The organism is Proteus sp. LHD240705, assembly GCF_047921555.1.
Lineage (GTDB): Bacteria > Pseudomonadota > Gammaproteobacteria > Enterobacterales > Enterobacteriaceae > Proteus.
Genome location: NZ_JBLRMI010000009.1, coordinates 1 through 57,671 on the forward strand (window position 1 = coordinate 1; position 57,671 = coordinate 57,671).

Below are 57,671 nucleotides of genomic sequence, written 5' to 3' on the forward strand. Positions count from 1 at the left end.
CTGTTTTTGAGTCCGCCTCGGTTAATATGAAATATATTTTCCGGGGCTTTTCTCTTTCTGGTGCTTGCAAAATGCTTGAACCAGATTGATCCAAGCACCCGCGCAGAGAATAGCAAAATATTTATTTGAGACAACACATTTATTATCAATAATAAATCATTCGATTTATTTTTGTTATTTTAAATAAATAATTTATTCGCTAATATAATAAACCCCTCGGTATTTTTATATCGAAGGGTTTTAATTGAGATATTAAAGTATTTACTTAACTAAACTAATTACAATAGGTGTTGCTTGTATTGTCGTAGTAGTAATAAGCGTATTATCATTCTGATGTTTAATAATAACACCTGATTGAGATGTTGCTAATTTCCACACGCCTTTTACGGTAACTGTGCTGCTTATTGGTTTAGAGTCGGCCGTTAGCCATTTACGAGAATAAACACTGACTTCGACTTGATTTCCATTATTATCAATTTGGTCAGCTTCAATGCCTTGATATAAATTTAAATCAGGATTAACAATACTCAATGTTAACTGTTGGTTTTGTGCTTTAGCCATCACCATAGTAGGTGCATCACTCGATAATAATATTGCTTGAGGTGATTTTAATTGTGTCGCTTCAAAAAAAGCATACCCTTCTTCTTGGGTGATTTTATCTTTTACCGCATGCAATTGATTATTATGTTGCAATACAGTGTATTCAGGCGCTTTATTATCTTGTGACTCAATCGCTATCGCATACTCATAAGTCGCATCACTAGGTGCGTTACCATGAGAGATCACGGCTGTTGCAAATAGTTGTTCTGTTGATTTTGAATTTCTATCATCGAGTGAATGTTGTTTTTGATAACTAAACTCTACAGTTTGACCTTTAGCGAGCTTATATAAGTTACCCGCAGGATCAATTAAAGTATCTGCATTATTTAAAGTTAATTGAGTACCTAATTGATTCACTTCTTTGCCATTAATTATCACAGATTGTAATTTAGGAACAGCAAATTGGAACAGTGTGGTTTCTGTTTTATGTTGTTTGTCCGTATTTTCAATGCCCGATCCTAATGCAATAACCCTATTATCAAATAAGAAATAGGATTTATTAGCTCTTAAGCTTTGTTGTTGATATTTGCTGTGACCATGTAATTTCATGGCAAACATACTGTTATTATTTAATGTATTTGCACCAGAATAGCTTTCTGTTGAAAGCAACATTTCTTCAATACCTGCACTCGGTAATTGGTTTAATTTTGCTTCAAGTTCATCATAAGGAAGATGAATTGTCGTGGTACCCGGATATCGGTTCCAATCCCATCCTGCATGGCTAAATCCTGATTGTGCTAAGTTTGCGGGTATGATTTCCAATTGACCATACTGTAAGTAGCGCCCATAACGATTGTTATTTTCATAACTTTCATTACCAACAAGATAACGACTAAATCCGCGAGCGATAGCAAGCCAGCTTTGTTGGGGGGCTTGAATAGAGGCTCTACGCTGTATCGCCATCGAAGCATAGTTCATCGCCCATGCGCCAGTGGGTTCATTTTCAGCTTTAATACCTTCAAAACTGTCTTTGTTATCTAATTTTGCATAGGCCGCAGCCAATATGGTATCTAATTTTTGTTTGCCATCAGGTGTACCGGCTAATGCCATCCATTTAAATGGTGCGATCCCTATTTTATGTAATCCAGTAGGATGGCGGCCACTTAATACCACGGGAATTTGTGTCTCTTTAGTGTAGATGCGCATTTTTAATAACACATCTTTTAAACGCTCATGGGCTGAAGATGAAAGACGGAAAGGGGAATCACTTAGCGCATAAACACTAGGAGCTAAACCACCAAAAGCATCTTTCGCATACGCTGGATAATGCTGCGAGTGGTGAAAAATAGAACCATCAGGCTTGAAACCACCTGCAACACCTTTTGAACTTAGTATGGTTTTATTTAGCCAGTTTTGCAGTTGCGCTAAGGCTTGTTGGCGTTGTTGATAATCTGGCAACATCAGTAAGCTTTTTATCATCCACTGTAATTGTGTGTTGAGAATATCAACGTTTGCATCAACGATCTCATCGTCTTTTTCAAAAATTCGGCCTGTGGCGTTGTACCACATCATTGCCTGTTGCGTTGGCGCTAAAAGATGATTTTTTGCCAGAATATGACGACCAATAAACCATGCATCAAAAAGCTCTCTGGTTTGATATCCAACATGAGTAATAATTTGATAACCACTACCTCGTGTAAAACCTTGCTCAAGAACGTAACGAGTTCCTAATAAATAAAGATCTTCTAATTTTTTTCTATCGGCTACTGATAAGGAATTACTACGCAAGTAAATAGCAGTTTGAAGAAGCGTTTTACCTACATCTCTTAGCATATTGGCATCAAGTAATGCTTTTTTCGTCTCTTCACTAAATACGCCTTCAACTTTCATAAAGTTTTGCCGGTTGGGGTGATCTAGTGCTTTTCCTGTTATTGATCCATCAGTGTGTTGTGTTAATTCTAATTTTTCCCAGAGTGTTAAATTTTTATCTAGCATATCTGAGGTGATTTTTTTATCGCTGTTAATTCCCTGATAATACTCAAAACGCTGATAAATTGATGCCATTTCAGCTTGATCATCATGAAACTCAGTATCGAAATTTAGAGTTGGATAATGCACTTTAAACATCTGATCGTACATCAGTAAAGCACTCCAGTTTTTACTGACCATGGTATTTACTGCATTATTAACATAAGGCACATTATCATCAGGAACTGCCCAGCGATTGTCTAACGGTACACTCATAATAATTTGGTCGAAAAAGAGAGTTCCAGCTTGATTTGGTGCCGTAATGACTAATTGATCCAATTTTCCTGTTGCAGTGCCTTTCATATCACGAAAGGGAACTGCAATACCTCGCCATCCTGTGAAATTAAGTTGAGTATCAAAACTTAATGCCACTTGATCATTTTGTTTGAATTGTAATGTGAGAGGCGATGATTGTGGTTTTTCATTGTAAATCCACATCATAAACGTGAGTGGTGTCGCGGTATCTTTATCATCCTGATAATTTACTTGATTATTAAGTGTTAATGTTGCTTGTGGTTGATATTGCCACTTGAGTGATTGAACGCCATCTTTGGCATGTTCTTTACTTAACGATAATTGATTGCTATTTGAAGTGACTAATGTATTTGGTATTTCACCTTCAAAGAGGTAAAGATCACCAAAAGGTTCATGAGAAAGAGAAGGTAATGCTTGTGCGGGTAAGGATAAGCAGAAACTTAGTGTAATAGCATGGGCTAAAGGATGTTTTATTAGCATAATCAGATTTCCTGCAAATAAAAAAGGAACGCGAATGCGTTCCTTTAAAGGTTAAATCAAGGGAGAGGTGAGAGTTTAATTTCTTGTGGAATACCAAAATAACTGGTGAAAGTGAGTTCGGTATTCTCACCAGAAACGCGATGTTTTACCTCACCATCTTTATCCACAGACTGCCATTTTCCATTAACGGTGACATTAATTGTGACAGGTGTTGCGGCTTTCTGCCGTGTCATATTTAAATCTGGTGTAACGGCACTGACAGTAAGTGTATTTCCTTGATGATGAGTCATTACAATCGCGGGTTTATCAACCTTTTTGATCCATTTATCTTCAATTGATGCAGATTGATAAAAGGCATATCCCGTCACATTGCTGAGTTTATCGTAAATAATATGAACATCTTTATCTTTACGAAGAACCTGATATAACTCATTATTTTCATGGAACTTCTCTGCCATTTCTCTCATTTTTTCAGGAGTCGCATCTAAAAAGACCATATACTCATAGCTGGAATCTTTAGGTTGAACGCTGTGATCAATCCACGCTGAACTGAAGTTCCCTTCTGTTGGTTGGCGATTTTTATTTTCAGCCGAGGTCTGGTGTTGGCGACTGACATTCACTTTTTCTGCTTGGGTAATTAAATAGCCATTACCGTTGCTATCGATGATCCAATCACCTTGTTTTAGCGTGGTTTGATAAGGGAAACTGTCAACTTTTTGCCCATTAATCCAGATGGTATTTAATGTTGGTGTAATGGCATGTTGGAATAACGTTGTTTCAACATTTTTATTTTTATCGCTGCTATTAATATTGCTACCGACAAAAATTAAATGGTTATCCGCCGCTAATACAGTTTTTTTAGCCGTAAAGTTAGGATCAAAACGCTCAAGATTAGCAGGATAAATAAGATCAAATGCCATCATGCCATATTTACCATCAAGGGCAGATGTTCCACTAAATCCACGCTCTCCACGTTGCATTAACGTATGAGGTTTAGGGCTATCTAACTCTTTAAGAGGAAGATGAATAGTGGTTGCTCCTGGCATTCTATTCCAATCCCAACCTTCTTGTTGATAGCCTTGTGAAAGCTGTGAGCCATTACTGACTATCTGGGCTACACCATGGCTTTGATAACGACCATAGCGGTTATCTTTGTTATAAATTTCAGATGACCAAACATTGGTGTTATACGCTTTTAGTGTCACCATTTTATCTTGCCAACGATGAATACCAAAGGCACCACCATTAAAGGCATAGAATCCTTGAGGAAGTGCTGCTGGTGCAATATTTTCACCAAAAATAGCGCTCGATTCACTTTGCGTTTTATCACTAATGGCAAGATAAATAGAAGCGAGCGTTTTATCAGGTGATGGTTTTGCAGACATTGCAAGCCAGTAATAGCCTTGAGCAACCGATTTTAATGACGGTGAATTAAACGGGTGCCGCCCAGCTAAAGGTAATCCTACTTCAGGATTACTGTAGATCCATGCCGAAACCATGGCTTTTTTCAGGTTATTCCAACCACTTTCACCAACAGCAAAAGGTGTACTACGCAGTAAATAAATAAGCTGAGAGGCATTTTTAAAAGCAGGAAAAGAGTAACCCGGATAGTTACCTTCATGTCGCCATGCTGTACCATCAGGACGTAAACCATCTTTACCGCCTGGCGGTACTTGAGTTAATGCACCAGTAATGTAATGACTGAAAGTATTAACTAAGTTAATGCGCTTTTGATCATCAGGCTCTAGCAATAATAAAGCCAAGTGCTGACGAGATAAGGTGTTGAAATAGTCTAAATCTGAACTGTTTGCTCCTACCTTCATATCAAAACTACTTTTAAACTCTCGTGAATACCACAGTAATGAATCATAAACTTGAGTTTGTAGATTGGCTTCTTTTAGGGCATCAGACATTAATAATGTAGATATATACCACCAACGAGAGCTATATCCCCAGTGATGAGTTGTGACTAATGCACTCCCTTTAACAAAGCCTTGATCTAATAAATGCTTTGTCATTAATAAGTACATCTGTTTTAACTGGGCTTTTTGTGTCGGATCTTTTTCAAGAACATAAGCACGGCTGATATTAAACATTAATGTCGTGTAATTACCTAAAATAACGTAATTATCAAAAAGCGACTTATCTTGAGAATTAAGGTTTTCTGGCTGATAAATAATGGTTTGTTTATCCGTGATCAGATGTCGCCCTTGTATTCCACCATCCGCTAAAGTGTGAATGTTAAGTGCATCAAAATCACTTTTTAACTTGCTGATATTTTCTTCTAACGCGAGATTTGTTTCTTTTTCGCCACCCACAAATTCATTAATAAGACGTTGGCGAATAAGGTCAATTGCCGCTAAATTTTCAGGTGTTACAGGTAATTGAGGCTGTACGGTGTGAAATTGAATTTCTGGCTCTGATAAGCGTGTTTTTATTTGATAATCAGACCATTGATAGCGAGCATCATCGATAGAAAACATAATACGATCGATATATATTTCGCCTTGCCCCACATTAGACGGGGCTTTAAATCGTATACTGTCAACATTTGCACCCAAAGCACGACCGACGCTATCTTGAGAGCCATCTGACGAGGTATTCATGGGATTTAATGTCATTTCACGGTTTTCAAGGTCGTTATTTAGTGAAATACCCACTGCGCGCCAACCCGTAAAATTCAGTTTTACTTTAAAGCCCGCTTGCGCTTCGCTGTTGGTGTTGAGTTTTTCACCAAAATCAACAGTGAGATAGCCATCAATGGGTTTTTCATTATAAAGCCAAAATGATAAAACAGGTGTAGATGCACGTCCCCATGCTTTAGAGGCTTCTTTGTCTGTCGGTACAATCAGCTTTTTATGCAAAGTAAAGCTACTTCCACCTTTCCATTTCCACAAAAGGGATTGGCTTCCCATAATGCTACGCTTATCAGATAACGTCAGTGTTGAGTTTTTATCTGTTGTGAAATCAGCTAACGGATTATTTTGGGCAAAATGATATATTTCAGACTGCATCAGATTATTAGGATCAAATGCAGGATTGTTTGTTGCTGCCATTGCATTATAAGGGGCTGATAATAGCCCCAACGTCATGGCAAGTGCAGTAAAGCGAAATATCGGCATATTTATTCTCCTTAGAAACGCTGGCTAACAGTAAAACCAATGCGCCCTTCATTGAATTTGTCATAACGCTGATATCCCATCGTTGTGCCTAAATTTAGCGTGTTGGTAATATCGAGATTGGCACCTAATTCTGCACTAATAATGTCACCGCCAACGGCATTTCCTTTAATATCAAAAGTGCTTCCTCCAGTATTAAAATAAGTGAGGCTGTGGCGTTGATTAATATTATTTTCCCCCGCAATATCTTTGAAATAACGGAGATTAAGTGATGGTGTTAATTTGCCATAAGAGGTTTGATAGCTATTCCATAAAGCAACAGATCCCCCTAATTGATTAACTGCGTAGCGTTGACCATAAGTACGCATTGATAATGCCGAACCTGTTTCTTCCCACGAATCAATATTTAGCCATTGATATTGGTAAGTCAGCATTGGTTTAATATGGATGAAATCAAAATCAAAATAGGTTCCTGCATTAATCTGATAACCTAATTGCACACCAGAATAATCACCTTTTGCTTTGGTATTTCCTTGCCATCCGGTATTGCCGCCGATATCTCGCTCGCTATCGACAGTGTAATAACCAATATTTAAATTACCGTTTAGGAATAATGTGTCACTATACCAACCGGTGTAAGGCATAAATTCAAAATGGTTAATTTCTTTACTTGCGTTACGTTGTTTCGCGTCAGCTTTGGCGTAGTTATAAGCCAAAGAAACGCCGATAAGAGCATCTTGATTAATTTCGTAATCAGTACCGATTTGAATACCTGTGCGGTAAGTGTTGTAACCGTTAATGCCACCTTGATTACTTTGTGTACCGTAACCGTACAGCATATTAGCCCAGCTATTCCAGCCAGCTTCTCTTTCTTCAATAGGTAATTGGTTATCATAGCGTAAATAGCGATGAGCAATATTATTGCGCATATCTTCAACCATGATTAATCCCGCTTGAATATCACTACCATCAGCGATAGGGGCTAAATCATTCGATAATGCGGCAATATTATTATCGTCATTTCCTGCGGCGACTAATAAACTCAGTGCTTCATCTGAAATTTGGTTACGCGTATTATTAAATTCATTTAATACGGTTGGAATAACAAAGTTTGCTGCAGCTAATCCATTTTCACTTACATTGCCACGTTCTGCTGCACTAATAAAATTATTGCCGCCTTCATAACTAATACCATAACGTGCAACTAACTGATTGCCACTAACGCCACCACTAATATTCGGCGGTGTGGTTTCTAACCATGAATCTGTTTTTTCTAATAAAGGAGAAACATCAGGTGCAATGGCATTAGCATCAGTAACGGTGATACCAGCTTCGTCTTTAATGGCGGAATTTGAAGAAATTAATACGATATCTTTGTTAATGATATTATCGACACTGGTTCCTTTAAAATCTAATTTGGCTTGGCTACCTTTTTTAAAGGTGACATCACCATCAACATGGAGAATAGCGTCATCAGTATTGGTATTATCATCAAGGCGGAAAATAAGCTGACTATTTTCCTTATTCATGAAATTACCTTCCCAATGAATTGTTCTATCTTTTCCTTGGATAGTTAAATTGCCATGATTTTCAATTAATGGAACACCTGTGATTTTGTATCCATCAAATAAAGCATTTTGAGCACCACCTTGATAAGCAAAGTTTATTTTAGTGTCAACGTGACCATTTCCTAGAATATCACCGTGGATCTCACCATTTACATCACTTCTAAAACCTGTATTCAGTGTTCTAAAGTCAATAGCCGCTGTTTTTCCTCGAATAATGGCGCCGTCTCTAATATAAACACCAGTACCTCGTTTTGGAAAATTGCCTTCAACAAGTATTGCTGTACCATTTTCACTGGTGACGTTAGCACCATTTAAATTAATATTACTGCTAAAAGAGGCACCCTGATTTATTTTGATTGCACTGGCTCCATCACCCGTTACGGTAATATTTTTTGTGATTGCTTGAGCTTTATATTCTGTTGATGAACCATTAAATACAACGCCATCACCTTGTGAAACTGTGACATCTTTATCTATTTGAGCATTATTGCCATTATTAACATTAACGGTTTCACAGATATTTAAATTAGGATCACAATCAGCAGCCCACGCAGAACCATAAATAGCTGATAAAATAGCAGCGCTCAAAAATAACAATTTTTTATTTTTCACAATATAACTCCATGAACAATTATATGATTTTAATTATTAGAATGTTGCTCGGAATGAAACTTTGAAATAATCCTGAGTTGATTTACTACCATCATTTTTATTTTCAACTCGTTCATTATAATATTCCGTCATGACTCGCCATTGAGGTGATATTTGATAAGCCATTTGTAGGGTATAACGGGTCATATCTTTTTCGACATAAACACCTTTATTTGTTCTATCTTCTATTTTTCCAAAAATAGATTTACGCATTGATGGAGAAACAATTAATCCTATTGGCGTTGTCCAGTTAACATACATACGTAATTGCTGATTGTGGTTTGTTTCTTTTGTGTCATATTCTTCGTGTCGAATAGCTTGCTTACCACCATCAAAATAAGCAACGGTTGTATTAATATTAGGAGTGACAAAATAGCGTAGGCCAGGTTCAATTTCCCATCCTAAGTAATCCGTGTTTGTGACACCATTACTGCGTTTATCTTCTTTCTTTTGTAAGCCAAATAAAACGCTACCCGTTAAAACCCAATTTTTATTGATTGGAAATTGGTAATTGGTTTTTGATTCATAGAAATCAATAGTTAATCGACTTCCATTATCATAGTTAGTGAGATCTTGACGTACTTTTAAACCAGGTTGGATCCAACCATTATTTAATTTAAAACGATAGCTACCCTGTAAATCATAACGCTGATAACGGTTTTTATTATCATGCTCACGTTGACGAAAACCAACATCGAAATACCAGTTAGACTTATCTGGATTAATATTAAAATCTACACGATAACCAGCATAGTTATTTGGTGTATCGTAATCTGCTGTTTCCCACGAAAACATGGCGTTGACATTAGCTGCTTGAGAATGAAAAGAAGTTAAACCTAAGCCAAGAAGAGGTAAAAAAAGAGCAATACGAAGTTTGTTCATGGTATATATCCAATTCTTTATTCGCTTTTATTTGTGTCAATTTTTAGGTGTAGGACATCTTTCCCTTTGTTTTATTAAAAGGATTTTTATATCAGCGAATTGGGTTTATATATAGCGCCATAATATTATGGCGCAGATATTTTTATTATTTCTCTTTACATGTTGATATTGTTTTATTTAATTTATTAGTTGTAGCCGTAATAAATTCAGTGGCGCGCCAAGAATCTCCTGTTTTTTCCAACCAAGGGGTTAATTCTTCTTTAATTAACTTCTCAATTAAAGGCATATTATCTTTGGCAACATTTTTCATTTGATATGGATCGTTCACATTGTCATATAAAGTATATTTTAATGGTTGCCCATCTTGTCTATCTATAACCAAAGTATGAGTTTTGGTTCTGACACCTCGTTTACCGAATGAAGGTTCACCATAAGGAATAAAGAGATAAAGCTGAGAATTTGCTGTGTCGCCTTTGCCTGTGACTACCCTATCTGCAAGATTAGTACCTTCTACGGAATCAGGGATCCATTCCGATAAACCAAGTAGCCCTAAGATAGTTGGGTAAATATCAGGTGCTGACATTAATGCATCGTCAGTGCCTGGTTTAATTTTACCCGGTAAACGAAACATCATAGGAACACGCATAGATTCTTCATAAGGATTATTTTTTGTTGCTTGTCCATTTGCCCCTAAGCAACTGCCATGATCAGAGAAGAAAACAACAAGAGTATTATCTGCAAGACCTTGTTTTTCTAATTCATCTACGATGCGACCAAATTGCTCATCAACACCGTTGACCATTGCCATATATTCTTTGAAATATTGAGGTCCATAGCCTTCTTGATATTCAGTATCCCACTGTACATTAGGGCGTGTATTTAGCTCTTTTGACGTCTTACCTTGATAAGCATCGAGGTATTTCTTCGGTACTTGATCATAAGGTGAATGAGGAGGGTTCATTGAAACCACTAATGCAAATGGTTTTGAATTATCTCTAAATTGATTATTTTCATTTTTGAGGAACTTGATTGCCATATCAGCTTCATGTTCAGGTCCCCATTGATCAATGTAAATTGGCTTATCACGAGGGGTATCGTTTGCCCAATACATTGGTTTTAAATGTAAATCATAAGTGCCATAAGAATACCAAAAATCAAAACCATGACGTCTATCTGGTGCTGCCCATTCATTCCAATAACGACCTTCCATTGGATTGTTGTAACTTTTAATAAACGGTTCGTAAGGTGCGTCAAGGTGCCATTTACCAATATAGCCTGTGCTGTAATCGAGAGATTTTAAAACATCCGACCAACATTTTGCATAAGGCGATAAATCAATACCCACTTTTCCACCGTAATCATGAGCATTACCTGTAATGCCATTGCGTACAGGATATTGTCCTGTCATAAACATGCCGCGAAAAGGAGAACACAAAGGATAGTTTGATGCCATTTGTGTCATTACTTTGGCTTGCTTCGCAAATTTATTAAGATTAGGTGTAATTGAAGGATCTTCCCCCATAAACTGCAGAGCGTGAGCACGCATTTCATCAGGAAAAACAATTAATAAATTAGGTGCGTTTTCTGGGCGCGTTGGTTTGTTAGGCGTAGAGCTCCCTGAATTAGCAAGAACAGGGGTAGAAACAGACATTGCCGCACCGCTGGCTGCGAGTCCTTTGATAAAAGTTCTGCGGGAAACAGTCATTGCTTCCTCCTATTTTACGTTTACTTTCGAATTGGTGTCTTTTATCTTATTTATACTTTTGTATAAGATCAAAAAGTAAGTTAACGAAAGATCAAGAATTGAAAGGGAGATCACAGAATGATGTCAAATTGTAAGCAATTTGACAGCTAAAATAGGAGTTGGAATATTGTTAAGAATAGATTAATTTTTTATTGTTTTATTTATTGTATTGATTTATATGGATATTATTTGTTTTGTGATGATGGTAGCAAAAATATCTAAAAGCCTCCATTTTTAGCTGGTAAATAGGATAACAGAAAGTGTAAGCATTTTTCTTTCGTTTGTTTTCATTGTCCTTTAATGATCCACCATGATGTGCCTTTAAACTCAAAGTTTTTAACGACCTCCATGCCCAATTTTTGGTGTGCTTTTAGTGACCGAATATTTTCGCTATTAACAAATGCGATAGGGTGCCCGCCATGTAGAGAACAGATCTGTTGGTAGAGATTTTTTAATAGTGACTTTCCTCGGTGCGATTTATCAATACAAACGGGGCCGTAAAACCAATTGTTTTGTGTTATTTCTGGAAAGTATTGGTTAATAGCTTGAGCAATTGGAGGGATCGAAAAAGAGGTAACAGGAAAGCTAAAAACAACAGCAATGATATTTTCCTGGTAAAGTGCAACAATGGCGTTAGTGCTATTTTGATACATCGCCTCAACTTTATTTAGAGGATATTCACCATATAATCCACCTTGTTGAGATTCAGAATTTGCCTGTAATAATAGTGCTACTGCACTTATATCTTTAGCGGTCATTTTTTGAAATATATAATTCATTTTTTATTCCTTTTTGCTCTGGCTTATAATCCTAGTATATAAAAAATAATGTATATTACAAAAAATATGTTAGAAATACTAAAGTTAAACTTATCAATTTTTCTTTAGATGATTTATTTATTGTCAATTGAAATTCTTTTTTATAAAGAAGCAGTAATATTAATTAAATTATTACTGCTTTAATTATAAAGTTATTTTTTAATAATCTGATTATAGAAGAGAAAATTGTTTACCAACCATAAGCTAATCCACCGCCAATAATAATTTCTTTTTCACTATTAATGGATGAGTTTAATCGAAATGCAATATCGTTATTTGGTTTATATTGTACACCTCCAGCAAATGCTGTTTCTGTCCGATAATTACTAATACCAATTCCGCCACTTAAAGTGTGATGAGCAAGATAAGGAATGCTAGTCATTGCAACTGATGAAGCTATGCCAGCAAATACTTTTTTTTCTAACGCGATAATTTCTTTGTCTAAATTTGCAATTGAATCTGTGATTTCAGCCTGTCTTTTTTTATAATAATTATCAAAATCATTAATATGGGTTTTGAGATTACTGATATCTGTACTGACCGTTCTCTTTAGCTGATTAATGGTGTTGTTTGTTGCTATTTTATTTTTATCAACCAACTTTTTAGCTTGAGCAAAGTTAACGGCATCAGTATTATTTTTTCCTTCACTGATATTAACTAATCGTGAAGTGTGTTTATTTTCAATGTTTCCAAATGAGACTGTATTTTCTTCCGTTGCTAATGAATTAGCGCCAATAGCAACTGAGTGTGTATTTTTAGCTTGGCTATTTGTTCCTATTGCAATTGAACCGTTACCTGATGCATTACTTTTATCGCCTAATGAAATACTAGGGATATTAATGATTATTGGATCTTTTTTATTTTCTTTGATTAAGTTTGTGTTTGAATAGGAGAAATTTGGAAATAAGAAAACAATTAAAAATAATTTTTTAAATAACATTTAATTTAATCCTTTAATGATCTTTAGTGGTATGAATTAATGCTAAATGATTACTTTTCTCATCACAAATAAAACATTCTGTATTTACTCTTAAAAATAGTTTTAAATAAAATACTAAGCTATTTAATATTTGATCAATAGTTATAGTTCATTAAATAGTATTTAAAAAAATTTATTTTATAAAAAACTGCATCTTACTTAAGATGCAGTTTAGGATAAAAAAGTTATTAATGTTTTTTTCTAAAAGCAAAAGCGACAGAGATTGCTTGTAGCAGACACATTGTTGAAGTTTGAGAACGAAAGGTTTTTATTTGAGCTTCTTTAACAGTTAAACAAACATCGCTTAAACTCGCTAATGGGCTAATTGGACTATCAGTAACAATAATCTGTTTTGCTTCTTTGTAAGTTGCCATTTCACACATTTTTTGCATTTCATCTGAATACGGATGGAAATGAATACCAAAGAGCACATCACGATGTGTAATATTTCTTAATTGCTCTTTGTACATCCCGCCTAGGCTGTTGACAAAAACAGTCTCACAAGGGATATGCGAGAGAGCATGAAAAAAATAGCTTGCAGCACTGAATGAGTGATGAAAGCCACAAATATAAATTGTGTCAGCGTGTTCGAGTAATTGTAATGTTTTATTTAACATTTCTCTGTGAGTCTGATTTGCCAATTGTTGCAATGAATGGCTATTTGCTTGTGCAAATTCTTGCAAAATATAGGCTGGCTCATTCAGATTAGGAGGCTCCTCTTTATATTTTTGTTTATAAGTTAAATTTTCATTTTCATTTACCATTTCATTCATCAAGTGATTTTGAAATAATTGTTTCATTTCATTGAAGCCATTGAAATGAAATGCGTTGGCAAAACGAATTAATGTCGATGGAGGAACATTTGCTTTATCTGCAAGGATCGCAATTGTATCAAATGCCACACTGTTTTTATTATCAAGTAGATAATGTGCAACCTGCTGTAGCCTTTTACTTAATCCATTATAGCGGGAGCGAACTTGTTCCTGTAGTTCATTCAGATTTGTTGCAGTAGACATAGTGCCCTCAATAAAAATACTATTGTAATTGTAGTGTTTTTTGCGTGGCATTTGAATGTTTTTAGCTAATAGTAATTAAAATGAAATATAGAGTTAATTTCAAGTAAATTAATGACCTAAAGGTAATTATTCGATGTTTAAAACTCTATTTTATTTATTCTTTATTAATTTTATTATAACCTTGCGAAATTAATTTTCTTTATTTGAATTTAAATGAAATTATTATTTCAAATTAACTAATGTGATATTAATAATGATATTGGCTTCATTAGAAAGATTTTATTTTATTTGACTTTGTTTGTTTTATTTTTTTGAAAATTTAGCTTAGATTGTTATTTTTTATTATCAATGTTATCTCTATTTGAAATGTTAAGTGTTTTAATATCTTTGTGCGCGATGATTGATATTTATAATACGACGCTTGTTTTATTTGTTAATGATAGTAATTTATCACTATCTTAATTAAAATTTATTTTCATTGGTTGAAGTTTTTATATGCAAAACGATCACTCGTGGATTAATTTATTAATGCACTATTGCCATGATCATTACTCAGAAATGATGCCAGTTATATTTTTTATTTGTATTGTTGGTATTATTTTTGGTGTTGTACGCGAAATGCGCTGGTTATCCGTTTTTTTTACGGTTCCTCTAATTATTATTGTATTTTGCTTAATAAGTTCTAATTTAGGATAAGTGAAAGATACAATTGTTTTTATAGTTAGACAATTGTTGTATTGATATTATTTTACTTATTATTTTTTATTCCTATTTTTATGTTTTTGATTATGTATATAAACACCTGCCAATATACCTATCTTATTTTGAAAAAAACTGATCCAACAATGTCATTGATTAGATAATCAACAGAGTGACTAATAAGAGCTTATTACTTATTGATTATTATTGATAATGATAAGCAAATTATTTGTTGAATTATGGACTAACAATTTATCCTCAATACACTAAACTAGATAACATTATTTTAATGAATTAGAAACTATTGGATTTTTATTATGCAATGGCGAAATAATGCGTCTCGCTATGGGCACTTGTCACTCCTTTTACACTGGGGGGTGGCGCTTACTGTCTATGGTATGTTTGCTTTAGGGCTGTGGATGGTGACGCTAGGGTATTATGATAGCTGGTATCATTCTGCACCTGAAATACATAAGAGCATTGGTATTCTTTTATTTATTATTTTGATCGTGCGTGTGATATGGCGTTGGATCTCTCCGCCTCCTAAAGCTTTATCAAGTTACAGTAAATTGACACGCATTAGTGCTCATATTGCACATATGCTTTTATATTTAATCTTATTTTCTATTCTGATTAGTGGTTATTTAATTTCGACCGCTGATGGACAAGCTATATCTGTATTTGATTGGTTTTCTGTGCCTGCCATTTTTACAGGAGAAGCCGAACAAGCGGATTTAGCGGGCGATATTCATCTTTATTTAGCCTGGTCAGTGGTTTTGTTATCGCTATTACATGCTGCTGGTGCTTTAAAACATCACTTTATTGATAAAGATGTCACGTTAAAACGCATGCTAGGAATGCGGACTAAATAATTAAACTTATAAAATGAAATTATGGAGATAACAATGTTTAAGAAAGCTTTATTAGGTTTAACAGCAGGTGCGTTGTTATTAAATGCAAGTACTGCTTTAGCAGCAGATTATGCTATTGATAAACAAGGCCAACACGCATTTGTACAGTTCCGTATCCAACATTTAGGCTATAGCTGGTTATATGGCACTTTTAAAGATTTCGATGGTACATTTAGTTACGATAAAGAAGATCCATCAAAAGACAAAGTTGATGTTGTGATTAAAACAGGAAGCTTAGACACTAATCACGCAGAACGTGATAAGCACTTACGTAGCGCTGATTTCTTTAATGCAAGCAAATATCCTGAAGCTCGATTCGTCTCAACCCAAGTTACTCGTGATGGCGAAAACTATGTAGTAACAGGTAATTTAACATTAAATGGTGTGACTAAACCTGTTTCATTAAATGCTAAATTAATTGGCGAAGGTACTGATCCTTGGAAAGGTTACCGTGCTGGTTTTGAAGCAACAGGTAAAGTTAATCTGAAAGAGTTTAATTTTAAATCAGACTTAGGACCAAAAGCACAAGAAGCAGAATTAATTATCTCTGTTGAAGGTGTGAAAAAAGCGTAATTACTGGCTTTTTCATTGAGTTATTGTGCTCAAAACAATCTAGATGATTTATAAACCGATGCATTAAGGCATCGGTTTTTTTATGCGTAAATAAGATTAATTGTCTTATACTTAGGAAATTGTTCTTGTTTTGTACTTAATTAATCGAAATTAATTAGCGATTTTATCTATTTTAAGGAAGAGCAAAAAGAGAAATACGAAGAAAATATTCTCCTAATCTAATCATTTATTTCACAGGAAAAGAACCAATGATGAGAAAATTACGTCATACTTTTTTAGGTACTCTACTTGTATCTGGATTTTTAATGGAGGGTATTACAGAGGTGGATGCCTGCACTCGAGTTGTTTACTTAGGTGATAATAACCAAATTATTACGGCTCGCTCAATGGATTGGAAATATGATATAGGAACAAATTTATGGATATTTCCGCAAGGTATGCAGCGATCAGGAGAGGCAGGCGATAATTCGATTAAGTGGGTATCTAAATATGGTAGCGTTATCGCGTCAGGTTACGATATCTCAACCACAGATGGGATGAATGAAAAAGGCTTGGTGGCTAATTTATTGTGGTTGGCGGAATCTGATTATCCAACATATTCCAAAGATAAACCCGCATTGTCAATTTCAGCTTGGGCGCAGTATGTGTTAGATAATTTTGCTTCAGTTGAAGAAGCCGTGAATGCATTAGAGAGTGAGCCTTTTATTGTATTGACGGATAAAGTTCCTGGACAAGATAGAATGGCAACTCTGCATCTTTCGCTTTCAGATGCAACGGGAGATAGCGCCATTATTGAATATATAAATGGTAAACAAGTGATTCATCACAGTAAAGAGTATCAAGTGATGACGAATTCTCCTATTTTTTCAGAACAATTAGCGTTGAATAGTTATTGGCAACAAATCGGTGGAACCGTGATGTTACCAGGGACGAATCGTGCTTCAGATCGTTTTGCCCGAGCTTCTTTTTATGTGAATGCCATTCCTAAAGCTCAATCGAGTAAAAAATCTCTCGCTAGCGTATTTGGTGTGATTAGAAATGTATCTGTACCTTATGGATTAAGTACAGCTGAATCACCAGAAATTTCATCCACACGCTGGAGAACCGTGGCTGATCATAAAAACCAATTATATTTTTTCGAATCAGCATTATCACCGAATACCTTTTGGGTTAATTTAAAGGAAATCGATTTTTCAAAAGAGAGTGGGAAAGTGATGACATTACCATTAGGTGAGGAGCAATCAATCATCTATTCTGCTAATGCAACCCGTCATTTCAAACCCGCAGAGCCTTTTAAATTTCAAGGATTAGATAATATCCCTTTAAATAACTAGTGGAATATTCACAATACCTAATATGAAACTATCTGTAATACTACATGTAATAGAGACATCTAAAGTGACGAGAAAAATGATGTCTTTATTACTTATCTTGAATGGTATTTTTATCATTTACTCCATTTTGTTGTCTCGTGGTATTTATCTGGATTGGGAAATACACGGGTTTTCTGCATGGCTTAAATCATTAGGGGTATTAAAACTCCTCGATATACCAAAGGTGATGTTGGCTTGTGCGTTAATCTTGCTCTCAATATTTATGTATCTAGGGGCGAGGATCGCGTGGTGTGTTTCCTTGATTTTATTAGCTACCATTGTTTTTCTTGATGTTGCGGTTTATCAGCAAATTGGCATTCAGGCTTATTTTTCTTTTATTTTAGCGATTGGGTTATTAATCAGTTGGCGCGCATTTCCGCATCATAGTTTAACCAGTGCTGGTTTTGTGGCTTTTATCTGTATCTTTTCTTTGCTGTTATTCTCAATGTTGGGAAGTCTTTATATTGGTGATGAATTTAAGCCACATATTACAACATTGATGGATGCGTTCTATTTTTCTATTGTCTGCATGACGACACTAGGGTTTGGCGATATTGTGCCAATTAGCACGAATGCACGTATTTTTACTCTCACTGTTGTTATCTTGGGAATAACTGTTTTTACTACTTCCATTGTGTATGTCATGGGATTTCTTGCGCGCGGTACTCGCGATATTGTTAAGAAAAGGATCGCTAAAATGCATAATCATTTTATTATTATTGGTTCATCGGCATTAGCTTCTCAATTAGAAAAAGGGTTAAGAGAACAAGGGAAACCTGTCATTGCGATTTGTACCGATAAAAGTAAAGCCTCTTATGACGCGCAAGCCAATATTATTGAAGGTGATCCAACTAATCTTAAAACATTGCTATCTGCCAATATTGCGAAAGCAAGTTGGGTTGTTACTTTATCTGAAAGTGATGCAGAAAATACCTTTATTTTGCTGACTATCCAAGAATGTTCTAATGTTGATGCCAAATTGATCACCATTATTAATCAAGATGAAAATAGGGATAAGATCAGCCGATTACGTCCTGATATGCTGTTTTCTTTAGCATCATTAGGCAAAGAAATTATGATGAAAGTTTTATGTGGTGAATCTATTTCCTCCTCAGATGTGACTGATTTGCTTTTAAACAAATATTTAAAATCATAGTTTTGATAAAACCTTCTTTACGAATGATAATGATTGCCATAAGATGTATTTAAAATGCATCTTAATTGAGGTTGAATTATGGAACTTGTAAGTTATAAAACAATGCCAGAGTGGACTCGTACATCCATTCCTTTAGCGTTATTAGAACGTCACAATACAAAGGAAGGCACTTATGCCCAAATGCGAGTACTGCAAGGCAACATGACATTTGTTGTTTTTAATGATGATGGTTCACAAATTTCAGTTGAGTGTAATACTGAGGATCAGCCACCTTTAATTCAACCTCAACAGTGGCATAAAATAGATAAAGCCAGTGATGATGTACGTTGCCAACTCTCTTTTTTATGTGCCCCAGAAGATAAGCTATTTAAAGAAAACGACTTATCATTACCGCATTCTGAAGTACGTTATATGGCAACGTTTACTCAGCCTTGCAAGGTGTTAGATTTAGGTGCTGGTCGTGGTCGAAACAGCTTCTATTTAGCGTCTCAAGGTTATGATGTGACGGCGTTAGATATTAATGCTTCACATATTGATGCTATTGAAACAGTTAAAACCAAAACAGGATTGGCTGTAAAAAGTGGCTTATATGATATAAATAAAGCTTCACTTACTGAGAAATACGATATTATTCTTTCAACTGTTGTATTGATGTTCTGCCAACGGGAACGTATTGAAAGTATTATTAAAAATATGCAGGAATGTACCAACTCTAACGGTATTAATGTGATTGTTTGCCCTGTTGAAACGCCAAATAGTGATCCAGCTGAAATTCCATTTAAAACCTTTTTACGTCCAAACGAATTAGCTGATTATTATAAAGACTGGGAAATTATTAAATATAATGAGGATCCAGGACATTTACATAAAACAGATGCAAATGGCAATCGTATCGCCTTAAATTTTGCTACTTTAATCGCACGCAAAAAATAGTTAAGAACTATCATCTCTTTTTAAATACCCCAAATAATGAACTGCACCCCAAAAGTTGGACACCAACTTTGGGGTATTTTTTATTTGTTTAAGCGAATTTTATTGTTGTGGTGATTTATCGCTTTTAATGTCGAGGGATTGGTCTGTTTGTTCTTTTTCTTCAGACTTTTGTAATATGCGTTCTAATAAAACCGTATAAATAGGGCGACCACCTAATAGTTGCGCCAACATCGTTGCTCCTAAGCAGGTAATAATCATAGGCAGAATAAGTTGATAATTATCGGTCATTTCTAATACGAGGACGATCCCTGTTAGTGGTGCTCTTACCGTTGCCGCAAATAATGCACCCATTCCTGCAATAGCAAATGTACCGATTTGAATTTGATAATCGGGGAAAAGTAAGGTTGCAGTTAATCCGAATGCACTGCCAAATAGAGTACCTAGTGCCAGAGTGGGTGCAAATATACCGCCAGGAGCGCCAGAGGCAAAACTGACAATAGATGTGATCGTTCGTAAAACAAAGAAAAGTAATAGCGCAATCAGGGAATATTGTCCCGTACTCAGCGCAGGAATAATACTAAATCCACCGCCAGTTATTTCAGGAATAATTAATGCTAATAAGCCACAAAGCCCACCGATGATGCCACCAGTTAAAACAAAGCGTGATGTTTTATCTTGATAGAAACGCTGAAATTGGGTTTGGACATAAAAAAGTAGCTTACTGAATATAACGCCAATAATGCCAAATAACATACCCAAAACTAAATACAGCCAGAGTGTATTGAGTGGTGCGGATGAAAATTTACCGATATGAATAACACCGCCTTCACCATTAAATAGGCGAAAAACAATGCAAGACATAATAACGCCAATAAAGACTGCTTTAATTGAAATAAGACTGTATTTAAATTGAGGTCGCATCTCCTCAATAATAAATAAAATACCCGCTAGAGGTGCATTAAAAGCAGCGGTTAATCCTGCGGCTGCACCAGTTGCTAATAACGTGTGGCGTGACTCTTTATCTTTTACTCGAGAAATATCATTTACGAGCTGGCCGATATTGGCACCTAATTGAACCGTTGGACCTTCTCGTCCTAACACCATACCAGAGCCTAAAGTTCCAATACTGGCAATAAATTTTACAGGTAATACTCGCCACCAACGAACAGGGCGAATATCTATCATCGCACCTTCAATTTCAGGTATTCCAGAGCCACCCGATTCGGGTGAAAACTTCTTGACTAAATAATATCCCAGCATTGCTAAAATAGAGGAAAAAAGCAAAGTACTTATTGCCAGAATATAAGGATTAGTAAAGGTTTTCATCAGTTCTTCTTGTCGAAAATGAATCACCCAACTAACACTTTTTTCAAATAAAACGCCCACTAATCCAGCTAGCGAGCCAACCACAGCGGATAGTAGTAGGATTTTTAGTGGTGCAAGGTTGGTTTCTTGCGCTTTTCTGAACAGATTAAAACGACGTTCATTTTGGGTATTTTGTGCTGATTTATGATTATGCATAACTTTGACTGAAGTATTGTAACGATGAACCTAATGATAGCGTAATTTAATAATGAAGTGATATTTCTCACATAACTCAGTCAATTTTAAAATTAGTCGTTTTTTTTTCTAGCATATTTTCACTTTTTCATCTTTAGTGTAATTGATAACAAAAAATACATATTTAGATAACATTTGGACGAAAAAGGGTAATTTATGGATTTTATCACTAATATATTAAGCGCTATAAATGGCGTGGTATGGGGAGTTCCGATGCTTGTCGGTATTCTCGGTATCGGCCTTTTTATGCAGTTTCGACTTGGCTTTTTACCTATTAGGAAATTAGGTACAGGATTTAAGCTGTTATTTGAAAAAAATGATAAAAGAGGCGAAGGTCAGATATCACCATTTAATGCGTTGATGACCGCACTATCCGCCACTATAGGAACGGGTAATATTGCTGGTGTTGCAACAGCTGTTGTCTTAGGTGGTCCAGGTGCATTGTTCTGGATGTGGATGACCGCATTAGTGGGAATGGCAACCAAATATTCAGAAGCCGTGCTTGCTGTACGTTTCCGTGAAGTTGATAAATATGGAAACTATGTCGGTGGGCCAATGTATTACATCAAAAATGGCTTAGGTAAAAATTGGGTTTGGCTAGGTACTGTTTTTGCTGTCTTTGGGAGTTTTGCAGGTTTTGGTATTGGTAATACAGTACAAGCAAACTCTGTGGCTGATGTACTGGAAAGTAATTTTGGTATTTCGACGACAATTACCGCTATTGTGCTCGTTGTTTTAGTCGGTGCTGTACTCATTGGTGGCATTAAACGTATTGCTGATGTTGCCGGTAAATTAGTTCCTATTATGACCGTTGGCTATTTTGGTGCAGGTATTGTTGTTTTAGCACTGAATGTGACTGCGATCCCAGATGCTATTATCCTTATTGTTAAATCTGCATTTACACCAGTTGCTGCTCAAGGTGGTTTTGCAGGTGCAGCTGTTTGGGCTGCGATCCGTTTTGGTGTTGCGCGTGGTGTTTTCTCAAATGAAGCGGGATTGGGTAGTGCGCCTATTGCCCATGCGACGGCAAAAACACAAAATCCTGTTCGCCAAGGTTTGATTGCGATGCTGGGAACTTTTATTGATACCATCATTGTCTGTTCTGTTACAGGATTAACTATTGTTATCACAGGACAATGGTTAACAGGGCAAAGTGGTGCAACATTAACCGCCGCATCATTCTCTATCGCTATTCCGGGTGGTAACTATATTGTGGCAATTGCATTAGCTATTTTTGCATTTACCACGATTTTAGGCTGGAGTTTTTACGGTGAAAAATGTGTGCAATACCTGTTTGGACCTAAAGCTATTATGCCATTTCGCATTGCTTGGCTGATTGCGTTACCAGTTGGGGCAACACAATCATTAGAATTTGTGTGGTTATTGGCTGATACACTCAATGCAATGATGGCGATCCCTAACTTAATTGCATTAGCGTTATTAAGCCCTGTTGTTTATCGCTTAACAAGAGATCATATAAAAGATGTTAACGCTGATAATATTGAATTAGATAAAGAAACTCACTCAGTGAGCAAAAAAGAAGCCGAAGCAGAGTAACTCGTTCTTACTTATTGGCTAACAACACAACATAAAACCGCATACTTTATAGCGATAAGGATGCGGTTTTTTTATGGTAATAACTTGAGGTGTGAGAAATTATAGATAATAAAAAGCCTTCTGGGGAGAAGGCGAAGAGATGAGTATAGATATTATATTTATAAGAATTTAGAAAAGAGAGAAAATCTTATTCTTTCATACTGATGAAGATATTTTTCACTTGGCTATAAGCATCTAACATCATTTTATGTGTTTCACGTCCTAAACCTGATTTCTTGTAACCCCCAAATGGTGCGTGAGCTGGGAGTTCGTGATAAGTGTTAACCCACATACGACCAGTTCTTACTGCTTTTGCAACACGTAAGGCACGGTTAATATCTTGAGTCCAAACACCACCACCTAGTCCATATTCAGAGTCGTTTGCCATGTCGATAACTTCATCTTCATTATCAAATGGGATAACACATAATACAGGTCCAAAAATTTCTTCACGAGCAACACGCATTTGGTTTGTGGCATTGATAATGATAGTAGGGCGAACAAAGAAACCATCATCATAACCTTCACCGGTGATACGTTCACCGCCTGTTAATACTGTCGCACCTTCTTTTTTAGCGAGTTCAACATAGCCTAAGATAGTATCCATTTGATCTTGGCTAACTTGTGTACCCATTTGCGTATTCGGATCAAGTGGGTCACCGACACGAATACTCTCAAATTCAGTTTTTAATGCTTTCAAAAATTCATCATGAATATCTTTATGTAAGAACAAACGTGAACCTGATTCACAAGCTTGTCCTTGGTTCATCAAGATTGCCAATGCTGAATATTTGACCGCTTTTTTCATGTTTGCATCAGGGAACACGATATTGGCTGATTTACCGCCTAATTCCAATGTTGCTGGAACCATTTTTTTCGCTGCGGCTTCTGCTACGGTATAGCCCACATTGGTAGAACCTGTAAACGCAAGTTTATCAATATCTTGATGCTCTAAAATAGCTTGTCCTACGACAGAACCGCGCCCTGTAACAATATTGATCACACCAGCTGGTAATATCTCATTTAAAATACGACCTAGCTCTAATAATGAAAGGGAAGTCAGTGTTGCTGGATTAATAACCACGGTATCACCTGCCGCAATCGCTGGTGCCAATTTCCATGCTGCCATTAATAATGGGAAGTTCCATGGAATAATTTGGCCCACAACACCAATAGGTTCGCGAATAACAAGGCTAATGGTATTTTCGTCTAGGATGGCACTTTCATCGGTATGAGAGCGTATCACGCCTGCAAAATATCGAAAATGGTCAATAGAGGCAGGTAAATCTATGTTTTTCGACTCATTGAGTGGCTTACCGTTATCAAGCGATTCAATCCAAGCAAAGCGTTCTTGCTCTTGCTCTAAACGATCTGCGATTTTTAATAAGAGGGCTTGACGCTCTGCAGGTGACGTTTTGCTCCATGTTTTGAATGCGTTACGTGCAGCGCTCACTGCGCGTTCAACATCTTCAGCACTACCAGATTGGTATTCACTTAATAATTCACCAGTAGCAGGGCTATAGGTTTTGGTTGTTTTTTGCGATGTGCTAGATACCCATTCTCCTCCAATTAACATTTTGTAGCTTTCTAGAGGGCGAAATTCTGATGGAACATTATTTAATTTAATCATTTTTAATCTCCAATGTAGGGGTGAGTATCTTTCAAATGTGTAGTTTCATTTCGTAATACTCGTGCTAATAACATATATCAATTGAAATAATTTGATTAGCTATTGATGCAATAGGTGATATTAACTATAAAAAATAGTAAAGAATATTACTGAGTTAACAAAAACGGATGAACTTAATCGTTTCATCTCTCAGTCTTTATATGATTAAACAAAAAACAACCATCAATAATTCTTAAATAATCCTTCTCATTTACATGCCTACGGTGTCATATAATTAATCTTTTTTTTTAAAAAAAAGATTTTTGGCTTAAGCCAAATCAAAGGATAAAAAAAGGAATATTAAAAGGTTTGCTAGAAATTGAGTTAGATCAAACAACATTTAAATTGTTCAATATTGCACTTTCGCTCTTATAAAAATGGCGTATTCTTATGTTGCATCTTGAATGCAACTTATAAAAATAAAGCGTTATCTTTTATTAGAAGGAATACGATATGTATTGTGTGCAATGTGAACAAACAATGAAAACGCCTGTAGGTAATGGTTGTGCCTATGCGCAAGGTATGTGTGGTAAAACAGCAGAAACTTCTGATCTTCAAGATTTACTCGTTGCGGTATTAGAAGGGCTTTCAGCGTGGGCTTTAGCAGCGCGTAGCGTTGGTATTATTGATCATGATGTAGATAGCTTTGCTCCTCGTGCTTTTTTCTCTACGTTAACTAACGTCAACTTTGATTCTGATCGCATTGTTGGTTATGCGAAAGAAGCTATCTATTTCCGTGAAAGTTTGAAATCTCGTACTTTAGCGAAAAATGCGGCAATTCAAGTCACTAATCCAAGAGCTGAAATCCAATTAGCGGGTAACGATTTAGACAGTTTACAAAAACAAGCTCAGCTTTTTGCTTTAAATGCAGATAAAGCGCAAATCGGTGATGATCTTCATGGATTACGTATGCTGTGCCTGTATGGCTTAAAAGGAGCTGCGGCTTATATGGAGCACGCGCATGTTTTAGGTCAGTATGACAATGAAATTTATGCAGAATATCACCGTTATATGGCGTGGTTAGGTACTGATCCTGCTGATATGAATGAGTTGTTAGAAAATGCGATGGGCATTGGTCAAATGAACTTCCGCATTATGGCTATTCTTGATAAAGGCGAAACTCAAGCTTACGGCAACCCTACACCAGTTACTGTTAACGTGCGCCCTGTTGCAGGTAAAGCGATTTTAATTTCAGGTCATGATCTGAAAGATTTGCAAATGCTACTCGAGCAAACGGAAGGTAAAGGGATTAACATTTATACTCATGGTGAAATGTTACCTGCTCATGGTTATCCAGAACTTAAAAAATATAAACACTTAGTGGGTAACTACGGAAGTGGTTGGCAGAATCAGCAAATTGAGTTTGCAAAATTCCCAGGTCCTGTATTAATGACTTCAAACTGTATTATCGATCCTAATGTTGGTAATTACGGTGACCGTATTTGGACTCGCAGTATTGTAGGCTGGCCGGGTGTAAAACATATTACTGGTGATGACTTCTCTGAAATGATTGAACAAGCACAATCATTAGAAGGTTTCCCATACAATGAAATTGAGCATTTAATTACAGTTGGTTTCGGTCGTGAAACACTATTAAATGCCGCTGATACTGTGATTGATTTAGTTTCACAGAAAAAATTACGTCATGTTTTCTTAGTGGGGGGGTGTGATGGTAGCCGTGGTGAACGTAGCTACTACACCGATCTTGCAAGAGAAATTCCACAAGACTGTTTAATTATGACTTTGGCGTGTGGTAAATACCGTTTCAATAAACTGGATTTCGGTACTTTAGAAGGCTTACCACGCTTACTTGATGTGGGTCAGTGTAACGATGCTTACTCAGCGATTATGCTAGCCGTTAACCTTGCTGAAAAATTAGGTTGTGGTGTGAATGATTTACCACTGTCTTTAATTCTCTCTTGGTTCGAGCAAAAAGCGATTGTTATCTTATTGACACTGCTTTCATTAGGCGTGAAAAACATTTATACCGGCCCAACAGCACCTGCGTTCTTAACCGACAATCTGCTGGCGGTACTAAATGAGAAATTTGGTATGCGCTCTATTACTACACCAGAACAAGATCTTAAAGATATTCTTTCTGCTTAATGTTTTAAATTCATTATCATTACCGAAGCCTACGGGCTTCGGTGAAGGATTAATATCCATGACGATGCCTACTTCTCTTTGTCCTAATCGTATGCAAGTTCACTCTATTAATCAGGAAACACCTGAAGTGTGGACGCTGAATTTAATTAATCATGACTTTTATTCTTATAAACCAGGTCAGTTTGCACTGGTGAGTATCAATAATAGTGATGAAATACTGCGTGCTTATACCATTTCATCTTCTCCGGGATTAAGTCCATTTATCACTTTAACCGTTCGCCGTTTAGAAAATGGTGTGGGTTCAGGTTGGTTAACATCACAAGTAAAACCAGGTGATTATCTTTGGTTATCTGATGCTCAGGGTGAATTTACTTGTGCTGGTAAAGAAGGTGCGCGCTATTTAATGTTGGCAGCAGGTTGTGGAGTGACACCTGTTATGTCGATGACACGTTGGTTGTTAAATAATCAACCTAAAGCAGACATCACGGTTATTTTTAATATTCGTGAGCAAAGCCAGTTTATTTTTGAGAAAGAGTGGATCGAATTAGCAAATGCATATCCATACAATCTTAATTTTATCATGATGCCTAAATTACCTGATAATAAAGGGTTATTTAGTGGACGCATTTCTCAAGAAAAATTGGCTGCATTAGTACCTGATATTGCGAGTCGTACAGTTATGTGCTGTGGCCCAAATAGTTATATGGAAGACACAGGACGTTTTGCAAGAAATCTTGGTGTACCTGCTGAGAATATCTTTATGGAACGTTTTGGTGATGAGCCTGTTTGTGTTGATGAAAACGAACAATTAACCATGACTATTCGTCATCCATTATCACAAATTAAAGTTCCTGTTGGCATGACTTTATTATCCGCTATGGAAGAAAATAAAGTTCCTGTCTTTGCGGCTTGTCGAGCAGGGGTTTGTGGTAGTTGTAAAACTCGTATTGTGAGTGGTGATTATGATGTCAGCAGTACCAGTACATTAACGGCTGAAGAGATAGCTCAAGGTTATGTCTTAGCATGTAGCTGTCGTTTAAAAGGAGATGTTGAGCTCGCTTAACCTCTTTTTATTAAGTATTTCCTTCTATTTTCCTGTTTTTTTTACCCTGTTAATTTATTAACAGGGTTTTTTATGTCTATTCTCCCCATTAAAAAACTGAATAATCTGGAGAATGCTTCCCTTTATTTTAAATTAAAGAAGATTTTTATTTATTCAGAATAATAAAAATATTGGAAATAATGATTAACTAAAAATATATTTTAGTTAGTGGGGCGTTTCCTTATAAACATTCTGCTATTATTTAAACTATTGACTGGGTAAGGGGGGGTATATGAAAAAATTGTTACTTGTTTGTTTATTTAGTGTCATGTTATCTGGCTGTGAAAAACCTCAACAAACCCTTGATGGCTCTAATGTAGAGTCGCTACGTATCTCAATTGTTGAAATGCGCAACTCACTTCCCCTTGATGAACAATCACGTTTTGATGAAGCAATAGAATTAGCGATCCTTAATGATATTAATTTTAATGATTTAGTTATCGCAGGTCGTAATAAAAATGCGGATATTATCACGCGTAAAATGTGCCAATCATTAGATGGTAAAACGGTAAAAGATATATTTTTGCAAGCAGAAGAAATAAGAGTACAAAAATTAGCATTAAAATAATCAATTAATAAACAGATTATCTTTTACTATACGATTTTAGCTTTCGTAGGAAAACTTCATTTCTTTTTATATATTGGTTTCGAATGTAATTACAATTCTTAATTGTGTGATGAATGCTTGAGGCTATTTTTCAATAGAACTTAAACAAAATCGTTATCGTGCTTTTCATTATATTGTGGGTGGTTATAATGCGCGCCGCATTCGCAAGAAAAGTGCAGTATCTCGTTAGGCGAGGCTCCTATACAAACACAGGTTACTGATCTGACGACGTCGAGAGACGCCCAAGATTAGGACAGGATATATCGACCGAAGGTATATCCCCATGTAACTTCCAGTATTCATCGGATACGTTGTATAGTGCTAAAACCGAGACGTGTAGATAGCTTTTGCATTCTCGCTTCTGGTTTCGCCCCTATGGAGAACTGATTTGCTAAACACAAACAGTAATAGGGAACCACAAAATGAAATTCAATACTCAAAACAAAATGGATGCTGTATTAGTTGCAGATGCATCCTTAAACACACCACAAAATAACTCAACTCAAGACCAATACAATCGTTTAAAAGATGATGCAACCGTTAGTGCTTATATGAGCCAGTCTTATATTGCGGTTTCTGTCGCTGATTCTGTTGAAAATGTGAAAGCTCAATTGGTTAATGATTTAAAAGATGAATTAATTCCAACCTATTTATATGTGGTGGATAAAGATAATTATCTAAATGGGATTTTGCCCGTTAAATCATTATTAACCGCGGCTAATGATCTGTTTGTGTCTGATGTGATGCGTCAAACCTTTTTCTCTGTTTCACCAGAACAGAATCGACATGATGTGTATCAACTGATTAGCCATAGCGGTTTAGACAGTGTACCAGTGATGCATTTTGGAAAATTGGTCGGTGTTTTACGTCCTCAAGATATTGCTGAATTAATTGAAGATGAAAATACACTTGATGCACAAATGCAGGGTGCAACTTCACCTTTAGAGCAGCCTTATTTAGAAACCAGTCCAGTAACATTATGGCGTAAACGTGTTGTGTGGTTATTGATGCTGTTTGTGGCAGAAGCGTATACCAGCACTGTGTTACATGCTTTTGAAGACAGACTCGAAGCTGCGATTTCATTAGCATTTTTTATTCCATTGCTGATTGGTACGGGTGGAAATAGTGGTACACAGATCACCTCAACATTAGTACGTGCTATGGCATTAGGAGAAGTGAGCTTACGTAATGTTTGGTCTGTATTAAGAAAAGAAATAACCACATCGATAATGGTTGCACTGACTATGGGTATTGCTGGTTTTGTGCGTGCTTGGTTCTTAGGTGTGGGTATGGAAGTGATGATTGTGGTTGGCTTAACGCTTATTTCAATCACGGTTTGGAGTGCGATTGTTTCATCTGTTATTCCAATGGTATTAAAGCGTTTAGGTATTGATCCTGCGGTTGTTTCAGCACCATTTATCGCGACGTTAATTGATGGTACAGGTCTTATTATTTACTTTGAAATCGCATCTCATGTGATGAGCGAGTTTGCTTAAGACAATCCCATATATTCATTCTCAAGATAAAGCCGATGTGAATTAATCAACACATCGGCTTTATTTTTGTCTGCATTTATTCATGCTTAATAAATTGTAAAATAGCCTGACAATGGCGACAACGGTATTGTGTCTCTCCGCGTAATACTTTGTTATGGCGGCGAATGGTAAGCTGATGTTTTTCTTCACAATGGCAAGCATAAGGAAAGGTTTTAGCTTTAACTGCGCTGACATCAAAATGATGGGTTCGTTTAGCTGAAACTTGTAATACTGTTTCCATCATCCATTTCCACTCTTTCCCATGAGGTGCTACACGACCAAAATGGCGATTAACTAATAAATGCGCTAATTCATGAGGAATAACTTCTTCAATAAAATTCTGTTTATTTTCAATCAATAATGTAGGATTAATACGAATTTCCCAATTTGCATAATAGGCACTGCCAGCAATAGTTCCTCTCTGATTATAATGTAGAGTAGGTTCTGGGTAATTTGTATTAAGATAAAGATTAGCCTGCTGCAATTTTTCACGCAGTGTTCGCATAACGCTTTGCACTAAGGCGATGGGGACTCTTACCGTTTTCATGTTACAGAGCATATAGTGGCTGATACAAACACGCAATAAAAAGAAAACTTGCACAATATATAAATTAACATATTATTAAAAAGTATATTGATTATGGAGTTTACCATGACACAACGAGTTCAACCTGATTTATTAGATGCAATGAAATTGGCGGCTAATGAAGCGTCTAGCATGCTTAAGACGCTAGGAAATGGCGATCGCCTCTTATTATTGTGTCAGCTAAGTCAGGGCGAAAAAAGTGTGAGTGAATTAGAAGAGAGTTTAGGTATCCGTCAACCGACACTTTCTCAACAGCTAACCGTTTTGCGCAATGAAGGGTTAGTGAATACTCGTCGTGATGGAAAACGTATCTTTTATTCTATTGCTGATGAAAAAGTTCTCGTACTACTCAATACGCTTTATCAGCTTTATTGCCCTATAGCAGGTTAATTTATGAATATAGATTGGGTTCACTTTACGCCTTTAAGTGCGGCAATTGGTGGGCTTATGATAGGTGCTGCGGCCGCCATTTTACTGTTATTTAATGGCCGTATTGCAGGAATAAGCGGGATTTTGGGTGGGGTTTTATCAACAAAACAGCAAGGTAATGGCTGGCGTTGGGCATTTTTACTAGGCATGCTAATCGCACCTACACTGTTTTATTTTTTTGATAAACCCTTATCGCCAGTAATTGAAACGTCACCTTGGATGTTAATTATTGCCGGAGTGCTGGTGGGAGCAGGTACACGTTTAGGCAGTGGTTGCACAAGTGGTCATGGTATTTGCGGATTAGCACGATTATCGCGTCGTTCTATTGTTGCTGTGTTAGTGTTTATGGCAACGGCATTTATTACCGTTTATATTCAGCGTCATGTGATAGGAGGCTAAGAAAATGACTAAGTTTGTTGCTTTTCTTTGTGGTCTTCTATTCAGTGCAGGATTGATTGTTGGTGGAATGAGCAATCCGCAAAAAATTCTAGGTTTTCTGGATATCACAGGAAACTGGGACCCTTCTTTATTGATAATCATGGGAGCAGGACTGGTTGTCAGCGTGATAGGTTACCAATTAACACGGTGTAGACAACAAAGTGTATTAGCATGCCCTTTAAATATCCCAACCAATAAAGTGATTGATAAACCCTTAGTGTTAGGTAGTGCGTTATTTGGTCTTGGTTGGGGATTAGCTGGAATTTGTCCAGGTCCTAGCTTGGTATTAGCAGGTGCTGGGTTTTATCAAGGTATTTTATTTGTCCTTGCCATGATTGTAGGTTGGCTGTTTGTTGGGCTTTTTCGTAAAGCGCAATAATAGCAGTTTGCTCTCATCATTTTAGAGAAAACGTTAAACGGGAAGCCAGTGCTTCCCGTTTGTGTATTTTATACATTGAACGTTATTTAAAGTCAGCATAAGGAATAAGAGGGTTTGGCGGTAAATCTAAATCACCGTTCCAACCATCAAATGAATAACGCAAGTACATTAATGCATGGCTTGGGGTATAGTTTTTGGCTTGTTGAATATCAATAGCTGCACCAATAAACCAATGCGGCGTAATACGATGTTCAACTAATGCTCTGGCGGTATAACCAAAGCCATTGCCAGAATCTCCTTCATCAACCGCATCACGCTCTTGATAATAAAGTCTCATTATTTCTTCTCGATCTTCGGGGCTAAGTTCATTCATATAGCGATTAAATTTATCGAGAGAAACGAGATTTTGTAAAGGATAACGCTTTCTGTCATCTGTTTGGGAGTAAGACCAAGAAAGAGAGCCTGATAATTCCCAAGACCAATTTTCAGTACGTTCACGATAATTAATTGGGAGCCCTAAAGAGACATATTTTTGAGGGCTATAATAACCACCTTGACCTAAAGTGTACCCGCTTAAGTCTTTATCATAATGCCAAAGCATAGTACTTAACCCAACAGAAACGCGGCGGTTGTTCTCATTGATAAGTTTATAATAGTAGCCTCCCATTCCTCGGACACTGCTATTATCTTCAACATTTTTACCTGTCAATTTATCAACAGAAACCTCGCCCCAATAACCATCTTTCCCACCTAAATCATAACTTCCGCTTAAACGAATACCGGTTCTTCTTACACCCCCCCATATTTGGTTAGTCCAAATATCTCGTTGACCACCAAAAGCAAGCATAGAGCTATTAACAGGGCGGCGGTGAATATCAAGTGTCCAGCCCACATTAAAAAGATCATGACTATAGGCGATTTTACCGGCCCAATCAGTCACTTCAAAACCTAACGGTGTGGCACCAAGATCCCATTGCCATTGACCATTTTCCCAGCCAATTGCAGGGCTAACACCAAAGGATTTTTGTTCTAGCGGGAAACAACCCGTGCGGTAACAAGTTCCAAATTTTGAATCATATGGTGATGTACCCAGTTTGCCACTATTAAGATTAACTAAGTCTGCACGCCAGAAGAAACGCCCATCATAAACAGGGTGATCAAGTTGTAACATTGTGGTGTGGGCGCGTAGTTTTGAATAACCTTCGCTACCACTAGAGCCCCAATAATCATGCTCAAGCGTAAATCGCCACTCTTGTTGGCGATAAAGCGCGTCAGCATCCGCGCGTAAACTCCGAGATAGCCAATTATCTTTTTCGTCATTACGCATTAATGTGGTGTACTCAATATTATCTTTTGGCAACCTATCTGTTATTCCATCCTTGATCATAGCTTGTTGATAATAATAGTGAGCTTGTTGGCGATGTTGCCCATCACGCTGAAAACGAGCCATATCGCGTAATACTAAAGGATCAGCACTGTCTGGCTCTGTTTCAATTTGTTGTGCCAAATAAGCAAAATAGTGTTGTGCTTTTTCTGTATTACCTACTTCTTTTTCAGCATTGGCAACGCGTCTAATTGAGTTGCTATTAAACTGGTTGGGAGAAAGCGTTTCTATTTTGGCAAGGTAGTATTTTGCCTGCATCTTTTTCCCTTGTTCTAAGGCGATATCCGTCGCACCTAATAATGCAGTTTCATTATTGGGTTCTAAATTCAGTGCAGTATGGTAATAACTTAAGGCCTGATCGAGGTTATTTCGTTCTTGAGCCCAGTTCGCTAATAACAAATAAGTCTGAATTTTTTGCTCTGGCGGAATATGAGCAAAAAGATAATCAACAGCTTGTTGTTCTTGTCCTTTCGCTCGTAGAGACTCTGCATGTGCGACTATTTCACCAAAACGCAATCGACTATCTAACGCTTTCATGCTCTCACTGCGTTGAGATAAGGGGATCGTTTTTAGCGTATCAAGTGCTTGAGTTTCTCGTCCTGTTTTATTGAGATATAACGCATAAGCATAAAGGCGAGACGGATCATTAGGAAGACGACGATTAAGCTGATTAAAATACGCTTCAGCGACAGAGTCTTGCTGGGTAATTAATAAATCATCAGCAAGACGATAAATATTCCAAACATCATTAGGATAATCTTTAGCTATTGCCTTACGTTTTTCAATCGCACTGAGGTATTGCTCTTTATGTTCATCATCAGCCGCTAAATCTTGCCTTATACCAGAAATAATATAGCCATAATCTTCTGCTAAATTTTTATATTGTCTAGGTATTAAGCCTGCAATAAATTGTTGCGCTTTTTCATGAGATTGTTGGCGATAAAGCTTTGCTAAACGATGTAGCGTTGCAGGGTGATTGGGTTGATATTTTAATGCCTGTAAATAATGGTTTTCGGCAACATCCCATTGCCGCTGTGCAACAGCAATATCACCTAAACCAAGATAAGGTTCACTTTCATAAGGGCTTAACTTATTAAGCTGATTAAAATAGCGTTCTGCTAATTCATAATCTTGCTTTAAGAGTGCGTCATCGCCTTTTGAAAGCAGATGCCAATATTGGTTAGCCTGCAACATAGATCGCCATTGACCACTATTATCATGGTTGGGCGCTAATTTCAGCGCTTGGGAAAGATAAAAAATAGCTGCACTGCGTTGATTAGCACGAGAATAACGGACACCTAAAGCACCAACAACATCAGCATTATCAGGTTGTTGTCGTGCTTTTTGTTTTAAGGTCGCAATAGGTAATGAGGTAACATCTATTTGCGGTTTTATTGTTGAAACTGGGCTTTTTACTGACTCTATGGCGTGTTGTTGTTGCTGGTAGAGGCTCGCTATTTTCGTATTTTGCGGATACTGACGATAAATATGATTGAGTCGTTCTATTTTATCATCGTGAGACGATTGCATAATTACTTGAATATACTCGAGTGCTAAAGTCTCATCGGGAGGCATTCCTCGGTAAATTTCATCGTATAAATTTAACGCATCATCATAGCGGCCAGCTGTACGGTAAAGCTGGGCTCGCTGTAATTTTTGCCGATTAACATCCGTTGTCAGTGATAACGTTTTGATTGCACGCTGATATTGCTCTGACTGTGGAAATTGAGTACCTAATTGGGTAAATAGCTGTTGTGCTTTTGCATTGTCCTTCTGTTTTACAGCAAACTGAATTTGCATTAACAAGATATTAGGATCATTGGGTTTAATTAACGCTAAACGATATAGCGATTGAGCCACTAAAACTTCATTTCCTGTGGATGTACCTAATCTCACTTGCTCTTGTAAAAAGGCTTCTGTTGCCTCTTCACTGGCTTGCGTGACAGGCAAAAAGCCTGTCAGCAAAAAGAGAGCAATAATAGAGTGGCGATGTGTGTGACCAAATTGCCACATAGCTTAGTCCTTAGTCGCTAAACGACGTTGGCTTCTTATTTTCATTGCTCGCCAAATAAGAAGAGAGACAAGAATAATGCCGACAATTGCCGCTAAACCAAGCCATATAGGGTGAGAAGCAAACACATACCAAACCTCTTCCCACCAAGGTAAATAACCGACGAAATAAGTATCTCCCACACGCAAGCTATTTACGCCAGACTCTCTGACCAATACTACTGAACCATGCATAGCATCACGCTTACCACTATCACTGATCGCCTCATTTAACAGTTTGTAACCTTGCGTACTATCGGCTAATAATGCGACAACGCTACGCTGTGAAAAGAATGGAGATTGGAAACCAATAATTGCCCCCATCGATCCTTTTGAGGTCAGCGAGATCCGGCTATCAGGACGTTTATCAGTCGGTTGATAACTTGTGTGGCTAAAGATACTGATTTCACGAGAAGGCAGAGTGATTTCACTACGTGCTTTATCAATCAGTACGTTCATCTGTTTATCATTATTTAATGCAGGTGGAATGGTTCCGATAAGTAGTAGATCAGCATCTCTTTTTTGCACTTCATCCAATGAACTGGTTAATGAAACATTGAGTGCCGGATAACCTGTTTGAGCACCTATATTCCCCATTGAAATTAATAGGGTAGATAATTGTGTTGGAGACGGTTGCTGATTAACAAAAATCAAGGTTTCTGACAGATCCGCATAACGGCTAAATGGGAAGCCTGCATGGCTGTAAACCCGTAAGTCAGGCAGTGCAATATAGTGTCGATAATCACCTGTAAAATTAAAGCTAGATAAATCATCAATAGCGACAGCATTTGGTACAGGTTGATAAGTAATACATTGATCTGCTGAGCCCCCAGGAATGGGGTTGGTGTAATCAAAGGCAAATGTAATTTGGTTACGTTCACCCAGTTTTACGGCGGGTATATTCAATAAATTCTTATGCTCAATCCAGCCTTGAATAAGCGGTAAATAAGCGATGACAAGATTATCTTTTTTATCTTTCTCAAGAGGATAAGCTTTAATGAAATGGTCGTTTACTGAGATAGACATACGAGAATCATCTTGAAATGCAGGAGCGGTATAGCGATAACGCAATTGCATTTGTAATCCCGTATTATTAAACATAAATAGATCAGGCGGTAATGTCATATTTAATGTAATAGGATTTGGTTTTAATCCGCGAGATTGCAACTGGCCTTCATAGTCTTGTAGCGTATTAAAGTAGATAGGTTTATTTAACTGTACCCATTTGGGCGCATCATAAGGTTCACGCGGGATCAATTTTTCTACTTCATTAATTGTGACGATATTCCCTCTGAAGATAACTTGTCCACGGGCTATTCCGTTTACGGCAGTGATCAAATCGTTATCATCACGCCCCATAATAAGAAGTAACTTAATATAAGGATTGGTTGGATGCGTCAGCATTTCGATGGTTGGTTCTTTCACATCGGGATGCTGTTTTAAAAAGGCGGGTTTTTGTGTATTGGTTGCAAAAACAATGCTGTGTTGATTTGGCAAAGTATCATAATAAACAGGGTAATTTTGCTTACGCCAATCAACTTGAGTACCAAACCAAGAAGAGAGGATCGCTGCCGCTTTTTGTTGAGCTAAATTAGGTGACTGGCTGAAAACCATTGGCAGTGTTAATTCTCCAAAATCACGGCTATCAAAAAAGGGTTCAGGGAAGTGCGCTAACTCATTACCTAAACGGAGTGATTGAAAGGTCAGATTGAGTTGACTGCTTTTACTTACATCAAGCCAGAGTGTTGTATTTGCTTGGTTTTCACAAATTTCACGATAATGGCCAATAAAGAGAGTTTTATATGGTTAAAATCTTGAATAAATAAAGGATCAATAGGTATCGTAATTTGGTTTTTCTTACCCAAATCTTCTGGTTTTAAGGTAATAACTCCCATTAATTCATCATTTAAATAGACATTAAGATGAGACTCTACAGGAAGTAGTGACGGAGACGGTGTAAATTCTAAATCAAGAGTGGCTTTGGAAACATATTCATCACTACGGACACCAAATTCTAAATAGCCATCAGGGCTAACACCCGTCAAATGGAGCGCGCCATAACTAGGTGCTGTCTCTGCAAATTTTAATATCTTCTGGCGAGCAGAAGGCGTGATATCTGTAGAAGGCAATTGTGTATTTCTAGGCTCTGCTTGAGAAATAACTTCAGGAGCTGCTTCAGTTATTGTAACGGGTGGCTCTGAAATAGTGGTTTGCGCTTCTTGCGTTTCATCTCCATGAACTGAAGAAGTGAGCATAAATAAGGCAAATATGAGAAAACGTTTTTTCATTATTGTTACCCATGATCTTATTGTTTATTAATAAATTCCCAGAAAACTGAGTTTTACCTTCAAGACTGATGAAATATTTGTGAAACATTAACGCGTTGAGGGAGTAACGATGAAAGCCATAGCAAAAAGAGACCGAGTAAGCGGAAAGTAGCGTAAATAAAGTAAGGAGCACGCTTTAACAAGGTGTTATAACCTTGCATACTGATAAAAATAATGTTCTTGAGACTGCTTAAAGGTCTGTCGGTTGGAAGTTCATTTTGCCAATCTGCCCAAGTATCGGCTCGCTCAAAAGTACAAGCAGTAAACTCGATAGCTTTTTGCGTTGTCATTTCAAGGAGTTGTAATCCAATAATTTGCCCATCAATACGTGAAATATTGGCTTTAAAGGCATGTTCACGCTGATTTTTACTGAGTAATAGTGTGATGCTTTCATTTGGAGATAGTGAAAGTTTGACATTGTCAGGCAATAAAATTGCACAGCTATTATCAGAAAAATCATAGAGATAACATCGGTAGAGAGAGCCATTATCTAACAGCAACATGGCAGGAACTTTAACGCGAACACGAGGAAAACGGCGCTGTTGCTTTGTTTCGACAGAAACTGCAATTGCAACACCAAGTAAGATAAGGTTATAACAAACCCATAATAAACACATGGCAACAGCCCATGCTTCATCGGGATCGCCCGTTGCTATGCGCCAAAAAGCAAACAAAATACCTAGCAAGTTCAAGTTGAGAAAGAGTAAGTAAGGGCGGTTAATTCGCCAATCGACAAAGCCTTCTTCCATCACGCCACCTTTGCCAGTCACGTTGAAAGTTCCTTTATGAGGAGAGATAAGGGTACTTAACACTGGACGAGTGGTGTACCACGCTAAAATCGTTTCATAAACCTCACCCCAAAATGAGTGGCGATAAGCGCCTTGTAACTTTGCACTGGCGAGTGAAATGTGGATCAAATACGGCACAACATAGAGAGCGATCGCAATCGCAGGTGCATAAATGATATAGGCATGGAAAATAAGAAACGTTAGTGGTGCGAGTAAGAAAATCATCCGTGGAATGCCAGAAAAAAAGTGCAACATGGCATTTAAGTAACAAAGACGTTGTGGCACGCTTAGTCCTTTACCAAACAAGGGATTATCAAGACGGAATATTTGCACCATTCCTCTCGCCCATCGAATACGCTGACCTATATGTGCGGATAATGATTCTGTCGCTAAACCAGCGGCTTGTGGAATGCGAATATAAGCAGATCTCCAGCCATGACGGTGTAAGCGTAATGAGGTATGCGCATCTTCTGTAACAGTTTCAACGGCAATGCCACCAATCTCATCCAATGCAGTACGACGTAAAACTGCGCACGAGCCACAGAAAAACGCTGCATTCCAAGTGTCATTACCATCTTGAACCAACCCATAAAAGAGTGTGCCTTCATTGGGTGTTTCACGAAAGTTACCTAAATTACGTTCAAAAGGATCTGGGGAGAAAAAATGGTGAGGTGTTTGTACCAAAGCTATTTTTTCATCTTTTAAAAACCATCCCATTGTAAATTGTAGAAATGAACGTGTTGGAATATGGTCGCAGTCAAAGATGGCGACAAATTCACCAGAAGCAAGAGTTAAGGCATGATTGATATTACCTGCCTTAGCAAAATCATGTTTTTCTCGTGCGATATAACGAATACCAACTTCTTGAGCAAATGCTTTAAATTCAGGACGGGAGCCATCATCAAGCAGATAAATAGTGAGCTTATCTTTAGGCCAATCTAAATTTAAGCTGGCATAGATTGTGGGTTTAACAACTTGCAGATCTTCGTTATAGGTAGGAATGAAAATATCAACGCTTTGCCATTGTGTAATGTCTTCAGGCATAGAAACAGGTTTTCGATGCAGTGGCCAAATACATTGCATAAAACTAAGGAATAGCACACACCATGCGTAAGTTTCAGCCAGTAAAAGCAGTAAGCCACAAAATAGACTGAAATTATCAATCCAATAAAGGGTTGAATGATAACGCCACCATATGTATCGACATGCAATTGTCAGTGCCAACATAACCATTGCGATAGAAGAAAAACGCCCAGGAATATCGCGGATAGCTAAGGCAACTAGCCAAAGAACAATTACAAAAACGAACTGAAATGTAAGATCAAATGGTTGAGTGATACTGAGTAAAATAAAGAAAATGGCAAAAATAGCGATAATGGAATAGAGAGCATATTGCCAAAAAGGTGTGGTTTTTTCCTTATGTTCAATGATTTCAATCGCGATAGGAGAGACATGAACAAAGAGTTTTTTGTATGTTTTTCGAATATAGAAAATAAATTGTGTGGGTTTTTTAATCAGTAATTGCCCTACATAATGGCAAGCTAGCCAAATGCTTTGTAACAAATAGCGCAAGGGATCAAAAATTTTAGGGCAACGGGGATCAATATGAGGATATAGCTCTCGTTGTTTTCTGGCAATTTTCCGCCAAAAAGGGGATTCCATCCGTAAAAAAAACCACATAATGCCCATAAATAGCTCGCTAACAATAGCTGCGCTACGAGATGCACCGTTATGGCGATAAAACTTGTAGTAACGAATAAGAATATGTTGTGTCACATTCTTTTCGATTTTATTCGTAGCATCGTAAGATGATGGCATTATGACTGTCCTTCTTTCCTCTTAAATAACGAAAAACACCATTGAGCAAGTTGCGATATTTCTTCTACTAACATGCAATTAGCTCGGTAATCATATAAAGGTAAACGTGAGGCACAGGCCTCTAGTGAGGCTTCATCTCGATGAAGAACAACAGGGCATAATGGAAATAGTGTCGTTTGCCAAAATTGATAAAAATCTTGGTGAATTTGGCTGGTGGCACGAAATTGGTTAATTAATACATATTCATTTTCGATAAATGTGTGCTGGTTAAGGCGAATATGACAGTTGCTTTCTGCCATTGATACGGTAAAAAAAATATCCGCTTTTTCTATCCAAGACGCGAAAAGGGTGTCTTGCGTATGCTGTAAATCCATTAAAATAATGGCATCAGGGTGTAGCTGAATAAATGTCGTTAAAAAATGGGTAAGATGTTGTTTTGCTGAGAATGACAATTGTAAGAGCAAGTTATCCTTCATATTAACCAAACCAAAAGGTAACACTTGGTAGTGTGGTCGATAGTAAAAAATACTCTCCTCTATTGGCGTTTCTGCTAATAATGCCTGACTTAATGTGGTACTTTTTTGCTGTGCTGGAAAATAGAAAGACAAAATATTTTCTGTGCAATTATCAATAATCAGCACTTCTTTATTTTGTTGATTAAATTGCCGAGCAAGTGCAATTGCCGTGGATGTTGTACCCACTCCACCTCGGAGTCCTTTTAATACAATAAGTGGCATAGTTAGCCTCATTTAGTCATGTAATGAAATGCATTAAGTAATGGCCAGCGATAAATAAGCATATTATTTCCTTCTTCTTTATTAATATCCTGATAGTGATAGTTATTTAATGAAAATAATTTTTTTAGTTTATCAATGTCCTTATTTAGATTATTTTTTTCTATTTTCATATTTGAGTTAATAAAATTTTCATTTTTCATTTTAATAACCTCTGAATAAAATAAAAATAGATTTCTATCAAAATTAAAATCTTGATAAAATAGTGTCATGATTAATGATTTGTTCTGTTTAATTAAGGTTCTTATTTTAGAATAGGCTTTAAAATACATTATTTCAATTACGTAAAAACACATAAAATAGATATTTATTATCTTATTTCTATAAAAGATGGCTATTGGTTTTCTTTTTTATATTTATATTTTTAAAATTTATTTGTTAAATAATAACGGAAAGGGCTTAGCTACAAAGTAAAGTAAAAAAAGAAATGTAGATTAGCTGTTTATAACAATATATTAAATTATTCAAATTCGATGATCATTATTGTATCTTGATCAGTATCATTTTTCATAGAAAAATCATTATATTATATTCTTTTATTGATTGGTTTTGTTTTTATATTGAGGCTCTTGTTTGTTTATTGATAAGTATGTTTATTAATTGTTATTTGGTGTTATTGATGTGTAATTTGTTTTGTGTTTGTTTCGAAATATAAAAATAAGATAACTCTGTGTTTCATTATTTAATGTAAATAAAGCATCATTTTTAAAAATAGGCGCTATTATATAAATAGAACGTTGAGTGTTTTATTTTTAAACTCATCTTAAATAATTTTTCTAGCATTAATTTTTCTTTTATATAAGAGACCGGTATTTTCTGGCGAGATTCTTTTTTTATTTAAGGGTTTTTACTTGGTTTTAAATAAATATTCTCTTATATGTTTATTTAGTAGTTAATTAAATATCAGAAGTAATAAAAAGACAGATGTGAGTAATCATATAACTGTCGAATTGGATTTATTTATACTAAAGAGTAGGAAATTAAAATGAACAAATCTAATACAACCCAGTTCAATTTTTTACATTACTGGCATGGGTTGGGAGCATGGAATTTCTATTTTTTACTAAAGTTTGTTTTGCTTTGGTATGGTTATTTAAATTTTGATGCTTTTAGCAATTTACTTTTTCTTGCCTTTTTATTGTTCCCATTACCAAAAAATATTTGGCATAAAATGCGCAATTGGGTCGCTATCCCAATAGGGATAATACTATTTTACCATGATACTTGGTTACCCAGCTTTTCAACGGTACTTGCCCAAGGTGGGCAACTTAAACAGTTTTCCTTCGATTACCTTATTGAGTTAACTGTTAACTTTATCAATATCAAAATGATAGGTGTCGCTTTTGTTTTGTTAGTCGGTTACCTTTTTATTGAACAGTGGGTAAGGGTATCTGTTTTTATTATTGCAGGTGTATTGTGGCTAAATATTGGTGGGTTTACTCATATTTCTCAAGGTATGGTGCCTCCTGTTTCAGCGAATACTTTTGTGCAAGAAAGTAACATTAATACTGAAAAAAGCACTGCGGTCGTCAAAGCTCCTGAGGTGTTACCCGCATCAGTCGAACCTCAAGTCCTCCCTGAAGTTGTACCGACTAAAGAGGTAGAAAGTACATCAATTAATACTGTTTATCCACCACAAAAACAGAAGGTTAGTAATAAGGTATTGGATGATTGGCTCACACAATTTTATGGTTACGAGAAAAAACGTACAACACCATTTCCTGCGCAGTTAGCAACCAATGCTCAGCCTTTTGATATCTTGATTATTAATATTTGTTCACTTTCTACCGCTGATGCGGCGGTTGTTGGGCTACAAGAACACCCAATTTGGGGTAACTTTAATGTGTTATTTAGCCACTTTAACAGCGTATCTTCTTATAGTGGTCCTGCATCATTAAGATTATTACGTGCGAGTTGTGGTCAGACTCACCATTCTGATTTATACGATCCCGCAGATACGCAATGCTCGCTGATGGATAATTTATCATCGTTAGGATTTGCCAAGAAATTGGTACTCGACCATAACGGGAAGTTTGGTAATTACCTCAAAGAAGTTCAGCAACTCGGCAATCTTAATATCGCCTTACAAGATCAAGAAAATCTTTCTCATCAAATTACCGCATTTGATGGCACCAAAATTTACAACGATAAGGAAACATTACAACGTTGGTTGAAAGCGCGTGAACAGTCTAACGAAGACCGCACTGTGACCTTTGTGAACTTGGTATCACTACATGATGGCAACCGTTATGTAGGAGAAAATAGCACTGCTGATTATGGCAAGCGTGCCTCCACATTACTTGATAATTTAGATAGCTTTATGGATGAACTAGATAAAAAAGGAAGAAAAGTGATGGTGGTGATTGTGCCTGAGCATGGTGCGGCTTTACAAGGTGATAAGACGCAAATGTCAGGGTTAAGAGATATTCCAAGCCAAAGTATTACTACCGTACCTGTTGGTATTCGTTTCACTGGAATAAAAGAGCAAGCATCATTTAACCCTCCGGTGATTGTTGATGAACCAAGCAGCTATTTAGCTATCTCTGAGTTTATTTCTCGTAATGTGAATGGGGATGTTTTTAACCAATCTGCTATTGATTGGGATGCATTAGCCAGTGAACTTCCTCAAACTGCCAATGTTGCAGAAAACCAAGCTACGGTTGTGGTTGATTATCAAGGGCAGTCTTATATCAAGTTAAATGGAGGAGAGTGGATTAATTATCCTAACTAACTTTTTATCGCTTTTTATAAAAAAAGCGTTTCATCATAAATCTATGTTCTCGTTTTCTCTTATTGAGATCCCCGTATGATTGCGGGGTTTTTTATGGGTTTTATAAACAGAAGCCATAAAAAAACCACATCTATAAAGATGTGGTCTTATTTAAAATCAATAACATGATGTTATTGGCAAGAGACTTATTTTAAGCCTGCCGCTTCACGTAAGATTTCAGCTTTATCTGTTGCTTCCCAAGGGAATTCAGGACGACCAAAGTGACCGTAAGCAGCCGTTTTTTGGTAGATTGGGTGCAGTAAATCTAACATTTGAATTAATCCGTAAGGACGTAAGTCAAAGAATTCACGCACTAACAGGATCAGCTGTGCTGTTGGGACTTTTTCAGTACCAAATGTTTCTACCATAATGGATGTTGGCTCTGCCACACCGATTGCGTAAGAAACTTGGATTTCACAACGATCTGCTAAACCTGCTGCCACGATGTTTTTAGCAACGTAACGTGCAGCATAAGCTGCTGAACGGTCAACTTTCGATGGATCTTTACCAGAGAAAGCGCCACCGCCGTGACGAGCCATACCGCCGTAAGTATCGACAATGATTTTACGACCGGTTAAACCACAGTCACCCATTGGTCCACCGATAACAAAACGACCTGTTGGGTTGATGAAATATTTAGTTTGCTCATTTAACCATTCTGCTGGCAGAACAGGTTTAATGATCTCTTCCATCACAGCTTCATGCAGATCTTTTTGTGAAATATCTTCAGAATGCTGAGTTGATAATACAACTGCATCAATACCAACAACTTTATTGTTGTCATATTGGAAGGTAATTTGGCTTTTTGCATCAGGGCGTAACCAAGATAAAGTACCACTTTTGCGGACTTGTGCTTGGCGTTGAACTAAGCGATGAGCATAAGTAATTGGAGCAGGCATTAATACATCAGTTTCGTTGGTTGCATAACCAAACATTAAACCTTGGTCGCCAGCGCCTTGTTCTAATGGATTTGCACGGTCAACACCTTGGTTGATATCAGGAGATTGTTTACCAATCGCACTGATAACTGCGCAGGAATTAGCATCAAAGCCCATCTCGGAACTGGTATAGCCGATTTCACGAACAGTGTTACGTGTAATTTCTTCGATATCGACCCAAGCTTTGGTGGTAATTTCTCCGCCTACCATAACCATGCCTGTCTTAACGTAAGTTTCGCAGGCAACGCGTGCTTTTGGATCTTGTTCTAAAATTGCATCCAGAACGGCATCAGAAATTTGATCCGCGATTTTATCTGGATGACCTTCTGAGACTGATTCAGAAGTAAAAAGGTGTGTAGTCATTATATCTCGTTACCTTAATACAAACGGTTTAAGGATGGATGTTTTAACATCTAGACGTCCATTTTATGACTCTTCTCTCTTTAATTCCAGCTTTTTTTAATCAAATATAGGGATAAAGCAGAATCAAACAGTTAATCTTATTTTTTGTTGCCCGCTATTTTTGTGTTGAGAAAATAGGGAGTAGAGAAAAAAAAGTTTTTTGTACTTTTTGCTTTGCATTTTTAACTAAGTAAAGGTATAAACTCGCGGTTACTGTGAAATCTGAACACAGTGTAAACCGCAGGATTTCTGATCCTGTTTCTCTGTTAGGGAAATGGCTTACGGGTTTAAGCCATGTGTGGAGTGAATGGGTAATGTTCCATTGTCTACAGGTTAGTCTTTTCAAAAACCAAAACAGTACTCACCAATACTATACACGTAGTATATCTAGAGTAATTTCCTCTTTGAGCTCTTTCTCTTTAGAGCGAAGTTGTCTGTTACTTGCCAATAGGTGATTGTGTTAACTCGTTATAGGTTAACTCAAGAACTTTCTACTATTATGTCCTGCGTATAGCTGGATAATCATATAAAAATATATAGTGAGCCATTACTTCCAACTGTTATTTATCAGTCGTTTCAGATTTTTGTCAGATAATTGACTACTATGGTGACAGGCAAGGTATAAACTCATACTCCCTAAGGAGAATGTCATGAATGATAACATCGCTCGTAAGATGCAGCAGACCTATAACATTGCATATTGGGGGGGCGGTTACTATTTAGCGAATAATCGGGGAAATATTAGTGTTTGCCCTAATCCTGATGTTCCTGATGCTACTTTTGATTTAACCGAATTGGTTAAACGAGTTCAAGAAGAGCAACCAAACCTGCGTTTACCTGCACTTTTTTGCTTTCCACAAATACTACAACATCGTTTACGTTCGATTAATGCCGCGTTTCATCGCGCGCGTGAATCCTATGGTTATAAAGGTGACTATTTTTTAGTTTATCCAATTAAAGTTAACCAACAACGTCGTGTGATTGAGTCATTAGTGAATGCAGGAGAGCCTTTAGGTTTAGAGGCTGGCTCTAAAGCGGAATTAATGGCAGTACTTGCTCATGCCAATATGACAAGCTCTGTGATTGTTTGTAATGGTTATAAAGACCGTGAGTATATTCGCTTAGCACTCACAGGTGAAAAACTTGGGCATAAAGTTTTCTTAGTCATTGAGAAAATGTCTGAGATTAAAATGGTTCTTGAAGAAGCTGAACGTTTAGAAGTTATTCCACGTTTAGGCGTTCGTGCTCGTCTTGCTTCTCAAGGATCAGGCAAATGGCAGGCAAGTGGTGGTGAAAAATCAAAATTTGGTTTAGCTGCGACACAAGTTCTGCAATTAATTGATATGTTACGCCAAGCTGACCGCTTAGATAGCCTGCAATTACTGCATTTCCATTTGGGATCACAGATGGCGAATATCCGTGATATCGCAACGGGTGTTCGTGAATCTGCACGCTTCTATGTTGAACTGCACAAATTGGGCGTAAATATTCAGTATTTCGATGTGGGTGGTGGTTTAGGTGTGGACTATGAAGGTACACGCTCACAATCTGATTGCTCTGTTAACTATGGCCTTAATGAATACGCGAATAACGTTATTTGGGCGATTGGTGACGCATGTGATGAAAATGATTTACCACATCCAACTGTTATTACTGAATCAGGTCGTGCATTAACGGCACACCATACCGTATTAATTTCTAATGTGATTGGCGTTGAGCGTAATGAATTTACGGCAATTACACCACCTGAAGATGATGCTGCAAGACCGATTGCAAGTCTTTGGGAAACATGGGAAGAGATGCAAACTAAGGGGCATAGCCGTTCATTACGTGAATGGTTGCACGATAGCCAATTAGACTTACACGATGTGCATACTCAATATGTTCACGGCATGTTAAGCCTGACAGAGCGTGCATGGGCAGAAGAGCTGTATTTGAATATCTGTCGTCGTATTCAGTATGATTTAGATCCAAGTAATCGCGCTCATCGTCCTATTATTGATGAGTTACAAGAACGTATGTCAGATAAGTTCTATGTTAACTTTTCATTGTTCCAATCTTTACCTGATGCATGGGGTATCGACCAGTTATTCCCTGTATTACCTATTGAAGGGCTAGATAAACCTCTTGATCGTCGCGCAGTGTTACTCGATATTACTTGTGACTCAGATGGTATTATTGACCATTATGTTGATGGTGATGGTGTTGAAACAACAATGCCAATGCCCGCTTATGATCCTGAATATCCACCCATGATCGGTTTCTTTATGGTAGGGGCATATCAGGAAATTTTAGGCAATATGCATAACTTATTTGGTGATACGGCAGCTGTTGACGTTTACCTTGATGAGAAAGGTAACCTGACTTACGAGCAAAGTGAAGAGGGTGATACGGTTGCCGATATGCTCCAGTACGTTAAGTTAAATCCTACCGTGCTGTTAGATCGTTTCCGTACTCAAGTAAAAAATGCACAGTTAGATGAAGCGTTACAAGAGCAATTCCTGACTGAATTTGAAAGTGGTTTATACGGTTATACGTATCTGGAAGAAGAAGAGTAATTCTTCACTTTCCAATGCAAGAGTGATGTTATTAAACATCACTCTTTATCTATCATATTGATTGTATGTTGCTTATTTTAAATAAGTAACAGAGGTAATAGCATGAAAAATAGTACGTTAGGTAATGAGACTGATAATTCATTGATCTCTAATGCATTTGGTTTTTTACGTTTTCCACTGAATTTTCAGCCTTACAGCAGTGATGCAGATTGGGTTATTACGGGTGTGCCTTTTGATATGGCAACATCAGGTCGTGCAGGAACTCGTCACGGACCGGGCGCTATTCGTCAAATCTCAACGAATTTAGCGTGGGAAGGTAACCGCTGGCCGTGGGATTTCGATATGCGTGAACGTTTAAGCGTCGTCGATTGTGGTGACTTAGTTTTTAACTTCGGTGATGCACAAGATATGAGCGATAAATTACAAGCTCATACAGAGAAATTATTAGCGGCAGGTAAAAAATGTTTAACGTTTGGTGGTGACCATTTTGTCACATTACCGTTATTACGTGCCCATGCAAAACACTTTGGTAAAATGGCATTAGTTCATTTTGATGCACATACCGATACTTATGGTAATGGTAGTAAATTTGACCACGGTACAATGTTCTTCCATGCACCAAATGAAGGATTAATCGATCCTAACCACTCTGTTCAAATTGGTATTCGTACTGATCATGACAGTAATAATGGTTTCACTGTATTGGATGCAGCGCAAGTTAACGATCGTGGTGTGGCTGATCTTGTAGATCAGATCAAAGGTATTGTTGGCGATTTACCTGTTTATCTCACTTTTGATATTGACTGTCTTGATCCTGCGTTTGCACCAGGAACAGGAACACCCGTTGTCGGTGGATTAACAACAGATAAAGCGCTGAAGATCTTACGTGCATTGCAACCGTTAAATATTGTCGGTATGGATGTAGTTGAAGTTTCTCCAGCTTACGATCAATCTGATATTACTGCGCTTGCAGGGGCAACAATTGCACTTGATATGCTTTATTTGCAGGCAGCTAAAAAATAACTTCGCTTGATGTCTATTAAATAAAAAATAGCTTCATAATATGAAGCTATTTTTTTATAAAATAACGATTCTTGTTCTTACTCGTTTTATTATAATTATACATCTTATTTTAATGTGTGTTATTTTTTATATTTACATTAATGAAATAATGCAATTATTTTTCAGATAAATAAATTATTTAAATGGAAAATATAAAATGGAAGAAAATAAATTATTAATAGATAATGATGAATCATATCGATTTACACTCATAAAAGCAGAGACAGATATCTTAAAAAAAGTAAGAAATGATAAAATAAATGCATATTATTCATTAAATGATAAAAGAAAGAACACTAACGAAAATGTCATTATTCTTCTGAGTGAAGCAGATGAAATAGAAAAAAACTATCTTAGATATGTAGATGAATATCATGCGGCTGGATATGATTTATTTATTGTTGATGTATCAAAAAACAAAAATGCAGGTTCTGATTTATTAGAACATCTTTGGTTACAGCATAGAGGGCAATTACCTCAAAATATTTTCATTCATGGAAATAACGATCAAAGAGAAAATGCGCTTTTATTATATGCAAATAATCTTGCCAAGAATAATGAAATAAAAGGCATTATATTAAGTAGTTATCTTCCTAAAAATGAATTTATTTTTCCATCAGATTTAGAAATAAATACAAATATTTATTTCTCTTATGAAAATCCTGACGAGGACTATAACAATAATCTCATCTATAATGAATTATTAAGTAAAAATAAAAAAGTAAAAAAAATCAGCTTCACAAATAGAGAAGAATATAATAGCTTTTCAGAATTAAACAAAAAAGAAAATAATAAGATATTAAATTCATTAGGTTATAATAATCATAGAAAAAAGGAGTTAAACGAAGTAAAAATAGGTATGCCAATTAAAGATCAAGCGATATTTTCTCAGATAGCAGAAGAAAAAGGGCTTATTATTGGTGTAAGACCGATCGATACTAACTCAACTTCATTAATTTCATCGGGAGAATATAGTAGTAAGAGTTTAGCTATCAAGGCGAAAAGTTCTGATTGGGGACCTATGGCTGGTTTTATTCCTGTCGATCAATCACTGGCTAAAGCATCGGCACAAAAAGATCTATTGAAATATAAGGACGCAGTAGCAGATGCAATAAAAACAGGCGTTGCATCTGTGAGTGAGCTTTATCTTTCTACCGAAAGAGTGGACGAATTGATGGAGAGCAAGGTGATCAATTATCCTTATGATAAAGATTCACCTTTAATTTTTGAAGTCATACACAATAATAAAACACATGAGTTCTTTTTAGAACTACAAATAATAGAAGGAAAACAGTATTATTTAGTTCAACACCATAATCGACTTGAAGTAGAACCTGTATTGGTGATAGCTGATCCTATATCAAATAAACCGATGATTGCGGATTATGATCTATTTACGGTGATTTATCCTTATAGCCATTTAGGAACAAATACACGGGTTAATATGCCTGTATCTTGGGAGGAATGGAAACAAAGTGTGAATTACTCTGAACTCACTGATAAGCAAAAAATATTGTACAATAATCAATTATTATATGAAAAAAATGAAGGACATCAATTAGGGTTTATTAGTCAGCAAATAAAAGAACTAAAAAATGAACTAAACACAGCATTGGGGCGATCAATAGGGATGGAAATAGTCCATCATGGTGCCGATGATGCTAATCCCTTTGCAGTAATTCATGATAATTTTCCTGCCACTTTTTTTGTTCCTAAATCACTATTTGATAAATCCCTTAATTCAAAAAATCAAACATTACATGATTTATTTTATATTAATAATAATGGCACTGTTGTATTACAATCACCAGATGAATTTTCAAAGTTTCAGCAATTTATGATTGATTTAGGTTATATTGCGCCTTTAAATGAAAAATGGAACGATGGGATCAATGATAATTATTTTACAAATAAACGAAAGATCTCAGCCTCATTTATTGATACAAAAAATGAAGTAGGACGAAAGTTAAGCATAGATAAAAAAGATAAATATACGTTAGAACATGACGCTTCACTTAATAAGTTTAATGAAGGTTCTTATGTTAAAAATAATACAATTTCGTCTAAAATAGAACTCAATAATAATGCTAGGAATGAAATAACTTTATTATCATCAGAATATAATCGTAAAAATGATCTTTTAAATAAGATGACTAATAAAAATCATCTTCTATCTACAAAAGAGAGAATCGAATTTTATTCTAAAATAAGAGATATACAATGGTTTAAAAAAGTAGGTTATCAATTACTTGAGTCATTGATTAAGACAGATGGACTTTTTTTGAATAGAACGAATGAAACTAGTTTAATTAGTGTCTTTTCTTTATTATCTAAATATTCTGATATTGATACACCAATATATAAATCATTTACTGTTAAAAATAGTGATGTTTTAAAAAATAATTATGAAAAAGGAAATTTGCTCGCTTTTGATGGTATTTTTCATGGCTTTAGTAATATTGAAAAAGTAAAGAAAACATCGTCTGATAATGTGTATGTTTCTATTGTTGGAAAGCACCGAGCTAAACCATTAACAAGTCTTCATTCAGGTAGTTCAGAAAGAGCAATTATTGCACCGGGAACACATCTTCGTGTAATAAAAAATAAAATTATCAATAATAAAAATTACGTTGTATTAGAAATTGCTAATGAAATAAATTATCAAGAGCCCGTTTTTGATTTATATGACGGAGAATTAAAAGGCATTGGTATTGATAAGTATAGAACGACATTTAACGAAAAAACGGAAAGAAAGATAAATTCTTTCCAGCTGAATAATATTTTTGGAGCTTGGTGTGGTGAATCACTAGGATCAGTCACTATTAAAAATGTGATAGATAAAATTATCGAAGGCAAAATTTCAGTTGAATATGCAATACATAAATACTTTAAAGAAATTTCAGAGGTTTTCTCTATTGATAATAGCACCTTATTATTCAATAAATTATATATTGCTCTTTATGATCCATTAATGAGTAAAGCGTTTAATCAGTATGTGAATGAAAATATAACCTTAGAAGCATGGAAAAACAGCTATGATTTTAACTATTTAAACGATACTATAACTGATAATTTAAATAGAATTAAATTATTAATAAATAATATTTATGATATACCAAAATCGATTGATTATTTAAGTGACGCATCAATTGATTTACTCTCTCATTATTTTAATGAACCTAATAAAAATAAATTGACGGTTGATTTATTGAAAATAGCTTTAAATGAACAAGAGTATAATATTGCTATTAATGATGTTGATTATTTAATCTCATTAAATAGTAATAAAGATATTTTATCATCATTTGGTATAAACGAAGTACGAGCATTAAGTCAAAAAAGATCACATGAGAATAAATCAACTGATAATTTATTTGAATTAAGCTTAGGGCTTAATAATAGTGAAATTGTAGAGGATAAAATAAAAATCCATGATATCGAAGTAGACAAAAGACTACTTATCAGCTTAGGTGCGAAAATTAATAATAAAAAAATAGAGCATACGGATATTTTTGAAAAAAATCATGATTATTCTAATTTTACATTCGATGCGGATAAGCTAAATGATTATTTCTTATGTGCTTCGGGAACAGATGATGATAAAACAGCTATTTCTATTATTAGAAGCTTATTAAATAATAAAGAAGAGAATATAAAAAAATTAATTTCAATTAATGCTGAGCGTATTGATTATCTTGCAAGTTATGAACGATTAGTTAAAATTTTAGAATTAGAAAAAGTCCCATTTGATGAGCATTATTGGGAGAGCATCAGAAAACCTTCATTAAAAATACCTAGACATATGAAAATATTGAGTAAGGTAGGTTATGCTAATATTGGTTATTCCATGTGGCAGTCTGTTAATAATACTTTTTCTTTAGCAGAACAACTCAATAACCCAAATATATCTTTACAACAACGAAAAGAAATCATTACTGACTTGTCCTTAATGTGGTCTGAAATGGCATTTAATGGGGTTTCTGAAATAATTGAAATTGCAATAGCAAAAGGATTATTGCGATATCGACACAACCCTTTGGAATATGTGAGTAAGATAAGCACGCGAGTAGGGATTGCGCTTAATGTGCTTTCAGTTGGATTTGATATTTATCATGCTTATGATAATTTCAGCCGTATTTCAGGTGAGACTGATGAAAAGAGAAAAATTGATTATATCGTTAATGGTTCATTCGCGATTGTTTCAGGGCTTGTTACTGTAGGCATTTCTATAGCTATACTTGCAGGTTCAACAATTGCAGGACCTATTGGTATTGTCGCGAGTACTTTGATTGCATTGGCAACTTCAATTTATAATGCAGTAAGATTAATTGAAGAGGCAAAAAAACAAGTCAATTTTACACCTATGGAGGAATTAAATAATGGTTTTCATGCCTTTCTTATGGGCGATATTATGCCAGATAAGAAAAATGAGATAATATATTTAGACACCGAAAATCAACTTGAAGAGATGATTGATAAAAAAGCGTTAACTCATTATGAAGAAATAAAAGAACAGAGCCCAAATAGTAGCTATTTTTATACAAATGAAAAACAGATTTATCAAGAACATTATTATTATAAAGTTATTTCTACATTAATAGAAGAAACAGTCGATTCTATTTTAATACCTTCAAAAGATTTTATTTCTCAGCGAATAGCACAAAATATGAGCCAAAAAGAAGCTGAAGAAATGTCAGCGCTTCATCCTAATCTGCGTGCGAAAAAAACAGCCTATAAATATTATTTACCTAAAGAAGCGATTGCCACAGATGAAAAACTTATTTTTGATATGGATTTTTATATTAATGAGTTAAACCGATATACAATAAAAATTGCTTCTGACGACGAAGATGCTATTTTTGGCGAGATAGTGGATGAAGATTTTTTTAAGAATAGTAAAACGACTAAAGAATATGTAATTAATAAATTAGGAGAAAGTAAATTAGAGAATGGATTAATAAAAACTAATAATATTGAAAAATACTATACTTCGGATTGGCATGAAAATGCAGTGCTTTATTTTAACACACATAATGGTAATGATATTATTGCAGCACCCTCAATAACTCAAAATACATTCGATATTTATAATGGCACTAAGCGATTAAGTGGTGGTGAAAAAGATGATGTATTTAATGTCTTTACATCAGAGTCACCTTATTATGCGAGTCGTTTTTATGGTAGAGAAGGAAATGATACACTTCGCCTGATAAAAACTACAGGTAAATACACGGGTTATAAAGTCGATTTACAACATAATTACGTTAAATTTCAAAACTCAGAAGATAAAACTAATAGCCAAAGTTTTCATTCAAAACTTTATCTTTATCAAAGTGAAGGGCGTTTTTATTCGAAAAAACTCATTGATACAATGCCTAATATAGAGTTACAAGATCAGCAAGTCATTGCGTATTTAGACAGTATTGAAAATGTTATTGGCAGTAAAACAGGTGATGATTATATTTTGGGTAATGAAGAGGATAATTATTTAAATGGTGCTGGTAGTGTTGATCATTTATATGGTAAAGGGGGAAATGATACACTTGTATTAAATGAAGGTTATGCTGAAGGGGGGGAGGGCAATGATAGCTATGTTATTTTACGTTCTTCTTTAGAACAGAGTTATAATAAATTATTTGAAACTATAATTAATGAAACTAATAATTTCGGATCTAGTGTTGTAAGGTTTAATTATTGTTTTGATGAGATAACATCAATAAAACGTAATAAAAAAGATATTATTTTTGATTTTAAAATTAATAATGAAAATCAGGAGGGAAAATATATTTATCATTCTGTGACATTGAAAAATGTTTATGATGATTCAGTAAATAATACGCATTCACATCGTTATACATTAATAACTCAAGATGGTTTTACACTCACGTTGGATGAAAGTACTAAAGATAAGGTATTATACAAGTTTAGTTATTTAGAAAAATATAATGAATCAAAATTAGCAATTAAAGATTTTTATATTAATGAGTATGATAATTTAGTTGTGACTGCTTTTAAAAGTCAGAGTCGAAATATAAAATTATTGCCAGAGTTTAAATATAGTGGTTTCTCATCTGGAACAAATTTACGATTTGGTATTCACGGGAATAACCAAAATAATCATTATTTTGGTATTGAGGCTAACTCATACATTAAATTAAGTCAGGGAAATGACAGTTATCAAATAAAAACATTTTTAACAAACAATAACAATGAAAGGGTAAATATCTCACTATCTGACTATATCGATAAACTAACTGATGCTGATGTGAGCCATTTCTTTTTAACAGATATAAGTGGTTTTGATTTAACATTTAAAGATGGCCTTTTATCTCATCGCTATCTTCCTGATGATTATTTAACGCTATCTTTCGATTCAGAGCTATTAAATAAAATCGTCGATACAAACGTAAGTATTCGATTAATAGATAAAGATAATATTGTTTTTACATTACCAACTAAAGATAGCTATTCAAATTTGCTAATGCCTGTAGTTAATTTGAATTTAAATATAAGTAATAATGATGATTTATTAGTGATCCCTGAATCACTTATTTTAAATAAAGAAGCATTATCTGCCTATGGTGTTAATTCAGTAGTGCCTTATTCAACTCCATTATCAGCAGCACTTGCAGATAAACCAAAAGAACTCATTGATTTATTGCCTATTCTTGAACTGAATGATGGGAATGATATTGTTATTAATCATAATAATATAAGCTCAGTTATTGATGGTGGAAAAGGTAATGATAATATTCTTGTCAATAAAGGGCATCATATTTTAATTGCTGGAGAAGGTAATGATCGCTTGAGCGGAGGTGAAGGCAACGATCTGTTAATTTCTCAATTTGGTCATGATTATCTGAGTGGCGGTGAAGGTAGCAATGTATATGTGGTGCAAAAGCGACAAGGTCATGTGACGGTTTATGATGAAGGAAAAAACAGTCATATTTTAGTGACTGGATTGACGGAAAATGAAACATTGATTTCATCTCAAGTGGGTAATAATACACAATATCAAACTCAAGATAAGCAATTTACACTAAATGTAAAAGTGGCAGTAAATGAGGTTAATGAAAAAGAACAGAAACCGGTTATTTCGGTTACTGAAACATCCTCAGAGTTATCATTACAAGGGGTGGCAAATATTATCCAAGATATGGCAATATTCAATCAGCAACAATTTACTGTCGTAAACAATCATGAAACTATGTCGTTATCGACATGGTCGCCTTTGGCATTAGTGGAAAAACAGTTGTGATTTTTTTTAATCATTGAGATGCCATAACTTAAAAAAACAGCTCCAATTTGATTTGGGGCTGTTTCACAGATAACAAATATCTTAACTACGATAACGTTAAAGCTGAAAATAACGAGCAAGCAGTGGAGCGGTAAAATTCTTTTTTAAATAAAAGCCTCTGGGTAATGTCATAATACGTTGTCCATTTTCACCAATGGCTTCGGTTAATGCCTTGCTGTTAGCTGCTTTAGGACGGATTTGTAAGACTTGTCCGTGGCGTGCGGTAATGCTTTCTACTTTACCCAACACAATCATATCCATTAGCTCTTCCCAATCATGACGTAATAATTCTTCTTCCGTCCTATTAGGGCTCCAAAGTAATGGAGAGGCGACGCGACGTTGTGCTAATGGTATTTCCCTTTCTCCTTCAACAGGCACCCATAATACTTTTGAGAGTTTACGTTTTACATGGCTATTTTCCCATGTAATACCGCTGTTTCCGGTTAATGCTGCGACACAGACAAAAGTTGTTTCCAAAGGCATACCTAATCTATCAATTGGAATTGTTTTGAGTTCAATGCCCAACTCACTGAAGTCTTGCTCAGGTTTGCTACCTGCACTTGCACCTAAATAATATTCCAACAACATACCTACCCAGCCTTTATCTCTTTTAAGATCAATTGGTATAGGAAGTTGTGCAAAAGAGGCAAGTTCACCAAAAGTATAACCTGCAAGCGCTTTTGCTCGTTCGAATAAAACTTGCTCATTTTCGGGCGCTACTGGTGGCGTAAACATAGTTATTATCTTCTTGTATAAATAATAGACAGAAAAAACAGGTTATTGATAACGTATTTAGCTTTATTTCATTTAAATCATAATAGCATGATATATCATCATTTTTTTGAGTTAACTCGCCAATTGAAATTTATAATTCTAAGTTGTGCACGGTTATCCTGAAATCATAAACAGGCTTTTGCACTAGGTTATCCACAGCTTTATGGGATAACTCACAGAAAGTGAGATCACTGTTCTGATTTACAGCCTTGACTTTTGCAGATATTTGCCAAAATTATCCTATTTTGTCTAACTAATCGGCATAACCTGTGGATAAAACACCCTGTGGTTATTTTTTGTGCGATTTAAGCAGGAGAGTATTTTAATTGTTTTATCCAATCGCTGAAATAGGCATTGAAATATAGCTATTAATTTGAATTATAAGTGATATTTTAAAATTTATATCAACAGCCTTTCTAACAATATAAAAACTATACCCTGATTATCTCACTCTTTTTCACATAGATATCCACAGAAAAAGTGAATAAATCCCCTAAGCATTTATGTGGGTGTTTATAACTTTCAAGGTTTCTGTGAATTAACGCAAATAATGGCTAATCCGTATGCTGAAAAGAGACGATAACCTATTTTAATCTTGGTGTATCGATATCAGGTGTAAACCACGCTGATTTAAAATCAAACCAGCCAAAAGTATTCATTTTGACACCTCGTATGGTTCTCTGCCCTTGTAGCTCTAATAAATGGTGAAATAGAGGGTAAAGCCAAATATCTTGTGTTAGCTGGCGACACCACTCTTCAAGTGGCAAAGATTTTTGATGCCATAATGTGAGCTCTTGTGAGAACGATGCTCCCAAACATTGGTGAAAGAGGGGTAATTCATAAAGTGCAGCAAAAATTGAGAACTCTAAAGGCTTATAAAAATTCACTGTCGCTAACCAAATATCACTATTAGCTTCACCGTAATACCATTGTTCATAATCAAGTACTTGAATGGTTAGTTCAATATCATACTGAGAT

General features: G+C 35.9%; 35 protein-coding genes, 1 pseudogene and 1 riboswitch (1 of these 37 running past the window's edge). Of the genes and pseudogenes, 17 read left to right on the forward strand and 19 right to left on the reverse strand.

From position 1 onward, the window contains the following. Positions 1 to 261: 261 nt before the first annotated feature. The 8 genes from ACNART_RS15175 to ACNART_RS15210 all read right to left on the reverse strand — a co-directional run bounded on the left by ACNART_RS15175 (position 262) and on the right by ACNART_RS15210 (position 14,080). Positions 262 to 3,303, reverse strand: a complete 3,042-nt coding sequence (locus ACNART_RS15175; protein ID WP_368927837.1) for a chondroitinase family polysaccharide lyase — start codon at positions 3,301 to 3,303, stop codon at positions 262 to 264. Between the two features lie 56 nt (positions 3,304 to 3,359). Beyond that, positions 3,360 to 6,425 carry a chondroitinase family polysaccharide lyase gene (locus ACNART_RS15180; RefSeq protein WP_311747465.1) on the reverse strand — a complete coding sequence of 1,022 codons (3,066 nt, stop codon included), beginning with the start codon at positions 6,423 to 6,425 and terminating at the stop codon, positions 3,360 to 3,362. Between the two features lie 11 nt (positions 6,426 to 6,436). Further along, entirely contained in the window at positions 6,437 to 8,602 is a 2,166-nt protein-coding gene (locus ACNART_RS15185; RefSeq protein WP_198620904.1) for an autotransporter outer membrane beta-barrel domain-containing protein, read from the reverse strand. Positions 8,603 to 8,638: 36 nt separating this feature from the next. Then, positions 8,639 to 9,523, reverse strand: a complete 885-nt coding sequence (locus ACNART_RS15190) for an OmpG porin family protein (RefSeq protein WP_198620905.1) — start codon at positions 9,521 to 9,523, stop codon at positions 8,639 to 8,641. A gap of 145 nt (positions 9,524 to 9,668) precedes the next feature. Next, the gene (locus tag ACNART_RS15195; RefSeq protein WP_198620906.1) at positions 9,669 to 11,228 is read right to left on the reverse strand and encodes a sulfatase-like hydrolase/transferase; all 1,560 of its coding nucleotides are present in this window, start codon (positions 11,226 to 11,228) and stop codon (positions 9,669 to 9,671) included. Positions 11,229 to 11,554: 326 nt separating this feature from the next. Further along, complete coding sequence (locus ACNART_RS15200) at positions 11,555 to 12,046, reverse strand: N-acetyltransferase (protein ID WP_198620907.1); 492 nt, start codon at positions 12,044 to 12,046, stop codon at positions 11,555 to 11,557. 229 nt (positions 12,047 to 12,275) lie between these two features. After that, positions 12,276 to 13,025 (reverse strand): YadA-like family protein, encoded by a 750-nt coding sequence (locus ACNART_RS15205; RefSeq protein ID WP_368927836.1) that lies wholly within the window; start codon positions 13,023 to 13,025, stop codon positions 12,276 to 12,278. Between the two features lie 227 nt (positions 13,026 to 13,252). After that, a complete protein-coding gene (locus ACNART_RS15210; RefSeq protein ID WP_069367652.1) occupies positions 13,253 to 14,080 on the reverse strand; it encodes a MurR/RpiR family transcriptional regulator in 828 nt (275 codons plus the stop codon). Between the two features lie 1,016 nt (positions 14,081 to 15,096). Here ACNART_RS15210 and ACNART_RS15215 point away from each other — a divergent pair. From ACNART_RS15215 to tehB, 5 genes are all read left to right on the forward strand, one after another. Next, entirely contained in the window at positions 15,097 to 15,651 is a 555-nt protein-coding gene (locus ACNART_RS15215; RefSeq protein ID WP_349442954.1) for a cytochrome b, read from the forward strand. A 33-nt stretch (positions 15,652 to 15,684) separates the two neighbouring features. Further along, positions 15,685 to 16,263 (forward strand): YceI family protein, encoded by a 579-nt coding sequence (locus ACNART_RS15220; RefSeq protein WP_109371210.1) that lies wholly within the window; start codon positions 15,685 to 15,687, stop codon positions 16,261 to 16,263. A gap of 248 nt (positions 16,264 to 16,511) precedes the next feature. Next, positions 16,512 to 17,597 (forward strand): linear amide C-N hydrolase, encoded by a 1,086-nt coding sequence (locus tag ACNART_RS15225; protein WP_198620910.1) that lies wholly within the window; start codon positions 16,512 to 16,514, stop codon positions 17,595 to 17,597. 79 nt (positions 17,598 to 17,676) lie between these two features. Beyond that, complete coding sequence (locus ACNART_RS15230; RefSeq protein ID WP_232799457.1) at positions 17,677 to 18,792, forward strand: NAD-binding protein; 1,116 nt, start codon at positions 17,677 to 17,679, stop codon at positions 18,790 to 18,792. A 78-nt stretch (positions 18,793 to 18,870) separates the two neighbouring features. After that, complete coding sequence (gene tehB / locus ACNART_RS15235; RefSeq protein ID WP_160230596.1) at positions 18,871 to 19,725, forward strand: SAM-dependent methyltransferase TehB; 855 nt, start codon at positions 18,871 to 18,873, stop codon at positions 19,723 to 19,725. Positions 19,726 to 19,824: 99 nt separating this feature from the next. Here tehB and clcA read toward each other — a convergent pair whose 3' ends face one another. Further along, positions 19,825 to 21,246 (reverse strand): H(+)/Cl(-) exchange transporter ClcA, encoded by a 1,422-nt coding sequence (gene clcA / locus ACNART_RS15240; RefSeq protein ID WP_198620912.1) that lies wholly within the window; start codon positions 21,244 to 21,246, stop codon positions 19,825 to 19,827. Positions 21,247 to 21,441: 195 nt separating this feature from the next. Here clcA and ACNART_RS15245 point away from each other — a divergent pair, with 195 nt between their 5' ends. Next, the gene (locus tag ACNART_RS15245) at positions 21,442 to 22,842 is read left to right on the forward strand and encodes an alanine/glycine:cation symporter family protein (protein ID WP_099074772.1); all 1,401 of its coding nucleotides are present in this window, start codon (positions 21,442 to 21,444) and stop codon (positions 22,840 to 22,842) included. A gap of 187 nt (positions 22,843 to 23,029) precedes the next feature. Here the strand turns inward: ACNART_RS15245 and ACNART_RS15250 are convergent, their stop codons facing one another. Beyond that, complete coding sequence (locus ACNART_RS15250) at positions 23,030 to 24,511, reverse strand: aldehyde dehydrogenase family protein (protein WP_198620913.1); 1,482 nt, start codon at positions 24,509 to 24,511, stop codon at positions 23,030 to 23,032. A gap of 492 nt (positions 24,512 to 25,003) precedes the next feature. Between ACNART_RS15250 and hcp the strand changes: the two genes are divergently transcribed. The 4 genes from hcp to mgtE all read left to right on the forward strand — a co-directional run bounded on the left by hcp (position 25,004) and on the right by mgtE (position 29,861). After that, positions 25,004 to 26,656 carry a hydroxylamine reductase gene (hcp, locus tag ACNART_RS15255; RefSeq protein ID WP_196533359.1) on the forward strand — a complete coding sequence of 551 codons (1,653 nt, stop codon included), beginning with the start codon at positions 25,004 to 25,006 and terminating at the stop codon, positions 26,654 to 26,656. A gap of 58 nt (positions 26,657 to 26,714) precedes the next feature. Next, on the forward strand, positions 26,715 to 27,719 hold the full coding sequence (hcr, locus tag ACNART_RS15260; RefSeq protein WP_198620914.1) for an NADH oxidoreductase: 1,005 nt from the start codon (positions 26,715 to 26,717) through the stop codon (positions 27,717 to 27,719). Positions 27,720 to 27,990: 271 nt separating this feature from the next. Then, on the forward strand, positions 27,991 to 28,326 hold the full coding sequence (locus ACNART_RS15265; RefSeq protein ID WP_198620915.1) for a DUF6694 family lipoprotein: 336 nt from the start codon (positions 27,991 to 27,993) through the stop codon (positions 28,324 to 28,326). A 214-nt stretch (positions 28,327 to 28,540) separates the two neighbouring features. Further along, positions 28,541 to 28,712: riboswitch (M-box (ykoK) riboswitch) on the forward strand. 75 nt (positions 28,713 to 28,787) lie between these two features. Then, the gene (gene mgtE / locus ACNART_RS15270; RefSeq protein ID WP_100159143.1) at positions 28,788 to 29,861 is read left to right on the forward strand and encodes a magnesium transporter; all 1,074 of its coding nucleotides are present in this window, start codon (positions 28,788 to 28,790) and stop codon (positions 29,859 to 29,861) included. Between the two features lie 76 nt (positions 29,862 to 29,937). On the opposite strand, the gene ACNART_RS15275 is transcribed toward mgtE, so the two are convergent. Next, positions 29,938 to 30,447, reverse strand: coding sequence for a SprT family zinc-dependent metalloprotease (locus tag ACNART_RS15275; RefSeq protein WP_023581469.1), 510 nt, complete (start codon positions 30,445 to 30,447; stop codon positions 29,938 to 29,940). A 105-nt stretch (positions 30,448 to 30,552) separates the two neighbouring features. On the opposite strand from ACNART_RS15275, the gene ACNART_RS15280 reads away from it, so the two are divergent. Genes ACNART_RS15280 through ACNART_RS15290 form a run of 3 tightly spaced genes read left to right on the forward strand, consistent with a single transcriptional unit; the run spans position 30,553 to position 31,732 of the window. Continuing rightward, entirely contained in the window at positions 30,553 to 30,876 is a 324-nt protein-coding gene (locus tag ACNART_RS15280) for an ArsR/SmtB family transcription factor (RefSeq protein ID WP_036912417.1), read from the forward strand. 3 nt (positions 30,877 to 30,879) lie between these two features. Next, positions 30,880 to 31,314 (forward strand): YeeE/YedE family protein, encoded by a 435-nt coding sequence (locus ACNART_RS15285; protein WP_109371192.1) that lies wholly within the window; start codon positions 30,880 to 30,882, stop codon positions 31,312 to 31,314. A 4-nt stretch (positions 31,315 to 31,318) separates the two neighbouring features. Next, positions 31,319 to 31,732, forward strand: coding sequence for a DUF6691 family protein (locus ACNART_RS15290; protein WP_198630349.1), 414 nt, complete (start codon positions 31,319 to 31,321; stop codon positions 31,730 to 31,732). A gap of 82 nt (positions 31,733 to 31,814) precedes the next feature. On the opposite strand, the gene bcsC is transcribed toward ACNART_RS15290, so the two are convergent. The 5 genes and pseudogenes from bcsC to bcsR all read right to left on the reverse strand — a co-directional run bounded on the left by bcsC (position 31,815) and on the right by bcsR (position 41,035). Then, positions 31,815 to 35,129, reverse strand: a complete 3,315-nt coding sequence (gene bcsC / locus ACNART_RS15295; protein WP_368927834.1) for a cellulose synthase complex outer membrane protein BcsC — start codon at positions 35,127 to 35,129, stop codon at positions 31,815 to 31,817. A gap of 3 nt (positions 35,130 to 35,132) precedes the next feature. Beyond that, positions 35,133 to 37,453 (reverse strand): annotated as a pseudogene (gene bcsB / locus ACNART_RS15300) (cellulose biosynthesis cyclic di-GMP-binding regulatory protein BcsB). A 59-nt stretch (positions 37,454 to 37,512) separates the two neighbouring features. Beyond that, a complete protein-coding gene (bcsA, locus tag ACNART_RS15305; protein WP_368927832.1) occupies positions 37,513 to 40,098 on the reverse strand; it encodes a UDP-forming cellulose synthase catalytic subunit in 2,586 nt (861 codons plus the stop codon). Next, positions 40,098 to 40,835 carry a cellulose synthase operon protein YhjQ/BcsQ gene (locus ACNART_RS15310; protein ID WP_368927831.1) on the reverse strand — a complete coding sequence of 246 codons (738 nt, stop codon included), beginning with the start codon at positions 40,833 to 40,835 and terminating at the stop codon, positions 40,098 to 40,100. The genes bcsA and ACNART_RS15310 overlap by 1 nt, the downstream gene beginning before the upstream one ends. A gap of 8 nt (positions 40,836 to 40,843) precedes the next feature. After that, complete coding sequence (bcsR, locus tag ACNART_RS15315; protein WP_109371180.1) at positions 40,844 to 41,035, reverse strand: cellulose biosynthesis protein BcsR; 192 nt, start codon at positions 41,033 to 41,035, stop codon at positions 40,844 to 40,846. An 842-nt stretch (positions 41,036 to 41,877) separates the two neighbouring features. Between bcsR and bcsG the strand changes: the two genes are divergently transcribed. Next, on the forward strand, positions 41,878 to 43,623 hold the full coding sequence (bcsG, locus tag ACNART_RS15320) for a cellulose biosynthesis protein BcsG (protein WP_368927830.1): 1,746 nt from the start codon (positions 41,878 to 41,880) through the stop codon (positions 43,621 to 43,623). 185 nt (positions 43,624 to 43,808) lie between these two features. Here the strand turns inward: bcsG and metK are convergent, their stop codons facing one another. Next, positions 43,809 to 44,963, reverse strand: a complete 1,155-nt coding sequence (gene metK, locus ACNART_RS15325; RefSeq protein WP_198620922.1) for a methionine adenosyltransferase — start codon at positions 44,961 to 44,963, stop codon at positions 43,809 to 43,811. 689 nt (positions 44,964 to 45,652) lie between these two features. Here metK and speA point away from each other — a divergent pair. From speA to ACNART_RS15340, 3 genes are all read left to right on the forward strand, one after another. Continuing rightward, the gene (speA, locus tag ACNART_RS15330) at positions 45,653 to 47,560 is read left to right on the forward strand and encodes a biosynthetic arginine decarboxylase (RefSeq protein WP_198620923.1); all 1,908 of its coding nucleotides are present in this window, start codon (positions 45,653 to 45,655) and stop codon (positions 47,558 to 47,560) included. Positions 47,561 to 47,662: 102 nt separating this feature from the next. Further along, a complete protein-coding gene (speB, locus tag ACNART_RS15335; RefSeq protein WP_198625864.1) occupies positions 47,663 to 48,583 on the forward strand; it encodes an agmatinase in 921 nt (306 codons plus the stop codon). 196 nt (positions 48,584 to 48,779) lie between these two features. Next, the gene (locus ACNART_RS15340) at positions 48,780 to 55,880 is read left to right on the forward strand and encodes an anthrax toxin-like adenylyl cyclase domain-containing protein (RefSeq protein WP_368927829.1); all 7,101 of its coding nucleotides are present in this window, start codon (positions 48,780 to 48,782) and stop codon (positions 55,878 to 55,880) included. Between the two features lie 96 nt (positions 55,881 to 55,976). Here ACNART_RS15340 and mutH read toward each other — a convergent pair whose 3' ends face one another. Further along, positions 55,977 to 56,654 carry a DNA mismatch repair endonuclease MutH gene (gene mutH / locus ACNART_RS15345; RefSeq protein ID WP_198620926.1) on the reverse strand — a complete coding sequence of 226 codons (678 nt, stop codon included), beginning with the start codon at positions 56,652 to 56,654 and terminating at the stop codon, positions 55,977 to 55,979. A gap of 623 nt (positions 56,655 to 57,277) precedes the next feature. Next, positions 57,278 to 57,671: the end of an HTH-type transcriptional regulator SgrR gene (gene sgrR / locus ACNART_RS15350; protein WP_198620927.1), read on the reverse strand. 1,286 nt of this gene lie beyond the right edge of the window; 394 of the gene's 1,680 nt are visible here — the last part of the coding sequence; its start codon lies off the right edge, out of view; it ends in the stop codon at positions 57,278 to 57,280.

Coding starts and splice junctions, on each gene's coding strand:
- ACNART_RS15220 (WP_109371210.1), top strand. CDS start 15,685: ATGTTTAAGAAAGCTTTATTAGGTTTAACAGCAGGTGCGTTGTTATTA.
- mutH (WP_198620926.1), bottom strand. CDS start 56,654: ATGTTTACGCCACCAGTAGCGCCCGAAAATGAGCAAGTTTTATTCGAA.
- ACNART_RS15280 (WP_036912417.1), top strand. CDS start 30,553: ATGACACAACGAGTTCAACCTGATTTATTAGATGCAATGAAATTGGCG.
- bcsG (WP_368927830.1), top strand. CDS start 41,878: ATGAACAAATCTAATACAACCCAGTTCAATTTTTTACATTACTGGCAT.
- ACNART_RS15180 (WP_311747465.1), bottom strand. CDS start 6,425: ATGCCGATATTTCGCTTTACTGCACTTGCCATGACGTTGGGGCTATTA.
- ACNART_RS15230 (WP_232799457.1), top strand. CDS start 17,677: ATGTCTTTATTACTTATCTTGAATGGTATTTTTATCATTTACTCCATT.
- hcr (WP_198620914.1), top strand. CDS start 26,715: ATGACGATGCCTACTTCTCTTTGTCCTAATCGTATGCAAGTTCACTCT.
- ACNART_RS15310 (WP_368927831.1), bottom strand. CDS start 40,835: ATGCCACTTATTGTATTAAAAGGACTCCGAGGTGGAGTGGGTACAACA.
- metK (WP_198620922.1), bottom strand. CDS start 44,963: ATGACTACACACCTTTTTACTTCTGAATCAGTCTCAGAAGGTCATCCA.
- speA (WP_198620923.1), top strand. CDS start 45,653: ATGAATGATAACATCGCTCGTAAGATGCAGCAGACCTATAACATTGCA.
- ACNART_RS15265 (WP_198620915.1), top strand. CDS start 27,991: ATGAAAAAATTGTTACTTGTTTGTTTATTTAGTGTCATGTTATCTGGC.
- ACNART_RS15275 (WP_023581469.1), bottom strand. CDS start 30,447: ATGAAAACGGTAAGAGTCCCCATCGCCTTAGTGCAAAGCGTTATGCGA.
- ACNART_RS15225 (WP_198620910.1), top strand. CDS start 16,512: ATGATGAGAAAATTACGTCATACTTTTTTAGGTACTCTACTTGTATCT.
- ACNART_RS15340 (WP_368927829.1), top strand. CDS start 48,780: ATGGAAGAAAATAAATTATTAATAGATAATGATGAATCATATCGATTT.
- ACNART_RS15245 (WP_099074772.1), top strand. CDS start 21,442: ATGGATTTTATCACTAATATATTAAGCGCTATAAATGGCGTGGTATGG.
- ACNART_RS15195 (WP_198620906.1), bottom strand. CDS start 11,228: ATGACTGTTTCCCGCAGAACTTTTATCAAAGGACTCGCAGCCAGCGGT.
- clcA (WP_198620912.1), bottom strand. CDS start 21,246: ATGCATAATCATAAATCAGCACAAAATACCCAAAATGAACGTCGTTTT.
- mgtE (WP_100159143.1), top strand. CDS start 28,788: ATGAAATTCAATACTCAAAACAAAATGGATGCTGTATTAGTTGCAGAT.
- speB (WP_198625864.1), top strand. CDS start 47,663: ATGAAAAATAGTACGTTAGGTAATGAGACTGATAATTCATTGATCTCT.
- ACNART_RS15250 (WP_198620913.1), bottom strand. CDS start 24,511: ATGATTAAATTAAATAATGTTCCATCAGAATTTCGCCCTCTAGAAAGC.
- hcp (WP_196533359.1), top strand. CDS start 25,004: ATGTATTGTGTGCAATGTGAACAAACAATGAAAACGCCTGTAGGTAAT.
- ACNART_RS15285 (WP_109371192.1), top strand. CDS start 30,880: ATGAATATAGATTGGGTTCACTTTACGCCTTTAAGTGCGGCAATTGGT.
- ACNART_RS15205 (WP_368927836.1), bottom strand. CDS start 13,025: ATGTTATTTAAAAAATTATTTTTAATTGTTTTCTTATTTCCAAATTTC.
- tehB (WP_160230596.1), top strand. CDS start 18,871: ATGGAACTTGTAAGTTATAAAACAATGCCAGAGTGGACTCGTACATCC.
- ACNART_RS15290 (WP_198630349.1), top strand. CDS start 31,319: ATGACTAAGTTTGTTGCTTTTCTTTGTGGTCTTCTATTCAGTGCAGGA.
- ACNART_RS15215 (WP_349442954.1), top strand. CDS start 15,097: ATGCAATGGCGAAATAATGCGTCTCGCTATGGGCACTTGTCACTCCTT.
- ACNART_RS15190 (WP_198620905.1), bottom strand. CDS start 9,523: ATGAACAAACTTCGTATTGCTCTTTTTTTACCTCTTCTTGGCTTAGGT.
- ACNART_RS15175 (WP_368927837.1), bottom strand. CDS start 3,303: ATGCTAATAAAACATCCTTTAGCCCATGCTATTACACTAAGTTTCTGC.
- bcsC (WP_368927834.1), bottom strand. CDS start 35,129: ATGTGGCAATTTGGTCACACACATCGCCACTCTATTATTGCTCTCTTT.
- bcsA (WP_368927832.1), bottom strand. CDS start 40,098: ATGCCATCATCTTACGATGCTACGAATAAAATCGAAAAGAATGTGACA.
- ACNART_RS15200 (WP_198620907.1), bottom strand. CDS start 12,046: ATGAATTATATATTTCAAAAAATGACCGCTAAAGATATAAGTGCAGTA.
- bcsR (WP_109371180.1), bottom strand. CDS start 41,035: ATGAAAAATGAAAATTTTATTAACTCAAATATGAAAATAGAAAAAAAT.
- ACNART_RS15210 (WP_069367652.1), bottom strand. CDS start 14,080: ATGTCTACTGCAACAAATCTGAATGAACTACAGGAACAAGTTCGCTCC.